This window comes from Maribacter spongiicola (assembly GCF_052119685.1).
Classification (GTDB): domain Bacteria; phylum Bacteroidota; class Bacteroidia; order Flavobacteriales; family Flavobacteriaceae; genus Maribacter; species Maribacter spongiicola_A.
Window position 1 is genome coordinate 230,687 of the sequence record NZ_JBGQOO010000001.1, and the last position, 57,671, is coordinate 288,357.

Sequence of the window (57,671 nt, forward strand, 5' to 3'; positions counted from 1 at the left end):
GCATATTTATGTGATCAATGTAATCTGACCTTGTTAAAGGTCTATTATTTACAGTAGGATCAAGTGTTGCATATGAAGATGTAACCGATATTTTTGGTTTTTGATTTCTCTTACCACCTTTCGAGGTAATTAATATAACACCATTTGCGGCTTGCGCACCATACACAGCCGTTGAACTAACATCTTTCAGTACATCAATAGAAGCAATATCACTAGGATTTATAGACGAAAGACTCCCATTGTATTGAATACCATCTAAAATTATAAGTACACTCTGACTACCGCTTATAGATGCTCGCCCTCGGATAGATATTTCTGGAGTTTGACCAGCAGCGTTTACCTGGCCAATATTCAGACCAGCAACCGTACCCTGTAAACTCTGTGCTATATTAGTATTTGGAGCGTCTTCAAATGCTTCAATATTGGCGCTAGCAACAGCTCCTGTAACATCTGATTTTTTCTGACTACCATACCCAACTACAATTACTTCTTCTAAATTAGAAACATCTTCTAACAATGCTACATTTACAGATGACTTGCCGTCAAGAACTACAGTCTGAGATTTAAACCCTATTAAAGAAAATACCAATTCGGAAGTATCTAAATCTTTTACTTCAATAGAATAATTACCATCAAAATCTGAAACCGCACCATTGGTAGTACCCTTTTCGATAATGTTCGCATAAGGAATCGGAATATTATCTGCATCGGTAATAGTACCCGATACTACAGAACCGCTTTGAGCGTATGAAGAAAAAGTGAACAACAATAACATCATCGTTATCGCATAACCCATCCTTCTTCGAATCTTAAGTTTTTTAATTTTTTTCATGAATCTTTAGTTTGGTTAATTTAATAGCATATATAAAGTGTTACATAAACATTTAAAACAAATCTATATAATCAATTCTTATTATGCAATCGATTGCGTAAATATTTTGTTAAAATTTCGCATAAATCAACAAAATATGGATAAATAATTATGATTTAACTAAATTATACCTATCTAAAATTGATATAATTATAAATTTTACGCAATAATATAAATAAGTTGCGTAATATTGTTGCGTTAAACAACTCTATAAATGTCTAAAAAGGTTACTATATATGACTTAGCTGAAATGCTAAATGTCTCACCTGCAACTGTAAGTAGAAGTTTAAATAATCACCATTCTATAAGTGAAGAAACTAAAAAGAAGGTCATAGCTAAAGCTAATGAAGTTGGTTATAGAACTAATAAATTTGCTGCAAATCTTAGCAATCAAAAATCAAATACAATTGGTGTAATTGTACCAAGACTAAATTCGCATTTTATGTCTACTGTTCTTGCAGGTATCGAGCAAGTCGCTAATGAAGTCGGTTATAATTTGATAATTAGCCAATCATTAGAATCGGAAGAAAAAGAAATAATAAATGCTAAAACATTACTTGATAGTGGTGTAGATGCTTTATTGGTCTCTCTTGCAAATGATACTAGTAATTACCAGCATTTTGAAAGTTATACAAAAAGAAAAATTCCCTTGTTATTTTTTGATAGGGTAATCGATTTACCGAATTGTCCAACTATATTAATTGATAACCAAGCAGCTGGCTATGAAGCCACCAAGCATTTAATTGACCAAGGCTGTACAAATTTGCTTCATATCAGTGGCAACTTAAAACGTACATTATACAAAGATCGCTTTACTGGTTTTAAAAATGCCTTGTTAGAAAATCAATTTGAAGTCAACGAAACCAATATTTTAGAAACTGATCTTGACCCTAAACACATTCAAATTGTCGTCGATACTATTAAACATTCAACAAAAAAAATAGATGGGATATTTGTTGCCAGCGATAATTTTGCAGCAAATTGTATAAAAGAACTTAAAAAAGAGGGTTTCAAAATTCCTGAAGATATAAAAGTAGTAGGTTTTAATAATGATCCTGTATCTGAAATTATAAGTCCGAATTTAAGCACCATAGAATACCCTGGTTATAAAATGGGTATTCTAGCGGGTGAAAGTATTATAGCGCATTTAAATGGTTCTATAAATTTACAATCGACCAATACCATCCTTTTACGGCACAATCTTATTATTAGAGAATCATCATCCAATCAATTTAATTAAATGAAAAAACCAACTATTTTAATTACTGCTTGTATATTTTTTGCAACTACCCTATTCGTTCAATCACAAAGCCTAGAGGCCATAAAAATAACAGATGAGTGGGTATCAAAGCTTGAGAAAAATATACCAACAACAACCATTAAGACAGAAAAGAAAAGGAAGATTTTAGTCTTTTCTAAAGCAACCGGGTTCGACCATTGGACCATACCGCATAATATTGAATTATTAAAACTTTTCGGTGAAAAAACAAACGCATTTGAAATACATGTAGGTTTCGATATTGAAAATTTTGACAAGAAAAAATTAAAACAATTTGATGCTGTTGTCTTGAACAACGCTAACCCTACAGGGCCGAAAAGAGATTTATTTCATGATCTTTTAAAAAATTATACCTCACTGACCGATAAAGAGATTTCGGAAAAGGCTGCTATGTACGAGCAAAATTTAATCAACTATGTGAAAAAGGGCGGTGGACTAATGATTCTGCACGGTGCCATTGTTGTACAAAACAATTCTGATGCATTCAGTAAAATGACAGGAGGCAGTTTTGATTACCACCCTAAACAGCAAGAAATGCATATCAAAGAAGTGGATAAAAATCATCCACTAGTACAAGCATTTAAAGGCAAAGGGCTGACACACGTAGATGAACCCTACTTTTTCAAAAATGCCTATTTCGATTATAATTTTAGACCTCTTCTATATTTTGAAGTTGATAAAATTGAAGAAATTAGACATGAGCCAACAGATAATATCAATTATGTTGCTTGGATAAAAAAACATGGAAAAGGAAGGGTTTTTTATACCTCTCCATCACATAACGCCCAAAGTCTAGAAAATCCTGATTTATTACAATTTCTAATGGATGGTTTGCAGTATGTTACTGGAGATTTAAAAGCTGATGATAGTCCGATGAAAAGTCCTTCTATTAAATAAATTTTCCAAGATATATTCATAAAATCACCACAACCAACCTAATAAAATTCTATGAGCCATTTCTTAAACAGTAATTTTTTACTAGAAAATAAATATTCGCAAGAGCTATATCACGATTATGCCAGTAAGATGCCCATAATTGATTACCACAATCATTTACCACCAGAACTAATTGCAAATAATACCGCTTTTAAAAATCTGACGCAAGTTTGGATAGATGGTGACCATTATAAATGGAGAGCAATGCGAACCTTAGGTATCAATGAAAAATACATTACGGGTAACGCATCTGATAAGGACAAATTTTTAAAATGGGCAGAAACAGTTCCATTTACGATGAGAAACCCCCTTTATCACTGGACCCATCTAGAATTACAGCGATATTTTGGTATCACCGAACTTCTAACCTCTGCGACTGCCAGTTCAATTTATGATCAAGTAAATGAGCAGTTAAAAGGTTCTAGTTTTAAAACTCAAGGACTTTTAAATACCATGAATGTAGATTTCTTATGCACTACCGAAGACCCTACAGATACATTGATACACCATCAGAAAATAGCAACAAGTGATTTTAAAACTAAGGTAAGTACTGCATTCAGACCTGACAATGCAATTCATATCGATGCTATTTCTTTTAATAATTATATCGAAAAACTATCAGAAGTTGCGGGTGTAAACATCACCTCTTTTGACACTTTAAAAGAAGCGCTAAATAATAGAATACTTCATTTTCATAATAACGGTTGTAGAATTGCCGATCATGGGCTTTCATATATGTATGCATTTGAATTTACTGAAGCAGGCGTAAATACTATTTTAAAAAAGAAACTAGATAATAAAGTTTTAAATACGGATGAAATAAATAGCTTCAAAAGCGCTGTATTAATGTTTCTTTCTACAAAATATCATGAATTTAAATGGGTACAACAATTTCATTTAGGTGCACTACGTGATAACAATACACGTATGCTAGATCAATTAGGACCAAATACTGGTTGGGATTCGATAGGTGATTGGTTACAAGCAGAAAACCTATCGAAATTTTTAAATAAGCTCGATGGTGCCAATCAATTGTGCAAAACCATTATTTACAATCTGAACCCTAGGGATAATGAAGTATTTGCAAGTATGATCGGTAATTTTAACGATGGGTCATTAAGAGGTAAAGTCCAATTTGGTTCTGGATGGTGGTTTTTAGACCAGAAAGATGGTATGATCAAACAGTTGAACGCATTATCGAATATTGGTTTGATAAGTTGCTTTATTGGCATGTTAACCGACTCTAGAAGTTTTCTTTCTTTTCCGCGTCATGAGTATTTTAGAAGAATACTATGTAACCTATTTGGTAATGAAATCCAAAACGGAGAATTACCAAATGAAATGGAATGGGTGGGGAAAATGATTCAAGATATTTGTTATAATAACGCTAAAAACTATTTCAATATTTAACAATCTCTTTCTTGGGGACAGACTCAAATGGACGGCGTGGTCACTAAACTAGCTGAAACTAATATTCAAAAATTAGTAACTGAAAATACTGCTTTGTTAGCTAAGACTGCTTCACAAAAATCTATTATATTATTTCTGAAATAGGTTCAGATGTTATAACCTGGTCAGACCAAAATCAGATAAGTATTATAATTAGAAACCTGACAAGTAATGCCCCAAAATTTACACCTGAGAATGGAACTATAACAATCGGTGCAAATAAAAAAGCAAACCATTGGGATATTTGGATAAAAGACACTGATATTGGTTTACCTGAAGAGGCTATAAATAAAATTTTTAATAAAAACGAAACCTTTACCACTTATGGTACTAACAACGAAAAAGGCACAGGATTAAGATTAGTACTTTGTAAAGAAATGGTCGAAAATAATGATGGTGAAATTTGGGTTGATAGTTTTTTAGGTGAAAGAACTTGTTTCTATTTTTCGGTACCGAAATTCAATGAGCATCAACATATCGGGTAGCAGACAATATAAATAACCGTAATTAAGGTTGTAGTTATAAACAACACAAAAAAAACATTTTGATTCATAGTTTTAGACATAGCTTTGTTTTTTGGCAATTGATAGCCTAATTACGAACTACACGTTGAAGAAAGCAATCCTTTACATGATTATAAGTACGTTTTCATTTAGTTTAATGAATTCGTTTGTAAAATACCTCGATCATATACCCACCTTTGAAATCGTATTTTTTAGAACAATAGGGTCACTAGTTCTTGCTACGGCCTATATTTTAATAAAGGGCATACCTATACTAGGCAACAATCGTAAATTCATGATGTTTAGGGCTCTTGCCGGTATAATAGCTATGAGTTTATTCTTTATGTCTCTAAAATACCTACCTGTTGGCACTGCCGTTTCATTACGATATTTAGCCCCTATATATGCCGCTATTTTTGCAGTTTTTTTATTGAAAGAAAGGCTAAAACCAATTCAATGGTTTCTCTTTTTATTTGCCTTCGCTGGGGTATTGGTTTTAAAAGGGTTTGACCAAAATATTAATTCAACTGGTTTACTTTTAGTCTTAGCAGCTTCAGTTTTCAGCGGATTAGTATACGTAATTATTAGAAAAATAGGCAATAGCGACCACCCTTTGGTAATCGTAAACTATTTTATGTTCGTTGGTACTATAGTTGGCGCACTTTTAAGTATTAATAACTGGGTAATACCAATAGGTAAAGATTGGCTTCTTTTGTTAAGCTTGGGCATCTTCGGTTTTTTTGGTCAAGTATTTATGACCAAGGCCTTTCAGATAGCTAAAACAAATTTAGTAGCACCTCTAAAATATATTGAAGTGATTTTTACTATTATGGTAGGCATTTTCTGGTTTGGAGATATTTATTCTTTATGGAGTTTATTAGGCATATTAATGATTGTTACTGCATTAATCGCTAACGTAATAATTGGAAAAAGATAGCTCAAAAAAAAACTGCCAATTACAATGAATTGGCAGCCTATAGTTATGGTCAGAAATTTCTATTATTTACGAGCAGGTTCTTGCTCGGCTAAGCTATTGTTGGCGTCTTGTAATGTATTTACAATAACCATATTCACCTCTTCTTCGATTTCCTCAGAATAATTAAAGTAATAGATTGCTGTAAATAGTAATGCAAATGCAATAATAAAATTTGCAATTATCTTCGAATCTAAAAAATTTTCGTTAGTCTTCATATCATCTAGATTTTAATATTTAATGAATATAGAACATCTAAATTAAATTAACAAATTTTTAAGATATCGATTTGTAAGATAACCTCCATTCAATGAAACAGTTATATAGCTAAGGATATTTTAAATTCTCTTATTTTAACTTACAATTAACTGATTTACAAATATTTAACACCCTTTTGAATCAAAATTTATAGGTTTTAAGATAAACTAGACCCTTACTTAAATCTACCTTTGGCATAATAAAATTAATCAGTATAAAATCTAGAACAAATGAAAATTTTAAAATCAATAACATTTACCGCGCTATTATTCTTAGCTATCGGTCTTAACGCACAAACTAGTAAAGACCAGAAAATTATTAAAGATGCTAGTAAGGCAAAAGATAAACTAATGAAAATGGAAGTCGGCTTAGACCACTTTTTTAGCACTTCTGCCGGGTATGTAATTTTTCCTAATGTTGGCAAAGGAGGTTTTATTATCGGTGGAGCTTCTGGTAATGGCGTAGTATATGAAAATGGAACCATGATCGGTATGGCGGACTTAAAAAAATTAAGCGTAGGACTACAAGCAGGTGGTCAAGCGATAACAGAAGTAATTTTCTTTGAGACAGCTGCCGATTTAGCCGAATTTAAAGACGGAGATTATGAATTTTCTGCAGAAGCTTCTGCAGTAGCCTTAAAATCTGGTGTATCAGTAAATGCTAAATATAAAGATGGTGTTGCCGTATTTGCTTTACCAAAAGCAGGACTAATGGCAGATGCATCTGTTGGCGGACAAAAATTTGAATACAAGCCAATGATGAAATAATTCATCGCCTTACAAAAAAGATAGCCACCCAATTGGGTGGCTTTTTATATTTATAAACTATCCATTTGCAGTAAAACCTGGGTAACATGTCATACCGCCATCTACGAAAATAGTAGTACCATTTATATATTCAGATTCATCGGAAGCTAACCAACTTGCAACACTACCAATATCTTCTGGTATACCTATTTGCTTATAAGGTATTAATTTCAACATGCCGTCTCTGCCCTCTTGGGTACTCCACACATCTTTATTAATATCTGTTTTTATAGCACCCGGTGCGATGGAGTTACATCTAATTCTATCTGGACCATATTCTTGACAGATGGTTTGCATTAACATGACCAATCCGCCCTTCGAAGCGGCATAATTCGCATGACCTGCCCACGGTATAACCTCATGAACAGAACTCATGTGTATAATTTTACCTAGAGATTTAGATATCTCTGGTCGCATTCCTCTTCTTTTAAACTCAATTATCGCTTCTTTGGCACAAAGAAACTGTCCGGTAAGATTTACATCTATCACTCTTTGCCAATCTTTCAATGGCATTTCATGAAGTGGATGATCTAATTGCATACCGGCATTTGCTACACAGACATCTACAGTGCCAAATTCAGCAATAGTTTTCTTAAACATACCCTTAACCTCATCTTCTTTACTAACATCGCATTTAACAACAATGGCATTACCAGCATCAGAATTTTTACTGATCCAGTGTGCAACCTCTTCTGCCTCTTCTTTACTACTGTGGTAATTAACAACAATATTGGCACCTTCCATACCCATTGCTTTCGCAACGGCTTCGCCGATACCATCGCTAGAGCCCGTAACTATGCACGTTTGCCCCTCTAATCTTTTATTTGGTTTTTGCATGATGTTTTATTTTATATGGATAAAAATATCCTGTAATCATGATTTTAATTATCTCAATAACCAAAATTACTAGCACAACATATCCATGTAAAAATTACAACTTACAAATTGAAAATATGATGGAAATAAAAGAATTATCTCCCTAAAAGATATTCATAACATTAATACAATAATCCTATAAATATATAGACTAACGAATCTACCTTACTGAAACTACTATTTCTTTTTTCTACTCAACTAACTATTTTGTAGAAAATTTAAAAGTTGTTTTTGTGATATACTTTTTCCCTGGTTCTAATGTAGTACTTGGAAATTGAGGTTGGTTTGGAGAATCAGGATAGTGCTCAGTTTCAAAACAGAATCCGCTTCGCTTTGCATATGTACCACCACTTGACATAGGTAAAGTACCATCTAAAAAGTTACCGGTGTATAATTGCATACCTGGCTGATCGGTCAACACTTCCATCATGCGCCCAGAGTTTGGGTGAAATGCTTTCGCAACTGAACGATATCCTTTTTCTTGGTTATTAAGTACCCAACAATGATCGTAACCAGCCCCTAGTTTCATTTGTTCGTTATCTTCATCTATTCCATCTCCAATCAATTTAGGTTTTCTAAAATCGAAAGGAGTATTTTCTACAGACGCTAGATTGCCTAAAGGGATTAAAGTTCTGTCAACGGGTACAAACTGATCTGCATCAATTTCCACTTTATGGTCAACAATTGTTTGAGAGAAATTTCCGGATAGATTAAAATAAGAATGTTGTGTTAGATTGACCACTGTAGTTTTATCTGTAGTCGCTTCGTACAGAATATCTAAACTATTGTCTTTATTTAAAGTATAAGTAACCATAGTATTTAAATTCCCAGGAAAACCCTCTTCCATATCTTTACTTAGGTAGCTTAATTTTAACGAGACAAACGAATCTGAATCTTTTACCTCCTCAACTTTCCAAACAACCTTGTCAAAGCCTTTTAATCCTCCATGTAAAGAATTTTCTCCGTTGTTCACAGCCAAGGTGTATTCCATATCGTTTAAAGTAAATTTTCCTTTTGCAATTCTATTTCCATAACGACCAACCAAGGCTCCAAAAAAAGGGTTTTCTTTTTCGTATTGTTCGAGGTTATCAAAACCTAATACAACATTATCCATTCTCCTCTCTGAATCAGGAGTCATTATTTCTCTTATTATACCCCCATACGTAATAATAGTAACCGAAATACCGTCTCTATTTCGCAATATGAACTGTGTTACTTTTTCATTATTAATAGTAGTCCCATAAGAACTTTTTTCAATTTGCATGGTACTATCTTTTTTTGGGACTACCTTATTTTTCATATTCTCATTACAAGCTAAACATCCTGTCAAAATAATATACAATACAATTGAAAGAATATTGACTTTAGCTAATCTCATGAATTTATTTGTGATGACGTGGTATTTTGAAAAAATCGATAAATATTATTCTAAACTAACAACAATTACTACTGTGTTACAGATTTAAAAAAACGAATTTAAATAAAAATGAAACTATTATTTTATAATGACAACATTCTAATTTAACACTATTGAAATAATTCTTGAAATTTCGCGAGCTCTGTATTTTTCAATTGCTCACATAATTTAACGAAAGTAAATTTTTCTATTACACTTCTATAACCATGGGCGTTAAGTGCACTAACCTATTTGATAATAGACAACTATAGAAAATAATGCGCAAACCTTTTCGTATTTAAATCATTTTTATCTCACTCAATCTTGTTAATTTAGGCTCGCAAAAATTAAAAAATGATTTTGAATAATTATCGCAAAGAAGACAAAGTCTTACTTGCAGTAGATTGTATTATATTCGGATTTTATCAAGAGGAATTAAAAATATTACTCGTTAAAAGAGATTTTGAACCAGCTAAAGGCAAATGGTCTCTAATAGGCGGATTTCTTAAAAAAGAGGAAGATTTAGATATAGCGGCTACAAGAATTCTGAATCATTTAACCGGACTTAACAATGTTTACATGGAACAGGTTCACTCGTATTCTAAATTAGACCGTGACCCAGAAGAAAGAACCATATCGGTAACATACTTTGCACTAATCGATATAGCTCATCATTGTAAGGATCTTTTAAAGCAAAACCCTATAAAATGGTTTGATCTAAAAGATGTTCCCGAATTAATTTTTGACCATAACGATATGGTACAAGATGCTCTTAAATCTCTTCGAAATAGAGTTGGCACTAAACCCATCGGATTTGAACTTTTGCCAGAAAAATTTACTATGCGTCAGCTTCAAAAGCTATATGAGGCAATTTTAGATACTGAATTGGACAAAAGAAATTTTATCAATAAATTCAACTCTTTTGAACTCTTAACCAAATTGAAAGAAAAAGATATGAGCTCATCTAAAAAAGGAGCCTTTCTATTTGAGTTCGATGAAGATAAATACCAAAAGAAAGTTGAAGAAGGTTTTTGCTTTAAAATATAAAAGTCTACCTAAAAATTGTTGTTAAAAAGTTATCAATACCATTTATAGTAGGATTAAACCAAGGATAGTAAAGTACATAAGAGTGTGGAGCTGTTTCAAAAGAAATAATTTCAAAATAAATGCCATAGGCTTTAAGACTATTGGTATAATCTTCACGACCAGCATGCATACGATCAACAGAACTATTAATAAACAACGTTGGCGGTGTTTTCTGGTTTACATAGCTCAATGGAGAGGCGGCTTGCCATAATAAAGGGTTTTCCTCTTTAGAATACCCGAACCAATGGGTCGCTGCAGATATGCTCTTACTATCGTCCCCTTCACCGCTTTCTGAATGAACAAATGACAGGGTACCGTCCATATCAATAATAGCATTTACATGAGATGAGCTGTTTTTCTTACAACTATTACCTTCAAACAAGGGCATATTGGAAGTTGTTCCTAAAAATGCAGCAAGTTCGCCACCGGCAGAGAAACCAGATATTACTATTTTCTCAGGATCAATCCTATACTTTTTGGCATTGGAACGAACCCATCTAATAGCCGATTTTAAATCATGTACCGCTGCCGGAAATAGTGCTTCCGTAGACAATCTATACTCGGGGGTAAAACAAACATAACCCAAACTAGCAAGCTTTTAGGCCAAAGGAAAATGTTGGCTTTTATCACCACTTCGCCAACCGCCACCATGAACAATAATTATTGCCGTTCTTAAACTATCTATTTGAGTATTATTCTGAAAAACATCTAATTTTAGATTACGCTCCCCATATGAACAGTAGATTATATCCTTTTCTTCTTGAACATTTTCAAGTGTAAACTCTTCCACAAGTTTAATTTGAGGATATTTCTTTACATCTTTTGCAAAAGCTATAGCATTAGTATATGAGGTATCTCTATTACCCGTGATTCCATTTAAGTTTTGCGACACCCCAATAGTAGTAGATAATATTGTAATTACAATACATACCCATGCTTTTCTTATCCTCTTCATTGGATAACTATACTTAATAAAAAGTTAGTTTTTTTATAGCTTTATATATTTCGACAACACAAGTTTTTGCGCTGTAATTTCTAAAACTACCATACTAGCTACTAATAAAGCTCCCTTTTTAGATAAATGTGTATCATCTTTCTTTCCCTTTGGGTAATATGTATTCTGCCCAGGATTAAAGTGCAAGTGTAAATCTTTTGAGCCTTCCACTCCCTGTGATATTTCCATTACCTCAGTTAAATATTGTAAATCTATTAAAGGTACTTCCATTTCTTTGGCAACCATTCTTACTGCTAAAGGATATTCACCATGGGTATCAATTAAACTGCCATACTCATTAAAATTACGCCTCACAATAGATGAAAATAAGATTGGCGTTGCACCTTTTTCTCTTGTATCAATTACAAACCGAATTAAATTATGACGATATGTAGTGTGTGGATTGGTATATCTAGTAGAATCTTTAAACTTTTGATCGTTATGCCCAAACTGTATAAACACAAAATCTCCGGTAGTTAAGGTTTGTAAAACAGAATCCCATCTTCCTTCTGATATAAAACTCTTTGAACTTCGACCATTTGCTGCCCTATTATCTATTTTTATAGTCTCATCAAAAAAATCGGGTAATACTTGTGCCCAACCATACTCTGGGTTTTCTTCCGGATTTTCTTTATCAGCCATTGTAGAGTCACCGATGCAATAAATAGTAACTTCTTGTGCCGAACAAAAGGGCATTATTAAAAATAATAGAATTAAAAATTTAAAGTTCATATCAGTTTTTATTTAAGTACCAATCTTGATTAAGCTTATCGTATAAAATAGCTGCATTGGTATAAAATTTAGCCTGCTTTTTAGTAAGCTGATGTGACCATTTCTGTCTTAATTTTGGTTGGTAACCGGGGCCCATATTATTATACTCAGCGTAAAACGATTGTTTTTGTGCAGCTATATTTGACCAATTATCCCACCCTTGTTCAACAATATGCTCATCTAACCAAGTTTCCAAAAAAACTGTTTTAGCATACGTACGCCAAGGTCTTCCTAAAAATACTTCAGTTACATTATTAGCTGCGGTTAAACGGCAATTTTTAAAAACGTAACCAAATTCAACACCTTTAGGAGTTGATGCAGCAGTAATAAATGAATTTGATTTACTGTGTATCTCACAATTTTCAAAAAGTGCAGTTGCTTGTCCAAAAATAAAATCTGTTGTTCCTTCAATATAACAGTCTTTGTAATACTGCCTAAAGCCTTCACCTGTTGTATATAATGTATCTTGATTTCCTTTAATTATACAATTCTCAATTTTTACCCGAGTTGCATTTACTGAAAGTGCCAAAGCTTGCCCCACTTCACCTGCTGTATTCTCTATGGTTAGATTGGCCATATAAAAATCATTGCCCTGAACCGAAAATGTAGGTGTATGAAACGTACTGTTTCTACCTAAATTAATATCATCAAAGTAATCATCATAGGTGATAATGGTTTGTTCTGTGTTCTCGCCAATGATACTTGTATTCGTGTTCCATTCATAAACCGAAACTTTCTCTTTGTAAACTCCGTTTTTAACTTTAATCGTTACGCGCTTATCGGGGAAACCCTTGGCGGCATTTATTGCTTCTTGAATGGTTGTAAAATCACCAGAACCATTTTTGGCAACAACCATGTTATAAATATCTAATTTAGACTTCTTTTCAAATTTAGCTTCCACATTATTTTTCCAAATAGGATAGGCATTCAACACTTCTTGCGGTTCATTGGTATACCATCGATAACCATTTCTTCGTTCACTACCAATCTCAGATAAAGCATATTTTTTAATACCATCTCGGTCACAAAAAAAGACCCTATTATCATCTAATTCCATAAATCGTCCCCAGAGCAAATTTGCCGTTGAATCGGTAATTACTTTCTTATCACTTACTTTTCCATGTTCATCATAAAATCTGTCTACTCTAATACCATCAATTTTAGTATTTTCAAACCAATCTTTTGCCGATGAAATTGCTTTTACCACCGCTGGGCTAGGACATTCAATAGACATTAGTAGCAGTACAATTTTGGCAGATTCTTTACCACTTAATGAAGGTAGTTCGTATGCCCTTGCTTTTGCTGGAACAAAAGTATTTTCATCGTGTTGTGCACACCATGCTGTTAGCCTCCCATTTTGAACATACTGGGTTTTTAAAATACATGCGATGCCTTTTTGAAAAGCATTAAGGACAGCTAATTTAGTTTGTTTAGAAATATTTAAATGATCGTAAACCCCTGATTCGTTTATATCTTTCAACAATACCATAACATTGAAAATTGCATCATCATTAAATGTTATATGCGTGTAATACCCTTTGCGTAAGGGATAAAATTGAGGCCAACCCCCATTATCATATTGCGCTTTCAATAAATAGTCTAAACCTTTTAAGAATGCTGTTCTGTACTTTTCTTTCTTATTTGACTTATAAATTTTAGAAAGAAAAATCATTTCTGAGGTCGTAGCACCGTTATCAATTGTAGCACCAACAGCCTTCTTTTTATCAGCAATTAGAGATAATATATCTTCGTTTGTAAAATTATGTGGTTGTATATTTTTAGCCCAACCACCTACATTTTTTTGAAGTAGTAAGACATTTTCGGCAACCTCAATAGCTTCATTTGTCGCAAACCAAAATTCGTTTTCTGAAGCAACCAAGTCTTTCCATGAACGACTTGGTTGCTGGCCACTTATAAAGCAACTGAACATTGAAAAAACAATAATTAAAATAGGACTTAGTATTTTCATGAATCAATTACTCCTTTCTATTAATTATTAATATTTGATCCAAATTTATCTTAGGTAATTATGTTAAAAAAAACATACTCGTGTAAGCTAGTAAGCTGCTTAAGAGCTCTTTATTCTATTAGCCATGGGTTTTAATTCGGTTAGGTCAGCTATTTTCACTGGTTTTCCAGATTCTATACTATTTCTAGCACCAATACCTATTAAAACAGACATTACACCGTCTCTTATACCCGCAGACCGTTCAAAAGGGTCGTCGATATTAGGGGAAATAAAAATTTTATCGTGTAAACGTTTGTCACCGCCTCCATGACCATTTCGCTCTGTAGGTACGGCAATAGTTTCAAAATCATTCCAGTTTTTATGAACGATTATGTTTTCAATCTTTAAATCATCCATGGCTTTTTGTTCCATTTCTTTGGAATGCATTTCAGCTTGCTCTACCTTAATTTCGTTATGATATGGAATATCTAAAGATGCTTCTATTCTTCCTTCGGTGCCATTAAAAGCAATTCGCCAACCTTCAAAAGGGGAATATGTAGTTAAAGAATAATTTACGGTAACATTATTTGCATATTTTATTTGTGTTGACATTTTATCATAAATATCTATATCTTCTCTAAACAAACAACTATCACGCATATAACCATCATAATTTTCATTAGAAACGTATAAATCAACATCGCGTTTCGATTTGGTTATATTATAGTGAAAAGCGCAATTATTTTTATGCTCACAGTTTCTACAATTTTCACCTCTAAAAGGTCCATTTTTACCGTAATGCTCTAATGAACCATAGGCAAAAACTTCACTAGGGTCAGAATCTAACCACCAATTTAAAAGATCAAAATGATGAGTTGATTTATGAACCAATAGCGTGCCCCCTTTGTCTTTATAACCATGCCATCTTCTAAAATAAGATGCACCATGATAGGTATTTAAGTACCAATGAAAATCTACCGAAGTAATTTTACCAATAGTATTATTCATTAATAATTCTTTAATTTTAGTACTATAGGGGCTCCATCTATAGTTAAAACCTACAATTAATTTTTTTTCAGACTCTTGTTCGGCATCTAATATAGCCTGCGCTTTGGTTTCGTCTGTAGTTAAGGGTTTCTCGGTAAGTACATCACAACCAAATTTTAATCCTTTAATAATATACTCATGATGAGTTGCGTCTACAGTAGTAACAATTAACAAATCTGGTTTTGTGTCTTGCAACATTTGATCGCAATCATCATATGTATCACAATTTGCACCTATATATTTTTTACCGTATACTAATCTACCGGGGTTGATATCACAAAGCCCTACGAACTCAAGAATCTCGTTATATTCATCAACTAGGCGTTTTCCCCAAAAACTAGTTCCTCTTACACCTGTACCAATTAAACAAATTCGTAGTTTTTTATTGGAATTAAAAGCAAAAGAATTTAAAGGAAATAAAGTAGTTGCCGCCAACATACTAATTGAGTTTAAGAATTTTCGCCTTGTATTTTCCATATCTATTGATTTTTAAATTATCTATTCAATTCTAGAGCAGCAAACATAAATGGCCCCGTACCTTTAGGATCATTAGAGCGTATAATTTCATTTACATAATAATCGAAAGAACCATCACGATAAGGGTCGCCGCCTAAACCAGCCACACCACAACATTTATTTAAGTTGATAACACCGTTATCTTCAACTGAAATAAATTGCTCAATAATTCCGGTAAATCCTCTTTTGGCATTATTTAGATAATCGTTTGAAATATATCCTTTATTGGCTCCTTTTGCCAATACATAGGTAAACATGCTGCTTCCTGTGGCCTCCAAATAATTACCCTCTTTTTGTGGCATATCTAAAACTTGCCACCAAGTACCTTTTTCATCTTGATATTTTATAATAGATTCAGCATATTGTTTCAAATAACCAATAATACGTTCTCGACCAGGATGATTATCTGGAAGAATATCCAGTATATCTACCATTGCCATACCGTACCATCCCATACCACGTGACCAGAAATGTTTAGAAAGTCCAGTTTCTTTATTTGCCCACTTTTGTTCTTTACTTTCATCCCATCCATGGTAATACAAACCAGTTTCTGGGTCTCTACTGTGTTTTTCAATCAAATCAAATTGATGCACTATTTTATCCAATGTTTTTATTGCTTCATCTCCTTCCATATACTCCAAAGTGTATTTGGTATGAAAAGGCTCTGCCATAAAAACCCCATCTAACCACATTTGGTAAGGATATCTTTTCTTGTGCCAATAACCACCTTCAGAAGTAGTGGGCTGACCCACCAGTTGTTTGTGAAGGGTATCCATTGCTATTTTGAATCGCTTCTCAGGATTTTTCTGTTGTAACCAAAAAATTGCGTCCCCAGATTTTATCATATCCAAATTATAATCAGATAATTTATAGGTGTCTATGGTACCATCTTCCTTAATCATCCTATTGGCATAGTCATAGATATAATTATAAATCTTCTTGTCTTCCGTTCTTTCATAAACCCTTTCCATGGCCTGTAATACCAACCCGTTGGTATAGCTCCATCTAGATTCTTTTTGAAAGTCTAATAAGGTTGGGTCAGGAAATCTTTGAATTTCAGATAATGCCATACGCTCGTACCATTTGGCATCTTTTGCAACTAGTAATTCTTGAGAATCTACCGTATCCTTTGTTAGATCTTTCTTTTCAGTTTTACAATTGGATAAAAACAGGGATACTATACTTACGGTCAAAAATCCTAGAATTCCAGATTTAATTTTCATGCTCGTTTGTTTTATAATTTATTGTTGTAATTCGTTTGCCGCCAAAATAAATGGTCCCGTTCCATGTAAATTATCTGTTACAATTGGTTCGCTAATGTAATATTCAAAGGAACCATCTCTATATGGGTTTCCACCTAGACCAGCGCTTTTACAAATATTTGTGATGTGTACCTCGCCATCTTTTTCCACTTCTACCAAGTTATCAATCATCCCTTTAAAACCCCTATCGGCATATGTTCTAAAGATTGCCGGCAAATATCCTTTCTTAACGCCCTTAGCAAAAGCATAAATAAACATGCAAGTACCAGATGCCTCTAAATAATTTCCTTTACGCTCAGGCATATCGGTCACTTGATACCATAATCCAGATTCATCTTGAAACTTTACTAAAGCCTCTGAAAGCTGATTTAAATATGAAATAAGCAAAGCCCTTTTAGGATGATCCTGTGGAAAATAATCGAGCACATCTACCAAAGCCATTGCATACCAACCCATAGACCTTGACCAAAAATTAGGAGATTTACCAGTAGTTTTATCTGCCCAATCCATCTGCTTACTTTCATCCCAGGCATGGTATAGTAATCCTGTTTCAGAATCAATTGTATGCTCCCATATCAATTCAAATTGATGGGCGATATCATCTAATTTATCTCCATTCTCAAAAAGGGTATTGTATTGCGCATAGAAAGGAGCTCCCATATATAGACCATCTAACCACATTTGATTTGGATAGATTTTTTTATGCCAAAAACCATTTGACGACGTTCTTGGGTGTGTCTTTAATTGACTTCTTAAGGTATCGAGCGCAACAATATATTTTGAGTCTTTACTTTCTTCATAAAGATTGAATAAAATCTTACCCGCATTAATCATATCTATATTGAACTTTTCTCGCTCATAGCCTTTTATTACACCAGATTCATTTATCAGTGTATCAGCAAAAGTTTTGATATAATCTTTATACTGCTTTTTTCCAGAGCTTTCATAGAGACCTTCAAACGAAGTCAATAATAATCCAATTTTATAATTCCATTCAGGGCGTACAGAACCTTCAGTTTGCCATGCTTCAGGATGCCTTTTAATAATGGATTCAGCCAAACGCTCAGACCACGGCAAAGTATCAGAAATAACCAAAGACTCAGAAATTTCGGTATTTTCAGTATTCTTTAATTTGGTATCTGGTTTACAACCAATGAAAAAAGTAGTTACCAAAACAGAACTTATCAAATAGTAAAGAGGCTTATAACTCATTTCCTTTATTTTAAATCAAATAATGTAGCGTCTAAATAAGAAATAAATTCTTCCTTAGTTTTTATACCATCTTTCTCCTGTTCCCAAGCAGCTGCAAAATGATACGTTATTGGTTTGGCTGTTGGTTTAAAGACCACCAAGTGGTCAAATTCAGATTCAGTTACTTTTTCAACTTGGTCAATTTTATAAAAAATGACCATTCCCAAATCATCAGGTACCAAAGTTTGTTCGCCATAGGTTGCGAGGTAAGCCCAGCCATTTTCACCTTCTTTACCTATTGGCTCAATTCCGTCGAATTTAACAATACCTGTACTTAAACCTTCACCTTCCTTAGATGGCGTTAAAACTGCTTTGGTCATTCTAGAATCAGGTGCAATAGAAATCTCCGATTTTAAATCTATCTTTTTTTCTAAAGCTTCCCAGCCATAATAGTTTATGGTTACTCCAGAACCAACTGATGTATTATGAATCTGGGCCGTGGTAGAATCCACTTCCTTAAAATGAACCACATTTTTATCACCGTCAAATCGACCATAAGAACCTATACCCAAAGATTTTCCTACTTTTAATATATCTTGTCCCCAAGGGCTGTTCTCATGGTAAGAATCATAATTATCTAGGCCTACTTTTGAAAGCACCATGGTGTCCACTTTTTTGCCGAAAATATCGATAGCGTTACGCCAATCAAAGTACAAACGATAACCAACCTTACTACTTTCCCATCCTGGCCCTTCATATCTAATATAATAAGAGTGATCTGTTAAACTATCTGGAGCCTTGAGATATTCAATATTTTTAAATGTGAAATTATCACCTACATATTTTTTACCTTGCCATTCGCCACCTTCTTTAATGGCGATTTCCGCATATGTTTTATTGGCTACTAAATTTTCAACCACCTTAACATCATTTGCTACTTTTTTTTCTTGTTTACATGAGACTATTCCCAATAGTGCTATAAACAGTAGTTGATTTACTTTTATCATTCTTAGTTAATTAATAGGTTATTTATACTCTTAAAATTAGTATTTACTAGTTACTATAAAATAGAAAGGGACTTGATAAAATTGCTTTCACCAAACCCCATTTCAAACTAACTCAAAAAACCAAATTCTATATGCGCTTTGCAAAACAAATTTAAATTAATTGTATGCAGGGTTTTGAGCAAAATTTTTGTTGGCATTTAAATCTAATGCTGATTGAGGAATTGGTCTTAAAATCTTAAGTTCACCACCTGAACCCGCAAAATTTGATTCTTCAATTAAAGGATGATGTAATGATGCCCTTTCCACTAATTTCCCAGTTCTTTTTAAATCGAACCAACGGTGATATTCACCAAATAACTCACGACCGCGTTCGTCTAAGATGAAATCGATATCTATTGAAGTAGCATCATCAACTCCTGCCCTGTCACGAACTGTATTTAGACGATTTAAGGCAGTTGCAGCATTACCTGCCTGAAGATAAGCTTCTGCAGCTATCAAATAGGTTTCTCCTAAACGAGAAAGAACAATATCTAAAGTACTTGTTGATTCACCGAAGGGCGCATCTGGGTCATCAAACTTTTTTAATGGTATTGTTTCATAATCACCCGTTACTATGATGCCACCAATCGTAGTTTCGTAAGGATGATATACAAAATCTTCTAATTGAATGATTGAGTTAACATAAGCAGTACTGTCTGCTGGGGTAAACCAATACGGTTCGTAAAAATCTCTAATACCTTCACCGCTTAAATCACCAGAGACATGTTCCAAAAAGTATGGATTGTAAACTTCTGTCATAAAACTAGCCTCGTATCGTTCATCATCTGGCGTAAACAAACGTAATGCAAAATCAGTAGCCAAGAGGTTATAAGATCTATTTGGTGCCTCACCAGCAATTTCATTACCACCCATATAAGGTCCAAAAAAACGTGCTTGCTGATTACCTAACTCTGTAGGGTCTGCACTTACAGAACCTGAAGAATACTTAACAGCAAAAAGAACTTCTTCATTTGCTCTATTGGTATAATCCCATAACTCATCAAAAGAAAGATTTAAATCTTGACCATTAATAGCGGCATCAGCAAAACTAGCCGCAGTACTAAAATCACTTACCTCACCAAAAGATTCATAACCTCTAGTCAAATAAACCTTAGCTAATAAATGTTGAACAGCTCTTTGATTTACACGTCCATTAGAAGTATCTGTTCCTACAGCTCCTAAAGCTTCTGTTAGATCATTAATAATTGCTGTGTATACCTCCTCTGCCGAATTTCTTTCTATTTCTAGAATAGGGCTATCAATCTGCTCTAGAATTAGAGGAACGCCACCATAAGTTTGTACCAACAAAAAATAAGCGTTGGCCCTTAGGTATTTTACCTCGCCAACTCTTGAAGTAATATTGGGTGTTTGCTCAGTGATATCAGCATAAAACAAGGCCGTATTTGCCATTCGAATAGCTTTATAGGCTTGATTGTATATGATATCTACATCTTCAGATGCAGGACCTAATTCTGTATATTGGCTCAAACCTAAAGGCTCAGGACTTCTACCTTCGGCATATAAATCTGTGCCTGAACAGTATATGTAGGGTTGTACGCCATATATTTCTCGCAGTAAAGAATAATTTGCATTTATCAATCCTTCATAGCCACTTTCGGTAACATAAATACCCTCAGCAGTAGCAAAACCTCTGTTATCCACTTCTAGTACATCTTCACAAGATGTAAGAACCGTTACTGTAATTAGTAAACTAAATATAATTCTTTTCATGATATACATCTTTTTATAATTTAATACTTAATCCTAGTTGATACGTAATAGCGGCAGTACGACCAACACCTAAACTAGCACTTGCAGTTTCAGGATCATAACCCATGTAATCTGTAAATACAAATGGATCTAAAACGTTTGCATAAACCCTTAGCCCTTTCAAGTTAAGTTTATCAAGAATTTTACTTTCAAAATTATAAGACAATGAAATATTCTTAATTTTCACGAAAGACGCATCCGCATAATATCCAACTTGCTGACTTCTCCAGAAATCTCCTTGGTTTCTACCTTGTGGATATTCATTTGAGAATTGTGCTGGTATTCCTGCTCCATTTTCTGGTACGTAAAAAGAAATATCAGCTTTTTGACGCCCTCTATCTCTAGTATCTGTAAAATTCGCTCTCCAAGGGCTGTATGTATACACACCTTGACTCGTTATTGCTGAAGCAGAAAGTGTTAAGTTACCGTAACGAATATTAGTAAATATACTGCCACCCCAATCTGGATCTACAGAACCTAATACAACTCGGTCATCTTCTGGAGTAATTTCCCCATCTCCATTTATATCCTTTACCTTAGCCTGACCTTCGGTAACACCTCCTGGAACATTAGTTTCACCTGCTTGAACGATACCGTCAAAAACATAGTTATAATTTGATCTATTTCCATTTTCTCCTGCAACCCCTATAGATTCCCCAATAAATAAACCATTACCGATATCATCAAGTTCCGTTTGACCATTGATTGACTCGATAGAGTTTGTATTATTGGTATATGTTAAAGTTACATCCCATGAAAATTTATCAGTTTTTATTATTTTGGTATTAAGAAGTACTTCTACACCTTTATTACGTACCGAACTGGCATTATCTAAGATGCCTGATTCAGCGCCTATTTCTACTGGAAGCAAGCGTTCAAACAAAACACCTTCTGATAGTCTATTGTAATAGTCAAAAGAACCACTTACCCTGTTGTTGGCAAGTCCAAAATCAAGTCCAAAATTTACTTCGTTGGTTCTTTCCCAGGTTAATGCAGAATTCGCCAATGCTGTAGCTCTAAAACCATTAACAGGACCGTCAAGATCATAGTATAATTGCTCATTTAAAGTATTCAAGGTAGGGTAAGGGTTTCTATTTCTATCGAACGAATTATTACCCGTAGAACCATAACTTGCCCTAAGCTTCAGGTTAGAGAAAACACTATTTTCCATGAAGTTTTCATTTGAAATCGTCCAAGCAGCAGCTATAGCAGAAAAGGAGTCCCACTTGTTCTCTTCACTAAATAAAGAATAACCGTCCCATCTATTAGATAAGGTTAAAAAATATTTTCCGTCATAGTCATAATTAAATCTTAACGCATATGAGGATAACGATTCATCTAAAAATCCAGTTCCTAAATTAAATGTAGCTTGTGGACCAGAACCCAAATTATCAGTTCCACTTTCAAAAGAAAGGTTACGTGAAGACAAGAATCTAGACTCAATTTGAGATGAGAAAACACTTTGTAAGGCCAACAGTTTAACATTATGTTTCTCATTAAAAGTTTTATTAATATTAAACTGGTTATCCCATGTATAATTAAAGCTTTTTCTAATGTCTAAATCTCCTAAAGGACCTCCATTACTCAATCCTTCATTGGTTAAATTACCCCAAGATCTACCTCTTTCACGATTATCATATCCTGAAGAAAATGTGGTTCTAAAAGATAACCAATCTGTGAATTTATAATCCATAAAAACGTTACCTACAATATTCCATCTTTCAACATTATCAGAAGAATTGGCAATTTGTAACAATGGGTTATAAGTACTTGTTTTGTTGATTGCAAAATTACCTGAAGTAGGAAACACTAACTTTCCTGGCTGGTCAAATAATTCATCTGTTTCAACTCCATTATCATCAATTGCATAAGGACTTAAAAACGGAGCTAAACGAAATGCCTCTTGCATTGCATTACTGCTGCCACGCTCATTTTCAGTTTTTGTAATAGTAACGTTTGCACCAAAAGAAAATTTATCATTTACATTATGAGACACCCCGGTTTTTAAAGTAAATTTATCCAAATCTTCATTTAAAAGATTACCAGTTTCATGCTGGTAGCCCATTCCTAAATTGTAAGAGAGTCCGTTTTCAGAACGCCCGTTTATATTTAAGTAGTTATTTTGCTGAATACCGCTTCGCAACACAGCGTCATACCAGTCAAAAGTTTGGTTTGCATCGAATCGCTCTCTTAAAACAGAATTCGATCCACCAATTACCGTGCTCTCTAGTCTCTCTGGAGTAATGGCTAATGGTCCACCAGGCTCGTTAATTGTTGCCAAGTAAGCTGATTTATGGTAATATTGCCAGGTTGGACCGTCCATTAATTCAGGTAAGCGAGCAACGTTTTTAATACCCATAAATGAATCAAAACTAACATTAAAACCGCCTTTAGCCGAAGAACCGCTTTTTGTTGTTATTAATACCACACCATTAGAACCTCTAGAGCCGTAGATAGCAGCAGAGGATGCATCTTTAAGAATATCTATCTGCTGTATGTCCTGCGGATTTAGAAAGTCAATATCATCAACTGGAGCTCCATCTACAACAAATAGTGGATTACCTCCTGCAAATGAACTCTGTCCCCTTATTTGAATGCTAAAACCATCACCCAATCGTCCTGTATTATTACTAATTTGAACTCCTGCAACATTACCTTGCACAGATTCTAAAGGATTAGTAAAATTTCTTTCAGTCAACGATTCAGCACTAACGCTGGCAATGGCTCCCGTTAAATCTGATTTTTTAACAGATCCATACCCCACAACAACAACCTCATCAAGACTCTGGGTATCTTCATTCAAGGTTATGTTAAATTGAGTTTCACCGTTAACGGGTACATTTTTTGTTTCAAAACCAATATAGCTAATAACCAAATTAGCATTGTCAGTTGAAAGGGTCAAATTAAATTTACCGTCAAAATCAGTTTGAGTTCCGTTGGTAGTTCCCTTTTCTACAATATTAACACCGGGTAAGGGAGCACCTGCTTCTGACACCAGACCGCTAACCGTTGTTCCTTGTTGAGCAATAATACTACTAGTAGTCAAAAGACCTAGTAGTAAAATACACGTAAATAGCCGTTTTTTAGCATTTACTTTTGTAAATAGTTGTTTCATAGTTGTAATTAAGTTGAGTGAATGTTTAAGTTAATTCGTAATTGATTTCATTAATTTTTCATTGATATAAGTGTTTATAAAGTTGATATTTCTAACATTTTTTAATTTGTATATAGAATCTACGCGCTTAATGGTAACATCTTTAAAGGTTATATCTGAAATAGTTAGTTCTTCATGACCTTCTGCCAATATTCCGTATTTACCACCGTTCTCTACTTGAATATTTTCCAAACTGATATTTCTTACCTCTGGCATATAGTTACCCTCTTGATTGGCATATATTCCATAAAAAAGGTTGATTTTCAATACCGCTTCTTTTACTTGGCCAACCTTTAAATTTCTTACGTAGACATTTTCAACAGTACCCCCTCTTTTAGTATTTGTTTTAATACGAATGGCTCTGTCTAAATTTGGACTATCCATAATACAGTTTTCTACATAAACGTTTTTAACCCCTGCCGAAATTTCGCTGCCAATTACCACACCGCCATGACCATCTATCATTTTACAATTTTGCACGATAATATTTTCACTTTTAATACCTACTCTTCGTCCATCTTCGTTTCTACCAGACTTAATAGCAATACAATCATCACCAGTATTAAATACTGAATTCTTTATAATTACATTCTTAGAATACTCTGGATCACAACCGTCATTATTGGGCCCATGACTTTCAATCGTAACCCCGTCAACAGTTACATTTTTAGATTTTAAAGGATGAATAATCCAAAAAGGGGCATTGATAATTTTCACACCTTTGATAAGAACATTTTCACATTCAAAGGGTTCAATAAAAGTTGGTCTCAAAAATTCGCCAATTCCAAAAATTCTTTCTTCTACAGGTACACCTTTTTCTGACATACCTTCTTTTAATTTTGCTAGCGACGAATGTTGTTTTGGATCACCCTCTTGCCACCCATATGAATTACTACCACACCAAGGCCACCAAAATTCATTACTTGCTTGTCCATTTAAAATGCCTTGACCTGTTATAGCAATATTTGTTTTGTTCTTCGCATAAATTAATGGAGAAAAATTCATTAGTTCAGTACCCTCGTATGAGGTATGCACAATTGGATAGTCTTGTAAGTTTGTACTAAATAATATTTCGGAACCAGCTTCTAAATGAAGATTTACATTATTATCTAAGTGAATTGGACCTGTTAAAAATGAACCTTTAGGTACCAATACAATACCACCACCATTTTTAGCACATGCAGCTATGGCATCAGCAAAGGCTTTTGTATTTAATGTTATACTATCTGCTACAGCCCCAAACTCGACTATATTAAATATGTCATTTTTAAATTTGGGTACAATTACATTGTCGATAACAACTTGCATTTCTGCCCACGGATCTTTTTTGATTTCTTTTTTTTCTGTACAAGCCAAAACAGATACTAATAAAAATGAGAGAAGTATAGAATTACCAAAGAAGGCAGTGCCATTTTTAACTTTAAATAATTTTGTGAAATTCATTTTTGTGTAACTTAATGTAATCGATTACACAATAGTAATAAATAAATAACCGTTTAACAAAATATTTAGATTAAAAGATTTAGATTTAACAAAATAATCATTAAAATTTTAATAAAAAACCGTTTTTAGGGGTTATAAACTCCGAAATTAATTTTGAAGGCTCAAAATTTCGTCTATTTTCAAATATTAGGTAATCGATAACAATTTCTTATTTTTGTAGGTTGAACGATTGTCATATCTTAGAAACCTAAATGAAAAAGAAAACTACTATTTATGATATTGCTAAGGCGTTAGATATTACCGCTGCTACAGTATCAAGGGCTTTAAATGACAATCCGAGAATTAGCAAAACTACACGAGAGCTTGTATTAGCTACTGCCACTAAAATGAATTATAAGCAAAATAGACTTGCTTTGGCATTAAAAAGTGGTCGAAGTAAAAACATCGGTGTTGTTGTACCATATATTAATAGAAATTTTTTCTCCTCTATTATTAGAGGTATTGAAGATGAGCTATACCCTAAAGGCTATCATGTTATTATATCACAAACTCATGAAGATAAAGATAGAGAACTTAAAATACTTCAAAATTTATTAAATGAACAAGTTGAAGGAATTTTAATTTCCACATCTTTTACCAATGAAGAAAAACAGAAAATTGAATTTTTAGTAAAAAAAACTACGCCTTTTATCTTCTTCGATAGAAAACTAAATTTTCCCGATACAAGTTCTGTATCACTTGATGATTATCAAGGGGGCTATGATGCAACAAAACACCTAATTGACCAAGGGTGTAAAAAAATTGCCCATTTTCATATTGATAACGGTCTTGAACTATATAAAAATCGTTTAAATGGATATAAGGATGCACTGATTGCCAATGGCTTGGAATTTTTACCAGAGTACGTTATTCCGCTAAAAAGTGATATGGAAGCAGGTAAAGAAGCTGCAGAGAAATTAATGAAATTACCGGTGCCACCAGATGCCATTTTCTCGTCTACAGATAACGGGTTACTCGGAGCAATTAAATATTTACAAAGCTTATCTATAAAAATACCAGAAGATTTTTGCGTAGTGGGCTTTAGTAACGAACCTTTTACCCAATTTTTAGAGCCGTCTATTAGCTCTGTTGACCAATCGCCAGTGGAAATGGGTAAAATGGCTGCACAAGTTTTCTTAGAACAAGTTGAAAGTGAGCAATCTGTAAAAATTCAAAAAAATGTCATTTTACCAGCTAAACTAATTATTAGGAAATCATCTAGTAAGTCGACATAGAATTTGATGCTCATAAATTAGTTAAAGTGACACTCCCCTTTTCCAAGGTATAAAATCATCTTGACCTAACTTATCTGCCTTTGCTTCTATTTCACCACTAGCAACTTGAATCACGTATTCCAAAATCTCTTCTCCCATTTGATGAATCGTTTTTTCTCCACGAATTACTGCACCTGTATCTATATCGATAATATCGGGCATTCGTTCTGCGAGTATTGTATTCGAAGAGACTTTTAAAACAGGAGCAATAGGATTTCCCGTTGGTGTACCCAAACCAGTTGTAAAAACTACTACGTTGGCACCTGAACCAACCATACCTGTAGTACTCTCTACATCATTACCTGGTGTACAAAGTAGATTTAGGCCCGGTTTAGTTACATATTCGCCATAGTCTAAAATAGCCTGAATAGGTGATGTACCTCCTTTTTTGGCTGCACCGGCTGATTTCATAGCATCGGTAATTAAACCATCTTTAATATTGCCTGGTGAAGGATTCATATCAAAGCCTGACCCTGCCGCCTCAGCCGAAGCTTCATAGGCTTTCATAAGGTTCATGAATCGTGCTGCATCTTCATCATTAACACATCGGTTAACGAGTTCTTGCTCCACACCACAAAGTTCTGGAAATTCAGAAAGTATTGGTGAACCACCAACAGCAGCTAATATATCTGAAGCATAACCCAAAGCAGGGTTCGCAGAAATACCCGAAAATCCGTCAGAACCACCACATTCTAATCCCATTTTCAATTTTGAGATAGAAGCAGATCTACGTTCAATGGCATTTGCAGCTTTTATACCAACGAAAGAATCTTTTATTATAGTATTCAACATTTCATCGACAGTACCCATTTGTTGCTGCTCATAAATTAGAACAGGCTTATCTAAGTTGGGGTCAATATCTTTTAATGCGTTTTTGAACAAGTCTATTTGTAAATTTTGACATCCTAAACTCAAAACGGTCGCACCAGCTACATTCGAATTTTTTACGTATCCTGCTAAAAGCTTGGCCAAAGATTGCGAATCTTGTCGAATACCTCCACAACCGCCTTGATGGGTAATGAATTTTACTTCAACATTATTAAAAGTATTCTCATTCGAATCTTGAATGAATACAGTATCAGTTATGGTCGTACCGTCTATCAAATTTCGTAATAGCTGTCTTTGGGAGTTAGATTTACCAATAGATAATTCCTTTTCAAAAACGTCTTTAAGTTTTTCTATATTCTTATTCTCACAAAAGACTAAAGGGAAAAACAACCAAACATTTTGAGTGCCAACTTGCCCGTCAGATCGGTGGTACCCCATAAAAGTCCTGTCTTTCCATTTTGTAATATCCGGTGCGTTCCAAATTACATTTCGAGTTCTTCCTTTTACAGTCTCACTTTGATGCTTTACATTCTCAGTAGTTAAAATACCACCTCTTTTAATTAAAGATGTTGCCTTGCCCACCAAGACTCCATACATAAAAATCTGCCCTTCCATTTCAAGGTCTACCAATGCAATTTTATGTTTTGCTTTCGTATTAGAAAGTATTTTAATTTCCTTTCCTTCAAAATGAATAAACTCACCTTCTGTTAAATCTACCAAAGCGATAGCAACATTATCTTCTGCTTGAACCTTAATCAACCTATTCTGCATACATCCTTTTTTAAAAATCTAAGTAAACTTTAAGAATCCTTCTTTTACACCATACTTTTCTAGCAATTCTAAGGCATCTGAAACCGCTTGGGTAATACCTTTGACAGAATTCAAATCTTGACCCCAATAATTTGTATTACCCAATACTTTAAAAGCAACATCATAAGTGGTAGATGACTGCCATATGGAAGTCATTTCGGTCACAATTTTTTCGTCATCATTAATAGGCATTTTTTTACCGTTCCAACTTCCTTTATAAAAACGAATTAAACAGGCAAAAGAATATACTAATTTTAGGGGCAACCTATTTTCCTGAGCAACAAATTCAAGTAAACTTGGCAAAACCCTTACCTTATATTTAGATATACAATTTAAAGCTATACTGGCAAGTTGATGTTTTACGAAAGGGTTTCTAAACCTATCGAAAACAGCATTGGCAAAATCTTCCAATTCTTCTTGCTCCATATCGAGCGTGGGAATAATTTCTTCAAAGACTAACGATTTTATAAATGGTCCTGTAAAAGATTCATCTAAAGATTGCTTTACCGTTTCATTACCATATAATATGGAAAAAGGTACCATTGCCGTGTGCACACCATTTAAAATTCTAACCTTTCTAGTTCTAAATGGCTGCATGTCCTTTACAATCTTAACGTCTAGATCTGTCTTATGAAAAGGTAATTTCATTTTTAAAGCATCGTCACCTTCAATAACCCATAAGAAAAAAGTTTCTGCGCTAACAATAAGATTATCTTTATAATTCAATTGACTGTTATACTCTTCAATTTGATCACGCGGGTAGCCTGGTACAATTCTATCTACCAACGTATTGTGAAATGTACAACTATGCAATACCCAATTTTTAAAATCTTCAGACAAACTCCAAAGTTCTATATACTTTAATATAATTTCTTTTAATGAATCTGCATTGTAATTGATAAGCTCACAGGGTATAATTGTCAACCCCTTATCTTGAGCACCTTCAAAGTGTTTAAAACGCTCATACAATAGTCTTGTCAACTTTGCCGGAAATGAACTTGGCGGAGACATTGTAATTCTGTCTGTTGTAATATAAGCTATGCCTGCTTCTGTAGTATTAGAAATAACAAATTCCAATTCTTCCTCTTTTGCCAAGCTCAAAAATTCTTCAAAATTTTTATATGGGTCAATACCCTTGACTATATTGGTAATCAATTCTTTTTCTTCAATCTCCTTACCGTCACGAATTCCTTTTGTGAACAATGTATATAAACCGTCTTGATCATTCAACATAGATATCATACCCTTATCTATTGGTTGAACAACAGCTATACCAGCTTTAAAATTTTGTTCTTTGTTTAATTTTTGAAACGCATATTCAATAAAAGCTCGTAAAAAATTACCCTCTCCAAATTGAATGATTTTAATTGGTAATTTATCAATATTAGATGTAGTTTGTCTATTTAGATTCTGCATGATTTAAGTAAAAAGTAATTTGTGATTTATAGATCGAAAAGGCTAGGAAGCCATAAACTTAATTGTGGAATATACGTTACCAAAAATAGGGCTACAATCATAGCTAGAAACAATGGCAGCAAAGGCTTAAACACTTTTTCTATGGTAGTTTTAGCTATGCCGACCCCAACAAAAAGTACTGATCCTACCGGCGGTGTACAAAGACCAATACAAAGATTTAGTACCATTATAATTCCAAAATGAACGGGATCAAGACCTAATTTGGTAACAACAGGTAAAAATATAGGTGTGAATATGAGTACTGCTGGTGTCATATCCATAAAAATACCAACGAATAATAAAAGTAAGTTGATAATCAGAAGAATGACAATCTTATTATCACTTAAACTTAAAAGTCCGGTGCTGATATCTTGTGGAATATTTTCATAAGATAATGCCCAAGACATGCACATAGATGAACCTATCAATAACATTACTATTGCCGTTGTAGCAGAAGAATCTAACAAAATCTGTGGTAATTTACTTAGATTGATTTCCTTATATATAAACCCTAAAATTAAACTATATAGTACGGCAATTGCCGAAGCTTCTGTCGCCGTAAAAATTCCAGTAATGATACCTCCGATAACAACTACTAACATAAATAAGCTAGGTAGGGCATCAATAAAAGTTTTAAATATTTCTTTTAAACTACTTCGCTTACCTACTTTATATTTTTTCTTCTTTGCCCAAATTGATGCTACAATCATTAAGAACAATCCTGTCATTATACCTGGTATATAACCCGCTAAAAATAAAGCTGCTATAGATGCTCCTCCACTTGCCAAAGAATAAACAATCAATACATTACTTGGGGGAATTATAAGACCTGTTGTAGCTGAAGTTATATTAACAGCTGCTCCAAATTCTTTTGAATAGCCTTCTTTTTCCATTTCAGGACCTAAAATACTGCCCATAGCCGATGCAGATGCCATTGCCGATCCGGCTATAGCACCCATAAGCATTGCTGCTATGACATTTATCAATGCCAACCCGCCAGGCAAAGAACCTACCAGTGTTTTCGCAAATCCTATGAGTCTATGGGCTATACCGCCCTTATTCATGAGTTCCCCCGATAACACAAAAAACGGAATTGCCAATAACGCAAAACTATCTAAACCAGTCGCCATACGCTGCGATACGGTAGTGAATGCCGGTATTGCCGGTATGCTGACAAGCATGGTCAGTAAAGACGAAATGGCAATACTCCAAGCAACAGGTGTACCTATAGATAATAAACAAATGAAGCTTATTACTAAAACAAGAATCGGTAAATGCTCCATCATAAATTGATATTTTTTAAGTCAGATATTTTATAATACATAATCAACAATCCGCTAACAGGAATTATAAGATATACTATTGCTAATGGTAGTTGCAACGCGGGTGATTGCTGCCCTAAAACATAAGAGATATACACCAATCTTGAACCACCGATCACGAAAGCAAAGAAGACAAATAGAATAACCAATATGGTTACCATTATTTTTAATTTTTTCTGTGTTTTCTTATTCTGCCTCAATGGTAAAATATCGATTGCAACGTGTAAATTTCGACCTGAAACATAAGCGGCTCCAAGTACACCGATCCATATCATTAGATAACGTGCTAGCTCATCGGTAAAAGAACTTGGATTTCCCGTTACATATCGTGTAAAAACTTGCCATAATACATTTATGACCATTATAGACATAATAAGTACCAATGTTTTACCTAGAAAGGCATCTATTTTATTTCGCATAGTAATTAGTTGGTTTCTTGAATTTCTTTGATAAGCGAATACATTTCTTTATCCTCTTTATAACCTTCGAAAATACTTTTTACTTTTTCTACAAAAAGAGATTTATCAGGTCTTATAATTTTAACTCCAGCTTTTTGAACTTCTCGTAACGCCTCTGCCTCTGCCTCTGCCCAAAGAATACGCTGGTATTTTACAGATTCTTTTACCGATTCATTAAGCCATTTTTGTTCTTGTTCGTTTAGCTTATCAAATACATAAGTACCAATCAACAAAACATCGGGTAATACGGTATGTTCATCTAAAGAATAATATTTACAAACTTCGTAATGTCTCGATAAGTAAAAACTTGGCGGATTATTTTCTGCGCCATCTACAACCCCTTGCTGCAACGAAGTATACAATTCTCCCCAAGAAATAGGTGTTGGCGAGCCTCCCAATGCCTTTACCATGTTTACGGCAGTTGCACTTTCCATAACCCGTATTTTTTCACCGATTAAATCATCTGGTTTTTCAATTGGCTTGTTCATGGTATAAAAACTTCTGCTACCTGCATCGTAATAACCCAAACCTTTTAACCAATATTTTTCACCTTCATTCAACAGCATTTCACCAATTGGTCCGTCAAGAACATTGAATGAATGTTGACGATCTCGAAATAGGAAAGGCAGCCCTAATACTTTCATCTTTGGCGCAAAATTTTCTAACACACCTACAGATACCTTTGTCATATCTAAACTACCAATCTGCAAAAGTTCTAAACACTCTCGTTCAGTACCTAATTGTTGACTGGGATAAATTTCAAGTTTAAGCTTACCACCAGAGCGCTCAAGCAAATCTTCACCCATCTTGATCATTGCCTTATGTACCGAATGACTAACGTCTAAGCCATGACCCAACCGCAATGTCTTAGTTTTAGTCTGAATTTCACAACCTAAAAAGGTTACAACTAAGATAAAGAGAGTTAGTATTTTTATACTTTTCATAGTATTGTTTTGCCCGGCTATTAAATACCGAAGATTATTAGTTAAAACTTAAAATACTCTTTTGCATTATTATAGCTTATATCTTGAATGATTTTACCTACCAATTCAAAATCTTGTGGCAATTCGCCACGTTGCATTTCTTGACCAAAAAGATTACAAACAATTCTTCTAAAATATTCATGTCTGGGAAAAGATAAAAAGCTTCGAGAATCAGTTAGCATTCCTATAAAACAACTAATTAATCCCATATTAGAAAGTGCATTCAACTGTCTGGTCATGCCATCTTTTTGATCCATAAACCACCAACCAGAACCAAACTGCATTTTGCCTTTTACCTTACCATCGTTATAGTTACCGATCATGGTAGCCAAGACTTCGTTATCTGCCGGGTTAAGATTATATAATATGGTCTTGGTAAGTTTGTCTTTAGAATCTAACGCATTTAAAAAACTTGATAGTGTTCTTGCTTGAGAATAATCCCCTATAGAATCCCAACCTGTATCAGGACCTAATATACGTGTCATTCTGGCATTATTATTTCGTAATGCACCTAAATGAAATTGTTGTATCCATCCTCGGGAATGGTATTGTTCACATAAAAATAATAAGATTGCAGTTTGGAATTTTTCATCTTCCTCTAAAGACAATAGCTTTCTCTCTGTTCTTTTTTGGAAAATATTTTCAATTTCAGCATCAGTAAATGTTCTAAACGGAACATAGCTTAAACCATGATCGGATAGTGTACATCCATTTTCAGCAAAATAGTCCAAGCGTACAGAAAGCGCATCACATAAAGACTTGTAAGAATCGATGTTTACCTTACTAACAACTGAAAGTTTTTCTAAATACTCTAAATAAGTATCTGTTGAAATTAAGATGGACTTATCTGGTCTAAAAGCTGTACTAACCTTCACATTAAAATCACTATTTTTTATTTTAATATGATTATCTAAACTATCGATAGGATCTTCTGTGGTACAAATAACCTCCACATTCATCTTATTTATAATATTACGACAGCTATAGTCTGGGGTTTGCAATTTTGAAGTTGCCTCATCGTAAATTTCATTTGCTGTATCGGCGTTTAACAATAAGTCAATATCGAAATAGCGTTGCAATTCTAAATGCGTCCAATGATATAAGGGATTTCTTAGGGTATACGGAACCGTTTTACCCCATTGTGCAAACTTTTCTTTATCAGGAGCATTACCCGTAATATATTTTTCATCGACACCAAAAGTTCGCATAGCACGCCATTTATAATGGTCGCCATCATTCCATATTTTAGTAAGATTTTCGAACTTACGATTATTTGCTATTTCATTAGGTGGTAGATGACAATGGTAATCTATGATTGGCATTTTTGATGCATAATCATGAAATAATATTTCAGAAAACTTATTTTCCAAAAGAAAATCGTCTTTGATAAAAGTCTTGTTACGGTTAAAACTACTATTCATTAATTTTCATTTGAAGGTTTACCTATGGTAGCTAAAATTCCACCATCTACATATATAATTTGCCCATTTACAAAATCGCTTGACTTTGATGCTAAAAAAACCGCAGTACCAGCAAGATCTTCAGGATTACCCCATCTAGCAGCCGGAGTTCTATTAATGATAAATTCATTGAAGGGGTGCCCATCGACCCTAATAGGTTCTGTTTGCGAAGTAGCAAAATACCCTGGACCAATACCATTTACTTGAATATTATGTTTTGCCCATTCGGTGGCTAAATTGCGAGTAAGCATTTTAAGACCGCCCTTAGCCGCTGCATAAGCTGAAACACTATTTCTGCCCAATTCACTCATCATAGAACAAATATTGATGATTTTACCACCTCCATTTTTAATCATTCTATTACCAACTAATTGCGACATAATAAAAGCGCCGACCAAATCAACTTCGATTACTCTTCTAAAATCATCAATAGGCATTGTTGATGCCAATTCTCTTTTAATAATACCTGCATTGTTAACCAAAATATCAATTTCTCCACCATCACTTACTATTTCAGCAACCTTGATTTCAGCCAACTTATCATCGGTAATATCAAAAATATAACCCGTAATCTTATACCCTTTACTCTTGTAATATGCCAAACCATCTTCCATTTTAGAAGGTGTGGTTCCTGTAATTATTAATTCAGCACCGGCATTTGCTAATCCTTCTGCCATAGCCATTCCTAACCCATGAGTGCCGCCAGTAATTAACGCACGCTTCCCTTTTAAATCAAATAATTTCATAAGTTCTATCTTAATTCATTAGGCGCACATACATCCATGTCGCTATAGTCAAGATTCTCACCTGCCATACCCCAAACAAATGAATAAGCACATGTTCCAGAACCAGAATGTATAGACCACTCGGGTGACAATACCGCTTGGTTATTCTCAATAAAAATATGACGCGTATGTTGTGGTTCTCCCATAAAATGACAAACCGTTTGTCCTTCTTCTACATCAAAATAAAAATAAGCTTCCATTCTTCTGTTATGGGTATGTGCCGGCATGGTATTCCAAACATTACCTGGCAATAGTTCAGTTAAGCCCATTTGCAATTGGCAAGTTTCGACAATACTATTTACAATAAGCTTATTTAAAACTCTTTTATTCGCATATTTCTCATCGCCCAATTGAATAACTTCAGCTTCAGATGCACCAACCTTTTTTGTAGGAAAATTTTTATGAGCAGGGGCTGAATTTATGTAAAATAATGGTTGTTCTCCTGATGATGCTTCGAAAATAACTTCTTTAGTACCTTGACCTACATATAATGCTTCTTTTTTAGAAAGTTCATAGGCAATACCATCAACCGTAATTTTTCCTTTTCCACCAACATTTACAACACCAAGCTCTCTTCTATCAAGAAAATTTTCTGATTTTAAATATTCTACTGTTTCTAATTTCACAGATTTATCTACAGGCATTATTCCACCTACTATATATCGGTCGTACATAGAATATGTTAATTGCACACTATTTTTTATAAAAAGTTTAGGTATTAAGAATTCTTTTCTTAATTCATCTGTTCCATAAGCTCTACTTGCAACGGGATGTGCAGCGTATCTAAATTCGTAATTTGTCATATTATCATTTTATGCAATCGATTACACAAATATATGTATTTTTAAATATTTAGCAAGTAAATTAAATATAAAATACAATGTGGGTTAATTTTTTGAATAATTTTTGTTTGATTTATAATTTAGAATGAGAAAGTCTTGAATTAAACACAAATTGTATGATACAAACTCGCAAAACGGATAAATTTTACAATATGAAAAGCTGAAATTTACATTTGAACCAAAAATTTAACCTCTAAACATACCCTTTTAGTTAAATTGTTCATAAATACTATTATCTAATTGCTCTATAAGCATATACAATTGACAAAGAATTGCGTAATTTGAATATTATGTTAACTTTGAAAAAAAAGCAGCACATGGAGTTACTTGAAAAAGCTCAAGAATTTATAGGTCGAAAAATGAGTAATATGTCTACTAGTGACCGAGTAGAAGCGTCGAGAGAGGCAAAAGCACTTATTTTAAGCATTAATGAAATATATAAGGAAACTAAAGATTCTACTTTGATGGATGTAATGAAAGAAGTTACAGTCAAAAAGAAGAAGATTGAAAAACGTTTGAATGGAGTACCTTTAGTATAAACTTGACAATAGTAAGACTTATTAAGATTTCTTTTAAGAGTTTATTTGAAATAAAAAAATCCCTTGATATACTCAAGGGATTTTTTTATTTCAAATATTTTAAACTTCTATAACGTATTGGAGTTTGACTTAAACAATTTCTGCACTTAATCCTGCTTGCAACAATTTAGAGCATTGTGGTTTTAATTCTTCATATTCACCCGTCTTAACTGTACACTTACCTTTGTAATGTACAATTAAAGAACATTGCTCGGCTTGTTCTGGTGAATGCTCACACACAGACATTAACGTATGTATCACATGGTCGAATGTATTGACCTCATCATTAAATAGAATGATTTCATTTTGCTGAACCGTTTCTTCTTCTAAAAGTAGCTCTTCGGAAAATTCTTCTCTTGTACCCATCATATTCCAATTAATACCGCCTAATTTACATATTTTGCGGCAACCCAATTATTACGTTCAAGGTTTTTTTCAAATTTTAACGCTAATTCAGTGCACTTTTCTGTAATCATTTCTAAATCTTCTGTATAAAAACCGCTTAACAATAATGTGCCACCTGAATTCAATGAATTTGCATAACTAGGTAGATCTGCCAATAAAATGTTTCTATTTATATTAGCTATAATTAAATCGTACTTCTTACCCTCTAATAAAGCAACATCGCCTTCGTAAACAGAAATGAAGTCCATGTTATTACGCTCAACATTCTCTTTGGCATTCAAATAACACCAATTATCAATATCGATGGCGTCTATAGTAGCACCACCGCGCATTGCTGCAAGAATTGCTAAAACCCCTGTTCCACTGCCCATATCTAAAACAGTTTTACCTTTTACGTCTAATTGAAGAATATGCTGTAGCATCATGTGTGTAGTCTCATGATGACCTGTACCAAAACTCATTTTTGGTTCAATGACAATATCATAGGTCACATCAATAGCCTCATGAAACGGTGCCCTTATCATACAAATATCATCAACAATTATAGGTTGAAAATTTTGCTCCCAAGTAGCATTCCAATTCTCTTGCTCAATCTCTTTATAGTCGTAGGTAAATGTATATCTCGGATTCTTTAATATCGGAAGATCCGTTAAAATACCTTCAGACCAATCAGTTTTTTGAATGTATGCCAACACATCTTCTTCTTCTTCAACAAAACTTTCAAAACCAGCTTCACCCAATTCTGCAATAAGAAGGTCTGAAGCTGGATCTTTAGGTTTTACCGTAAAACGGTATTCAATATATACTGTATCGCTCATTTTAAATACTTCGCTTAAATAGCTTTAATGATCGCAATAAAATCGTCAGCTACTAATGAAGCACCACCGATTAAACCACCGTCAACATCTGGTTTAGAAAAAATCTCTTCTGCATTACCTGGCTTAACACTACCACCGTAAAGAATAGTTACATTATTAGCTATAGTAGCATCAAATGCTTCTGAAATGGTTTTACGAATAAATGCATGCATTTCTTGAGCTTGTTCAGGAGAAGCGGTTTCACCCGTACCAATTGCCCAAACTGGCTCGTATGCCAAAACAATATTCGACCAAGCAGCTGGCTCTAAACTAAAAAGCACATTCTTTAACTGACTTTCAACTAATTTAAAATGGTTTCCAGATTTACGATCTTCTAATTCCTCACCGAAACAGAACATTACACGAATGCCTTTATTTAAAGCCGTAATAACTTTCTTTGAAAGTATTTCATCGCCTTCACCAAAATAAGCTCTTCTTTCTGAGTGCCCGATAATTGCGGTATCAATACCAATATTCAACAACATATCTGCAGATATCTCACCCGTAAAAGCACCACTTTCTGCATAATGCATGTTCTGTGCAATAACTTCAATTTTAGAACTTTCTAAAGCACGTACGGCACTAGCCAAGTTTACATATGTTGGTGCAACCATAACCTCTGCATTCGTATCTGGCAATTTTGCCGCCAACTCTGCCAAAAGCGTTTCAGTTTCCTCCAAATTCTTGTTCATTTTCCAGTTACCTGCTACTATCTTTGCTCTCATGTTGTTTTATTTCTAATTATACTATTTCAGTTTAATATCTTAATTGAAGATTAAATCTTCTAAATCGTTGTAATGCACTTTTTGTTTTATAGTTCCTTTTTCTAAAACCAAAACTCCGGGGTTTGATCTTACAATAGTCTTAAGTGTTGTCTCATCTGTAAAGTAAAAATCAAAACCTAGGTTGTACTCTTTTACTAAAGCATCAGTTTGATCTGGCCCAGAGGCTGACATACCTATTACTTTATATCCGGCTTTTATGGCCTTGTCGGATACTGTTTTAATATTCTTGAACTCTTCTAAATTCGTTTTTCTTAAATCATAGGCTATTACCATAACCAATTTTGGTTCTTGTAATAAAGAGGCAGCGAAGTCCTCTCCTTCCTGCTCTATAGTAAAATCATGAACTGGTGGTTCATAGCCAGCCTGAATCTCTGCTGTTTCAACATCTATAAACTCTCCGTCTACAGTTGGGTAATCTCCATTACTAATATGAATTTCTTCGTTACCGTTGACATTGAACTTCCATCTGTATTCGAAAACAGCTTTAGGCGCATCATCTGGTGTACTCATACCATCTTCGATGTTCTTACCTATTTCATAAGGTCTAAAATCTATTACTGGCAAGTGATTTAATACGTAATACACGTAACCAACACAAGCCAAAAATGATGTTGCTAAAACTGTCGTCAAGACTTTTGAATTTACTAACGGTGTAATATATTTTCTACCGGCATATATGATTAATATCAGCACTAACAGCACTACATCTTTCGTAAAAGACTCCCAAGGTGTCAGCTTTATCGCATCACCAAAACAACCACAATCGGTTACTTTATTGAAGTAAGCAGAATAAAAGGTTAGAAATGTGAAGAACACGATCATGGCAATCAGCGTCCATATAGTAAATTTTCGTTTGTAGCCCAGTATTAGCATAACACCAACCATGACCTCAACGATAACCACTAAAATTGAAATTACCAATGCAAAAGGAGTTAGAAAAGGCAGATCTAACACACCTTGACTAAAATATTCTTCTAACTTAAAAGAAAAACCAACAGGGTCGTTCAGTTTTATAAATCCGCTTATAATAAAAAGTATACCAACAAAAATTCTTACTACACCTACTAAATACTTCATTCTTATTCTTATTTTGATTCTGAACCTAAATGTATCAATGCAAAAACAGCATAATTAATCATGTCTTGATAATTGGCATCTATACCTTCGCTTACCAAAGTTTTACCTTTATTATCTTCTATCTGTTTTACTCGTAGTAATTTCTGTAAAATTAAATCTGTAAGAGAACTTACCCTCATATCTCGCCAAGCTTCACCATAATCATGATTCTTGTTCAACATCAATTCTTTGGTAATTTTAATATGCTTTGTATATAATTCTACGGCTTTTTCGGTGTTCAAATCGGGCTGCTCAGCAACACCAAGTTCTAATTGAATTAATGCCATTACCGAATAGTTTATAATCCCAATAAACTCTGAACGCTCACCTTCATCAACCTTACGAACATCGTTCTCTTGAAGACTACGTATGCGTTGTGCCTTAATAAAAATTTGATCTGTTAGCGATGGCAATCTTAAAATTCGCCATGCACTACCGTAATCTGTCATTTTTTTCTGGTACAGATTTAAACAAACCTCAATAACCTCATCGTATTCCTTTGCCGTATCTAGCATGTAATTCTATCTAATTTGTGTAAATTTCGCTTAAAAAATTGTAACCATCAAGATTGACGGTTTAAACTTGGGAAATGCCACAAATTCCTATTAAAAATTGATAATGACGATAAATTGCAACGGTAAACTTTTATCATTAGATCAGCCCAAAGTAATGGGTATTTTGAACGTTACTCCTGATTCCTTTTTCGATGGCGGAAAATACAAAGACGAAAAGAGTATTCTAAATCAGGTTGAAAAAATGCTGAACGAAGGTGCTAGTTTTATTGACATTGGCGCTTATAGTTCAAGACCAGGTGCATTAGAAGTTGATGAGGCTACCGAGTTAAAACGGATAGTACCAATTGTGAGTTTAATTCTTAAGAATTTTTCAGATGCCATACTTTCTATAGATACGTTTAGAAGTAACGTCGCTAAAGAATGTATTGAAAATGGCGCTGCCATAATTAATGATATTTCTGCGGGATTGCAGGATAGCAATATGTTACCCACCGTTGCCAAATTACATGTACCATATATTATGATGCATATGCGCGGCACGCCACAAAACATGCAGCAAAAAACAGATTATGAAGATGTTGTAAAAGAAGTTCTTTCATTTTTTTCTGAAAGATTAGTTACAGCTAAGGCATTAGGAATAAAAGATATTATCATTGACCCAGGTTTTGGATTTGCTAAAAATTTGCACCAAAACTACGAGCTCTTAAACCATATGGAAGTAATGAAAATCATTGAACACCCATTGTTGGCAGGCATCAGCAGAAAATCGATGATTTATAAAACTTTAGACATAACTGCCGATCTAGCATTAAACGGCACAACGGCATTACATATGGTCTGCTTACAAAAAGGCACTAAAATTCTTAGAGTACATGACGTAAAAGAAGCGATGGAATGTGTAAAACTCTATGAACAATTAAATGCCTAAGTTTATATCTATTTGTTGTTATCAATTTTCTTAATTTTACTAAAACGGTACTGATTGGATTTTTTAAATTTTATTGACTTTAAGATAACAGATGTTTTAGACATCATATTTGTTGCCGTACTTCTATACTATATCTACAAATTAGTTAGAGGATCGGTGGCAATCAATATTTTTATAGGGATTGTTATTGTCTGGGCTTTTTGGAAATTGACCGAATTGCTAGACATGCAAATGATTAGCAGTATGGTCGGTGCATTTATGCAAGTCGGACTTATTGCCCTAATTATAGTTTTTCAACAAGAGATCAGAAAATTCCTTTTAATGATCGGCTCTACAAATTTCGCAAATAAGAGAAACTTTGTAAAGCATTTTAAATTCTTAAAACAAGAAGGTCTATCTACTGATACAGATGTTGATGCCATATTAAAAGCATGCGAGAAAATGGCGAGCACCAAAACAGGAGCTATTTTGGTTATCGAGCGCAGCAACTCCTTAGATTTTATAAAGAGCACGGGCGACCGAATGAATATTGAAATTAACCAACCTATTCTTGAAAGTATTTTTTACAAAAACAGTACACTTCATGATGGTGCTGCTGTTATCGTTGGAAATTATATTGTTGCTACGAGAGTAATTTTACCAGTTTCTAACGAGCGTAATATACCGCTGCGCTTCGGATTACGACATAGAGCTGCAGTAGGAATAAGTGAAAAGACCGACGCCCTAAGCATCGTAGTAAGTGAAGAAACAGGATTGATATCTTATATTAAAAACGGAGAATTTGTTCTTTACGATTCCATTACCCAATTGGGAAATATGCTTAAACAAGATTTAATATAGTGGAATGTAAAAATTGTCATACCAACCTAAGAACCGATTTCAGCTATTGTCCCGATTGTGGAGCTAAGGTAATTCGCAATAGACTAACCGTAAAGAATCTTTGGTATGATGCCACCGAACGATTTTTCAATATAGACAACACCTTTCTTATCACCTTTAAACATCTGTTTACAAAACCAGAGGAAGTAATTGGTGGCTATATTAATGGTGTTAGAAAGAAGTATTTAAACCCCATTAGTTATTTCACCATTGCCATTACCCTTGGCGGGTTATTTGTTTATGTATACACAGAGTTTTTTCCTAATGCTCTAGATTTCGATTTCCTATATAAAAGCGGAGATACAATTAGTGAGGCAGATAAATTTGCACAAGATTCTCAAAAAAAAATAAACACCTACATCTTTAAATACCAGAGTATTTTTTACATAGCCATGCTACCTTTTATTACTTTAATTTCAAGACTTGTTTTCATCAATAAAAAACAGTTTAATTTAAGTGAGCATTTTGTGATTAATATTTATGCATACTCACAAATGTCGATTCTCATCAACACTTTATACTTGTTGACTGTTTGGAATTCTAAAATCCTTTATTATGTAACTTTTGGAAATATGATTTTCCAAATTATATTTTTCACTTGGGTATTTTACAAACTTTTTAATCTGACTATAAAACAAACTATATTAAAACTATTTCTACTTCTAATTTTAATAGGCACCTTATTTACGATTATCACAATTGGTATAGGAATTTATTTAGCTTTTTTTACTGACACATTTCAAAAAATGGTACCGTAATTAAGCAACCTCCTCAGATAAGAATTGAGCCTCATATAAATTGCTGTAGTAACCACCTTTTTTAAGTAGTTGTTTGTGCGTACCGGTTTCTACGATATTACCTGCATCCATCACAATAATTTTATCAGCTTTTTTAATAGTAGCTAAACGGTGGGCAATAACTATAGAAGTTCTCCCTTGCGTAATTTTATCGGTAGCAGACTGAATTAACTGCTCAGAATAGGTATCTACCGACGATGTAGCTTCATCCAAAATTAAAATGCTAGGATTACTGACATAAGCCCGTAAAAATGCAATTAATTGACGCTGACCACTAGAAAGCATGGTACCTCTCTCTTTTACATTATACTGATAACCGCCTGGCAAACTCGTTATAAACTCGTCTACACCAATAGCTTTAGCTGCATTCTCAATATCAGAAACACTTATCGCAGGGTTTTTTAGAGAAATATTATTGGCAATCGTATCGGCAAACAAAAAAACATCTTGCAACACCACGGCAATGTGCGTGCGTAATGATGATAAATTGTACTCTTTAATATCTACGCCATCAACCAAGATAGCACCAGAATTAATCTCGTAAAACCTATTCAACAGATTTATAATCGTACTCTTACCTGCACCAGTAGCGCCAACAATAGCAACTGTTTCCCCTGCTTTTACATCAAATGAAATTCCGTGTAAAACCTCTTCATCTTCTAAGTACCCAAAATGAACATCATCAAATTTGATATCGCCATTAACCACATCTTTCTCAAAAGAACCTACATTTTGTATGTGGCTATCGGTATCTAAAATTTTAAAAACTCTATTAGCGGCAACCATCCCCATTTGTAGGGTATTAAATTTATCGGCAATTTGACGAAGTGGTCTAAAAAGCAAATCGATTAACATAATAAAAGCGAAAATTGTACCTGCTATATCTGTAGATATATTAGCAACATTTTGCAATCCGCCATACCAAACAATTAATCCTACGGTAAGTGAAGAAACAATTTCAGCAATCGGGAAGAAAATGGAGTTATACCAAACTGTTTTCAACCAGGCTTTTTTATGCTTTTCGTTAATTTCTCTAAACTTTTCGCTTTCTATTTTTTCTCGAGTAAATAGTTGTACTATTTTCATACCCGTAATACGCTCTTGTACAAATGAATTCAGGTTAGAAACCTCTGCCCTAACTTCTGTAAAAGCCACTTTCATAGCTTTTTGAAACCATCTTGTAGCATACATAATTATTGGTAACAGCGCAAAAACAATTAAAGCGAGTTTCCAATTTATAAATAACATAACAACAGCAGCAACTACCATTTTCAGCAAATCTGCCACAATAACGAAAAATCCTTGACTGAATATCTCACCTATTCGCTGCATATCTGCAACGGCTCTCGTTACCAACACGCCCAATGATGAATTATCGAAATACTTCATTCTAAAAGAAAGCATTTTCTTGAAGAGACTTATACGAATATCTTTAATAACAGATTCGCCTAACCAGTTTGCATAATAATTAAAAGCCAATTGACAAATTACTTGACCAAGTAACACCACCAACATAGCAATGGTTAAGTTAAGCAACATTTCTGCATTGCTTTCTTTTATGGCTTCATCAATAATTTTCTTGACAATTAGGGGAGTAAGAATCGCAAAACAAGACAATAATATGGCAGCCAAAGCAACGCCATAAAAAGTGATTTTGTACGGTTTTGTATAGGCGAGTAAGCGTTTAAAAAGACGAGTGTCAAATGCTTTGCCAGAATCCTTATCCATTCTTTAAAATAGTATTGGGGTAAACAATAGAGGTCAAATATAATCCTTTTGCAGGAACAGAAACGCCTGCTTTTGTTCTATCCTTGCTTTTTAATATGGTATTAACATAGTCTGCAGGGTATCTACCCAATCCCACATTAATTAATGTTCCGACAATGGCCCTAACCATATTACGCAGAAATCGGTCTGCTGTAATCGTGAAAACAAGTTTATCATTTTTTAGCTCCCATTTTGCCTCTCTTAGGTCGCAAATATTAGTGTACACATCTGTATTTGACTTTGAAAAACATTCAAAATCCTTTTTACCCAACAACAATGCAGCGCCATTATTCATTTGTTCAATGTCTAGCTCTTTCTTTACAAAATGAGCCAAATCTGTAGAAAATGGGTCTTTCTTTTTATCGATATGATATTCATAAGTTCTTGCGGTGGCATGAAAACGTGCATGTGCATCATCTTCTACTTCAAAAATTCGATCAACCGCAATATCATTTGGCAAGAAAGAATTTAGCCTAAAAATATATTCAGGTATATTATTCAAGCTGTCAATATCGAAATGCGCGTACATTTCTTTGGCATGAACACCGGTATCTGTTCGACCGGCACCCATAAGAGAAACAGGCGAATTCAAAAGTTTAGACATGCCGTTCTCTAATACTTCTTGAACGGTAATGGCATTAGGCTGATTTTGCCAGCCATGATAAGCTTTACCGAAGTATGAAAATTGAATAAAGAATCTCAAAAGTATGTGCTAGTTTTGTACTTGACAAAGGTATTAAAAAGGATACGTTTTAACATTCGATATAGCAAAGTCAACTAAGAATATCAGTTGCTCGATAAAATGAATCTATTTTCCCAATCAAATTGAAATCTAAAAATGACCAAAATTCTCTTACTATCTGATACGCATTCGCATATAGACGACGCCATTTTAAAGCATGTAAAATGGGCAGATGAAGTATGGCATGCCGGTGACATTGGATCTTTAGAGGTTACCGATGCTATTGCGAAATTAAAACCTTTGAAAGGAGTATATGGAAATATTGACGACCATATTATTCAAAAAGAATTTCCAGAAAACAACAGATTTTTTTGTGAAGGTGTTGATGTTTTTATAACTCATATAGGAGGATACCCACCTAAGTATAATATGAGAACCCGAGATATGATCAGAGAAAATCCGCCAAAATTATTCATATCCGGACATTCGCATATTCTAAAGGTGATGATGGATAAAAAATTAGGTGTTTTACATATGAACCCAGGAGCTTGCGGGAAGCATGGTTTTCATCAAGTACGTACCATGTTACGCTTCGTTATAGAAAGTGATAATATCAAAGATCTTGAAGTTATCGAGTTAGGCAAAAGATAAAACACAGGGCATTTTCACTAATGTGTATTAAAAAGAAAAACTTAAATAAAGAAATAAAAAAACCCGGAAACTACCCCGGGTTTTAACGCACTAATACTACTAAGATTATAGGTCTAACGCAAGCGATCGACAGATTTTACAAGATCTTCATCCTTTTTTATAGCCTTATTTGCAAGGGCCAAAAAAATGATAGAAAATACTGGAATCAACATCCCAATACCCTTCTCAGAAACCAAAGTCTCTCCGGATAAGTTTAGCGATCGATAAACGAAAAATCCTAATAAAAAAAAGTTTAATATCATGTTCAGCCTGTTAATTACAAACTGGGTTTTTCTATTTTTAAACTGTACCAAAGCCCAAATAGCTAGAACAGTACTTACATAAAAGGTAATAGAAATAAGCATTTCATTATTTGCAAATACTTCTGTACCATCTACATGTATCCATAGATTAAAGAAGAACGGCAGAACACCCGTAAGTATTGCTACAATAATTAAATAAAGGCTTTGTATTCTTTGAATCATAATTCAATTACCACTTTACGTTGCAAAAATACACGTCTTTTCAAAAATTATAACCATTTTATTCAAAATAATTTGTAATATTGCTACGTTATCAAGTCATAACACCTACCAATCAAGGAAAACATTCCTAGAGATTATCCAAAAAAATATTTACTTCTTACAATACAAACTACTTATAATTTATTCTACTACTTAATGTTTGAGATTTCAGATTTAAAATCAAAAAAGCTACCTGAATTACAGGAAATTGCGAAAGGACTAAAGGTTCCTAAATTCAAGACCTTAAAAAAACTAGATTTAGTTTATCAAATTTTAGACTTACAAGCTGCGAATCCGAAAGTTGCTGCTGCGATTGCTCCTGCAACCACAGAAGTAGCTAGTAAACCTTCTGCAGAAAAACCACAACCGAAGCCAAAACCAAGACCTAGACCTCGTGTTGAAAAAAATAGTAACAATGAAACTAATGCTCCTTCAAAAGTAGCTGTAGAAAAAGTTGTTACTGCAAAAGTTGATGTGGTTAAAACCGAAAGTAGTCAAGAAGGTGATTCAAAAGTACCTATTGAGCAAAAAAGACCTAGACCAAGGCCTAAAGCTGTAAACCAGCCAAATAAAAAGAATTCTCCTCAGAATAACAATCACAATAAAAAACCTAATCCGAGACCTACCCACGACAAAAGCAATTTTGACAAGGATTTAAAAAATAGGTATAAAGAACCTGAGTATGAGTTCGACTCTATTATTGCCAGTGAAGGCGTTTTAGATATCATGCAAGATGGATACGGATTTTTACGTTCATCTGATTACAACTACTTATCATCACCTGATGATATTTATGTTTCTCAATCGCAAATACGTCTTTTCGGATTAAAAACAGGAGATACCGTATTAGGTAACGTAAGACCACCTAAAGAAGGGGAAAAATATTTCCCGCTTATTAAAGTAAATAAAATTAACGGTATAGACCCACAAATTGTTCGTGACCGTGTGTCATTTGAGCATTTAACTCCGTTATTCCCACAAGAAAAATTTAATTTGGCAGAACGCCAAAGCACGATATCTACCCGAATTATCGATTTGTTCTCCCCTATCGGAAAAGGACAAAGAGGTATGATCGTATCTCAACCAAAGTCTGGTAAAACCATGCTTTTAAAAGATATCGCGAACGGTATTGCTGCCAACCACCCAGAAGTTTATCAAATAATACTATTAATTGATGAACGACCAGAGGAGGTAACCGATATGCAACGTAATGTACGTGGCGAGGTTGTAGCTTCAACATTCGATAAGGAACCGACAGAACATGTACGTGTTGCTAACATTGTTTTAGAAAAAGCAAAACGTTTAGTAGAATGTGGTCATGATGTTGTAATTCTTTTAGATTCGATTACACGTTTGGCAAGGGCATACAACACTGTTCAGCCTGCATCTGGTAAAGTATTAAGTGGTGGTGTTGATGCAAACGCTTTGCACAAGCCTAAAAGATTCTTTGGTGCCGCCCGTAATATTGAAGGTGGTGGATCTCTTACGATTATTGCTACGGCATTAACAGAAACTGGCTCTAAAATGGACGAGGTTATCTTCGAAGAATTTAAAGGTACAGGTAACATGGAACTTCAATTGGATCGTAAGATTGCAAACAGAAGAATTTTCCCTGCAATTGATCTTACATCTTCTAGTACACGTAGAGACGACATGTTATTAGATGAAGCGACACTACAACGTATGTGGATCATGCGTAAGTATCTTGCTGACATGAACCCGGTCGAAGCGATGGAATTTATTGAACAACGCTTTAAACAAACTAAAAACAACGAAGAGTTCTTGATGACTATGAATCAATAGAACAATTCTAACAAATATTTTAAAATCCCGATTTCTAAATGAAATCGGGATTTTTTTTTGTTTTAAGCATCCTTATTGATGCCCAACACATTATAACCGCCTGCTATTATTTTTTTAATATCTTTAACATGTTAGAAAAGAACTCTCCCCCAGTCTTTTACCAATTTTCGTATTACTAATTTAATTCTTAGAAAATGAAAAGACCGACCACTATCATCAGTAAAATTTTATGCGTAATTATGATTTCATCTGTAATTGGCTGTAATCAACAGCAGAAAGAAAAGAAAGATGAAATTATTGAGCCAACGATAGTCAAAGCTCCAGACCATATCATTTCATTAAAACAGGCAGATGCTATTTATGACAACTTCTCGCAACATAGGGTACAAATTATTGAAGATTACGAAAACCAAAAAAGACCGTCAGAAGAAAAATTCGAAGCTTCTCGTTTCGTAGATTTTGATTATGAAACACTCAAACAATATATGGCTTATTTAGATCAAGAGGCAGCTGCAGCTGGTGTTAAAAAGATCACCAAGCTAAGATTGTATTTTGCCAATTACCCTAACGAAGAAAAATTTTCAAACGGAAAGCCGGTTATACACAAACGACAGAACAGCATATTCATGGTACCTACACTCGATGATGGCGGTATTAATTATGGTTTTTTTATTGGTGAAAACGGTAAAGCCGAACTTATTAAAGACTGGAAAGCCAATACGAAAGACGGTTTAGGAAATCACCTAAATAAAAAAGAAAAAGCATATGCAAGTTTCGCTCCTACTTTCACTTTAAACTCCAGCTTACAAGGCAGTAAAAGTCTTGCTTTTAATTTCGGACAAGGTGGTCCGCCTCCAAAAACTGATTTTTAATCCATAATTCATGAAGATTTGGACTTTTGTTCAGGAGAACTATTATATGCTTGTATATGCGTTGACCCTGTTTGTCTCGCTAGCGACTTACCGTAAGTATTACGACACAGCGCTAAAGTACTTTCCTATGATAATTACTTACACCCTACTTAATGAAATACTGGGTTATCTCGTTAGAACTTATGATGAAATATCGTTCTTCAACGAAATGAAATTTAGCAATTATAATGATGTTATTTACAATATATACGCCATTATCTTCTTTTGCTTTTTTTATCACGTTTACCGGCAGCTCATATCAAATGTCAAGTATAAAAAATGGATAACCCACGGAACTTTTATAATGCTAACCGGCTACGTTATTAGCGCACAATTTCAAAACCCTTTAGACACAAATCTTTATTATGCGCTAGGTATTGGATCTTACATATTGGTGTTTTGTGTTGCACTGTACTTTAAAGACAAAAAAGAAAAGAACCATAATTTAATACAGCCGCACAATTTAATGTTTTGGGTAAGCATTTCATTAGTGACCTTTTACTCCATATTCCCCATCATATACATCATAGGTTATACTGACTACCAAATTTGGGAAGCTTACGGCTTGCGCTCTTTTTTAAGAGCACTTATAGTTATCATGTACTCTTTATTAATCGTAGGATTTTTAAAGGGCAGAAGACTTTCTTTTAGATAAAAAATTAGAAATACTAACTACTTATTCTTTACGCGAAAAGTCTTGTTAGTTTTTGAGAATACGTAATAGCCAAATCACTTCAATGCAGCGAGGTAGTTTTGTACATCTGCATAATTACTAGTGACCCTTACCTAACACGATTTCGAATCTCTATTCTATATCATTATTAAAAATTTAGCAAACAAAAAAAGCCCTCCAAATTTTGGAAGGCTTGTAATATTATTAAAGTAATTATTTACAATGCAGCAACGTGCTTCGCTAATTTACTTTTTAAGTTGGCAGCTTTATTGTCATGTATAATATTACGTTTTGCTAAACGATCGATCATACTAACAACACTTGGAAAAAGAGCCTCTGCATCTTTCTTAGATTCTTCTCCACGCAATCTTTTTATAGCATTACGTGTAGTTTTATGCTGATATCTGTTACGTAGACGAACTGCCTCGTTTCTTCTAATTCTCTTTAATGCCGACTTGTGATTTGCCATTTTATTCTTTGTTATAATTTCTTCGGATTCTCATCCATTCAATTTTTGTAGTCCGTAGGGGAATCGAACCCCTGTTACCAGGATGAAAACCTGGCGTCCTAACCCCTAGACGAACGGACCATTATGTCAATTTTTTGGAAATACATCCAACTGTTTATTAGTAGTCCGTAGGGGAATCGAACCCCTGTTACCAGGATGAAAACCTGGCGTCCTAACCCCTAGACGAACGGACCATACTTTGCGCAATTGCGGATGCAAAAATACAAATATTTTTTACTATCACAACACCTACTTATTATTTTTTAAAAAAATTAATAAGCTTTCGCAAATAACACCCTTTTATTAGACGGTTTACCTGTTACCATACATGTGCCCTCTTCTTCTCTTGCATCGATGGGAATGCAACGTATAGTTGCCTTCGTATCCTTTTTAACACGTTCCTCAGTCTCCTTACTACCGTCCCAATGCGCAGAAATAAATCCGCCTTTTTCTTTTAAAACTTTTTTAAATTCATCGTAAGAATTCACCTCTGTAATATGATTAGTTCTATAATCAAGCGCTTTTTGGTACATATTCTTTTGAATATCTTCCATTAAAAACTCAATTTTAGCTACTACATCTGTCGCTGCAACAGTCTCTTTTTGCAAGGTATCTCTTCTAACCAACTCATAAGTGCCATTTTCAAGATCTCTTGGTCCAATTGCCAATCTTACAGGAACTCCGCGTAATTCGTACTCATTAAATTTAAAACCTGGCTTGTGTGTATCCCTATTATCAAACTTCACAGAAATACCTTCGGCCCTAAGTTCTTTCACTAATACATTTACGGTCTCAGAAATTTTATCTAATTGATCTAAACCTTTATATATAGGAACAATAACAACTTGAATAGGCGCTAATTTTGGTGGTATTACCAATCCGTTATCATCACTATGGGTCATAATCAACGCTCCAATTAATCTGGTAGAAACGCCCCAAGAGGTTGCCCAAACATATTCTTTACCACCTTCTTTGGTTGCAAATTTTACATCAAAAGCTTTTGCAAAATTTTGACCTAAAAAATGCGATGTACCGGCTTGCAATGCCTTACCGTCTTGCATTAATGCCTCTATGCAATAGGTTTCTATTGCACCAGCGAAACGTTCGCTCTCCGTTTTAGTACCCTTTATAACAGGTACGGCCATATGGTTTTCAACAAAATCTGCATAAACGTTCATCATTTGCTCTGCCTCTGCTATGGCTTCACTTTCCGTTGCGTGTGCGGTATGCCCTTCTTGCCATAAAAACTCAGACGTTCTTAAGAATAAGCGCGTACGCATCTCCCATCGAACAACATTTGCCCATTGGTTGATTAAAAGTGGTAAATCTCTATACGACTGTATCCATTTTCTATAGGTATCCCAAATAATGGTTTCTGAAGTAGGTCTAACGATCAATTCTTCTTCCAACTTAGCATCGGGATCAACTATAATTCCGCTGCCATCTTCTGCATTTTTTAGTCTGTAGTGGGTTACTACAGCACATTCTTTAGCAAACCCTTCTACATGGCTAGCCTCTTTGCTAAAATATGATTTCGGTATAAACAATGGAAAATAGGCATTCTCATGCCCTGTCTCTTTAAACATTTTATCTAAACCGGCTTGCATTTTCTCCCAAATACCAAAACCATATGGTTTTATAACCATGCAACCACGTACACCAGAGTTTTCGGCTAAATCTGCTTTAACCACTAATTCGTTATACCACTTGCTATAATCCTCGCTTCTCTTAGTCAAATTTTTACTCATTATCTGGACTTTGGCACAAATTTTGTGAATATTAGTATATAATAATTGAGTAAAACTAGTTATTTTTAATATGTTCAACAATATAATTTTGATCCGATGATATATTCTACACCCCACAATAAATTTCGAAACATAACAATGTTGGTAACCTTGGCAATTATTACAGCTTCTTGCGGTTCTTACCAACAATCTTCTTATTACGATAATGACGGTATTTATTCTGATGATACCTCAACGACGGTAGAAAGAAGACCAGAACAGAGAAATTACGCACAGAATAATCCTGAAACGGATACTTATACGAACTATTTTGGTGAAAAAGCAGATCAATATGGCGAAATATTAGATGAAGAAATTTTTACCGATGTAGATTCTTACTCAAGTAATGATTTAAGTCAAGAAATTCAACAAGATCAATTAACAGATTATTACGCCACTGCAAATGACTATGAGGGTTACGGCAGCTGGGGAAGTAATAATGCTAATGTCAGCATATACATTCATAATAATGGATGGAATAACTGGAATAATGGTGGACTTTATGGATGGGGCTGGAACAATGTTGGCTATGGAGGATTTTATGGAAACGGATGGGGTCAACCTTGGGGATGGAACAGATGGAATAGATGGAACAATTGGGGCTACGGTGGTTTTGGTTTCGGATGGAACAACTGGGGTTACGGCGGTTTTGGTTTTGGATGGAATAATTGGGGCTATGGCTGGAACAACTGGGGCTATGGAAATGGTTTTAATTATGGTTATGGCTACGGTTACGGTTACGGTTACGGTAACAGATATTATAATAGAAACAACCGTTTCTCGAACAGAAGCTATGCAGTTAACAATTCAAGAAGAGGAAATTACACTAGAACAAATACAAATAATAGCGGCATCTCTTCAACAGCAGCAAGAGGGCGTTCTAATGTAAATACAAGAGGAGATTCACCAAGATATAGAAACAGTACTGCACGTTCAACCACAGCTAGAAGTTCGGCAAACACACGTAGTTCAAGAACCTATTCCGGCAATTCGACTACAAGAAGAACCGTTGGTGTAGATCAGAACAGAGCATATAGAACAAGTAGAAGCACTAGAGCAACACCAAGATACAACAGTAGCTCTTCTCGAAACTATAGCAGTAGCAGTAGATATAGCAACAGCCCTAGAACATCTAGTTCTAGTACTGCCAGATCAAGCAGCAGGGTTGCCGTTCCAAGAACTTCAACGTATAGAAATTCTGGCAACAGCTCAGGTAATTATTCTACAGGTAGAAGCTCACGCAGTTCTAATAGTGGATCTTACCGTAGCTCTGGCAATAGCTCAAGAAGCAGCAACTATAGCTCAGGAAGAAGTAGCTCTAGCGGTAGTTCTTATAGAAGCTCAGGTAGCAGCTCTAGAAGTTCTAGCAGCGGTTCTTCATCGAGATCGTCTGGCTCTTCTAGTAGAAGTAGCAGCCGCGGAAGAAATTAAAATTAAAACTTACCTTAAAATTGAATCATTGCTATGAAGAGATATTTAACTTTCGTATTACTAGTGGCATGCGCCGTTGGTAGTGCACAAAACATAAATGAAGCCTTACGATATGGCACAGAAAACCTTCAAGGAACTGCCCGCTTCCAAGCTATGGGTGGCGCATTTGGCGCATTAGGTGGAGATTTATCATCATTAAATGTTAACCCAGCAGGGTCAGCAGTTTTCAATAATAGTCTTTTTACCATATCGGGATCAAACTACAATACCAGTAATGATGCCGGTTATTTTGGTAACGTTTTAAATACTAAAGATAATAACGTCGAATTGAATCAATTAGGTGGTGCGTTTGTATTTAAAAATACAGATTCAAATTCCGATTGGCAAAAATTCACCTTGGCGTTCAATTATGACTTGGTAAATAATTTCGATAATGAATATTATGTATCGGGTCGTAGTAACCAAGGTATAGACACTTATTTTTCTGAATATGCACAGGGTACACCTTTTGGGTCTATTCTTTTACAAGATGACGAATTTCTAGAAGAAGCTTATCTAAATATTGGTTCAGCACAAGGTTTTAGAGACCAACAAACATTTTTAGGCTACTATGGTGGTATTCTTGATCCAGAAACTGAAGATGACACTACTACAAATTATACTAGTAACGCTCTTTATGATACAGTAGATCAAGATTTCTTAAGAAGAACCACTGGATATAATAGTAAGTTTACTATTAATGCAGCTTCGCAGTATAAAGAGAATATTTATCTGGGAGCTTCTTTAAATTTCCACAGCGTTCTATACACACAATATGATCAATTCAGCGAAGGTGGATACTTACCAAATTCTGAAATTCAGAGAACAACTTTTGACAACTATCTGCAGACAGAAGGTAATGGGTTTTCTTTTAGTTTAGGCGCAATTGCGAAATTGAATGAGAATGTACGATTAGGTGGTAGTTACCAATCACCAACTTGGTATCATTTAGAAGATGATTTTTCTCAACGTATAAATTCAGATTTAGCTGACGAAGATATTAATTTCATCAATTTTAATGTAGTTAACTTATTCGAAAGATATACCATTAAAACTCCGGCAAAGGCGACGGGTAGCTTAGCGGTAATATTTGCAAAAGACGGATTATTAAGTTTCGATTACAGTTACCAAGATTTTTCAAATTCAGAGTTAAGACCTTCAAACGACCCTAGTTTTCAGACCGTGAATTCTCAAATTGCGAGTGATTTAGGTGCTGTTTCTACATTTAGACTTGGTGGTGAATATAGAATTCAACAAGTAAGCCTAAGAGCAGGATATCGTTTTGAACAAAGTCCGTATGCAAACGGAAACACCATTGGCGATTTGAACGCTGTTTCTGGTGGTATTGGTTATAATTTTGGTGGAAGTAAGTTAGATTTTGCTTTAAGCCGCTCTCAACAAGATATTAGTGATAGACTATTCAATGCTGGTATTACAACACCTGCCACAATAAATAGAAGTATGACCAATGCGACTTTGAGTTACACTATAAATTTCTAGAATAAAAAAAATTGGTATAAAAAAGGGGAGCAATTTGCTCCCCTTTTTTTATCTCTTCAATGAAAAATGTGTCTTTCGGGTTTTTGCTACTAGTAGATTATCTTCCATATCACCATATTCAAAACGGAACCAATAATCTGTAGAAGTCATTTGCTGCCCGTTGTAATTTCCGTCCCAACTATCATTTGCGCCAAGCTGCTTCAACAACTTACCATATCGATCAAAAATATATACAACAGGATTGTTTAAAGTTTCAATTCCCTCCACATTCCAATCATCATTTATTCCATCTCCATTTGGAGTAAAAAATTTAGGATATCCTACTACTAAGAACTCTATAGGATCAGTAATTCCGCAACCATTTTTATCATTAATAACAACCGTATTAATTCCTGGAGGTACATTCATAAATACAGCATCATCTTGAAAAGCTCCGTCGTTAATGGCATATTCATAATCTCCATCACCTTCAACAAAAAATTCAATATTATTTTGATCAGGATCAATAGATAGGTTAGTATCCAATGTTTCTACACGGTCTAAAATAGGTGTTCCGAAAAAGGTAACTAAAACTCCACTATCGTCTGCCACAGTTGGTGGTGTGCCGGTTATGGTAGTTATAGTAGCATAATATCGACCAGAATTAGGACTAATAATAACGAACTCTGCTCCGAAATCACCAGAACCGGTAAGGGTATCATCTACTACCCCATCATCTTCATAATCGACCGTCCACTCTACGCTAGCGATATCTGCCCCTGCAGGTGAATTCAATGCACTAATAGTTATTGGATCATCACCCTCACAGGCAATTATATCCAATCCTAAAAACTCGTCACGCAAAGTACAATCTAGAGCAGTATCTTGACTATCGCTCACTGAACTACCCGTAAAAGTTAGCATAAAAGGTTCGGGATCACCAGTAAAATTATCGGCAAAATTATTTATCAATATGTAATAAATCTCACCAGGTAACACATCTAAATATTCATCATATGTATTCTGACTGCCTGTCAAAGATGCACGACCTTCTTCACCACTATCAGGGTTAACCCCTAGCCCAGTAAAATTAGTATCGTTAACTTCATAATTGCAACGAATAGGCTGCGCAGTACCATTACTAATATCGCCGCAATCAACATCTGGACCATAAACAGCAAAATCCCACTCGGCAGTTGGTGTAGATCCTGAAGTCGCTAAAGCTTCAATATCAAAACCTACCTGACCGCCTGTACCCGCTCTAAAAACGAACCAAGAGGTATTAAACTCAATATTTGCGGAAGAAAGACTACCTTTTTCTAAACACCCAGTTTGAAGTATTACGTCTGGGTCAAAATCATCAACATCACCTGTTCCCCCGGCAATACCCATAATAGGTTGATCGGCACAAACTGGTATAGCCGTTCTACAATCGGCTGAATTCTGTGCAGTTAGGTTCCAATAAAAAAGAAACAAACAACATATAGAACAAAGAAGTGTTCTCATAAAAGTGTAGCTTATTAGTATACGTGATGTATATTATAACTACACATGACCTGCTTTAGTATCTTATAACGGATATTCTTGCGTTTAATCGATAAAATACACTTTTTACGCCTAAATATCAGGCTTAACGCTTCAATGTAAAGTGATTATTAATGTAAGATGCGTTTGTATTTTCCCCTAAAGAATTGGTATAGGTAAGTTTAAACCAGTAGTCTGATTCTGGCAAAAGGGCACCATTAAAAGAACCGTTCCAGCCACTAGAATTTTCTACTATTTGATACAGTAATTTACCGTATCTATCATAAATAGTGATAACAGGATTATCTAAAGCTGACAACCCGTCTACTTTCCAAGTATCATTTACATTATCTCCATTAGGAGTAAAAAACTTTGGAAAACCGACCACTACGATATCTCTAGTATCAGCACCGCACCCGTTTACATCACGAACTGTGATTGTATGCTCACCAGGGAATAAGTTATTGAAAACACCGTTATTTTGCGAAGTCTCATTATCTACTTGAAACTCAAAATCCCCATCCTCCTCTAAATAAACGTTTACAACATTAGAAGCATCATCTTCATATTCTATAATAATATCTGATATAATTGGGGGGCTAGAAAAAACCACTGTCACAGAGCGTATAGTAATACATTGAATTAAACCTTGTAAGTTGGTTACTGATAATGTATAAACACCAGGCTCTGCCACTGTAATTAAAGAAGAGGTTTGCCCGGAGCTCCATTCATACGTAAAATCGCTATCTGGTATACGCTGCCCTATAGTTACAATAGGTTCATCGCCACATATAAAAACTTCTGTCTCAAAATCTAAAACAGGTAATTCGATTCCGTTAATATCAAAAGTTTCAGATGCATCAAAACACATAGAGTTTTCTATTGATGTAGTTCTTACATATATCGTTTGCAAAACCTGTGTTGGTATATATTCTTTTGAAAGTGCGTTGGATCCATCAAAAGCATCTTCAAAACTTTCGTGATACGACACCCTAAAATCTAGCGGACTTTGATCACCCAATGCCTCAGCATCTTTGGCATTAAAATCTATAGCCGTACCATCTAAACATGCCGTTTCATCTTCTAAAGAAAATGTTTCTGGCGAAGGTGCATAAGCTACTTGAGTTTCGCTAATTAAATTATTACCTAAAGGTCTTACCAC

The 57,671-nt window shown here is 34.4% G+C and carries 53 protein-coding genes and 2 tRNA genes (2 of these 55 running past the window's edge); 18 read left to right on the forward strand and 37 right to left on the reverse strand.

All coding sequences use genetic code 11. The features are described from left to right. Positions 1 to 832, reverse strand: partial view of a SusC/RagA family TonB-linked outer membrane protein gene (locus ACEN2N_RS00885; protein ID WP_441822569.1) — the 5' end (the start) only. The gene continues 2,240 nt to the left of window position 1, outside the view; the window shows 832 of its 3,072 coding nt (coding positions 1–832); it begins with the start codon at positions 830 to 832; the stop codon falls past the left edge of the window. Between the two features lie 253 nt (positions 833 to 1,085). Here ACEN2N_RS00885 and ACEN2N_RS00890 point away from each other — a divergent pair, with 253 nt between their 5' ends. The 5 genes from ACEN2N_RS00890 (at position 1,086) to ACEN2N_RS00910 (ending at position 5,975) form a co-directional block, all read left to right on the forward strand. After that, complete coding sequence (locus ACEN2N_RS00890) at positions 1,086 to 2,111, forward strand: LacI family DNA-binding transcriptional regulator (RefSeq protein WP_441822570.1); 1,026 nt, start codon at positions 1,086 to 1,088, stop codon at positions 2,109 to 2,111. Continuing rightward, on the forward strand, positions 2,112 to 3,047 hold the full coding sequence (locus ACEN2N_RS00895; RefSeq protein WP_441822571.1) for a ThuA domain-containing protein: 936 nt from the start codon (positions 2,112 to 2,114) through the stop codon (positions 3,045 to 3,047). It abuts the gene before it with no gap. A 51-nt stretch (positions 3,048 to 3,098) separates the two neighbouring features. Next, positions 3,099 to 4,496 (forward strand): glucuronate isomerase, encoded by a 1,398-nt coding sequence (gene uxaC, locus ACEN2N_RS00900; RefSeq protein WP_441822572.1) that lies wholly within the window; start codon positions 3,099 to 3,101, stop codon positions 4,494 to 4,496. Between the two features lie 179 nt (positions 4,497 to 4,675). After that, a complete protein-coding gene (locus tag ACEN2N_RS00905; RefSeq protein WP_441823119.1) occupies positions 4,676 to 5,020 on the forward strand; it encodes a sensor histidine kinase in 345 nt (114 codons plus the stop codon). Between the two features lie 124 nt (positions 5,021 to 5,144). Next, positions 5,145 to 5,975, forward strand: a complete 831-nt coding sequence (locus ACEN2N_RS00910; RefSeq protein ID WP_441822573.1) for a DMT family transporter — start codon at positions 5,145 to 5,147, stop codon at positions 5,973 to 5,975. A gap of 62 nt (positions 5,976 to 6,037) precedes the next feature. Here the strand turns inward: ACEN2N_RS00910 and ACEN2N_RS00915 are convergent, their stop codons facing one another. Next, positions 6,038 to 6,229 (reverse strand): hypothetical protein, encoded by a 192-nt coding sequence (locus tag ACEN2N_RS00915; protein ID WP_441822574.1) that lies wholly within the window; start codon positions 6,227 to 6,229, stop codon positions 6,038 to 6,040. Between the two features lie 270 nt (positions 6,230 to 6,499). On the opposite strand from ACEN2N_RS00915, the gene ACEN2N_RS00920 reads away from it, so the two are divergent. Next, positions 6,500 to 7,036, forward strand: coding sequence for a YSC84-related protein (locus ACEN2N_RS00920; protein ID WP_441822575.1), 537 nt, complete (start codon positions 6,500 to 6,502; stop codon positions 7,034 to 7,036). 57 nt (positions 7,037 to 7,093) lie between these two features. On the opposite strand, the gene ACEN2N_RS00925 is transcribed toward ACEN2N_RS00920, so the two are convergent. Then, entirely contained in the window at positions 7,094 to 7,912 is an 819-nt protein-coding gene (locus tag ACEN2N_RS00925; protein ID WP_441822576.1) for an SDR family oxidoreductase, read from the reverse strand. Between the two features lie 241 nt (positions 7,913 to 8,153). Beyond that, positions 8,154 to 9,329 carry an aldose epimerase family protein gene (locus ACEN2N_RS00930; protein ID WP_441822577.1) on the reverse strand — a complete coding sequence of 392 codons (1,176 nt, stop codon included), beginning with the start codon at positions 9,327 to 9,329 and terminating at the stop codon, positions 8,154 to 8,156. A gap of 372 nt (positions 9,330 to 9,701) precedes the next feature. Between ACEN2N_RS00930 and ACEN2N_RS00935 the strand changes: the two genes are divergently transcribed. Then, entirely contained in the window at positions 9,702 to 10,394 is a 693-nt protein-coding gene (locus ACEN2N_RS00935) for an NUDIX hydrolase (RefSeq protein WP_441822578.1), read from the forward strand. A 4-nt stretch (positions 10,395 to 10,398) separates the two neighbouring features. Here ACEN2N_RS00935 and ACEN2N_RS00940 read toward each other — a convergent pair whose 3' ends face one another. From ACEN2N_RS00940 to ACEN2N_RS00990, 11 genes are all read right to left on the reverse strand, one after another. Then, on the reverse strand, positions 10,399 to 11,019 hold the full coding sequence (locus tag ACEN2N_RS00940) for an alpha/beta hydrolase fold domain-containing protein (protein WP_441822579.1): 621 nt from the start codon (positions 11,017 to 11,019) through the stop codon (positions 10,399 to 10,401). A 12-nt stretch (positions 11,020 to 11,031) separates the two neighbouring features. Then, entirely contained in the window at positions 11,032 to 11,388 is a 357-nt protein-coding gene (locus tag ACEN2N_RS00945) for a hypothetical protein (protein ID WP_441822580.1), read from the reverse strand. Between the two features lie 33 nt (positions 11,389 to 11,421). After that, on the reverse strand, positions 11,422 to 12,159 hold the full coding sequence (locus tag ACEN2N_RS00950) for a rhamnogalacturonan acetylesterase (protein WP_441822581.1): 738 nt from the start codon (positions 12,157 to 12,159) through the stop codon (positions 11,422 to 11,424). 1 nt (position 12,160) lies between these two features. Then, the gene (gene pelA, locus ACEN2N_RS00955) at positions 12,161 to 14,167 is read right to left on the reverse strand and encodes a pectate lyase (protein WP_441822582.1); all 2,007 of its coding nucleotides are present in this window, start codon (positions 14,165 to 14,167) and stop codon (positions 12,161 to 12,163) included. Between the two features lie 99 nt (positions 14,168 to 14,266). Beyond that, positions 14,267 to 15,670 carry a Gfo/Idh/MocA family protein gene (locus tag ACEN2N_RS00960; RefSeq protein WP_441822583.1) on the reverse strand — a complete coding sequence of 468 codons (1,404 nt, stop codon included), beginning with the start codon at positions 15,668 to 15,670 and terminating at the stop codon, positions 14,267 to 14,269. A 17-nt stretch (positions 15,671 to 15,687) separates the two neighbouring features. Next, positions 15,688 to 16,932, reverse strand: a complete 1,245-nt coding sequence (locus ACEN2N_RS00965; RefSeq protein ID WP_441822584.1) for a glycoside hydrolase family 88/105 protein — start codon at positions 16,930 to 16,932, stop codon at positions 15,688 to 15,690. 18 nt (positions 16,933 to 16,950) lie between these two features. Then, positions 16,951 to 18,183, reverse strand: a complete 1,233-nt coding sequence (locus tag ACEN2N_RS00970) for a glycoside hydrolase family 88/105 protein (protein ID WP_441822585.1) — start codon at positions 18,181 to 18,183, stop codon at positions 16,951 to 16,953. A gap of 5 nt (positions 18,184 to 18,188) precedes the next feature. Beyond that, complete coding sequence (locus tag ACEN2N_RS00975; RefSeq protein WP_441822586.1) at positions 18,189 to 19,169, reverse strand: DUF4861 family protein; 981 nt, start codon at positions 19,167 to 19,169, stop codon at positions 18,189 to 18,191. A 156-nt stretch (positions 19,170 to 19,325) separates the two neighbouring features. Beyond that, complete coding sequence (locus ACEN2N_RS00980) at positions 19,326 to 20,939, reverse strand: RagB/SusD family nutrient uptake outer membrane protein (RefSeq protein ID WP_441822587.1); 1,614 nt, start codon at positions 20,937 to 20,939, stop codon at positions 19,326 to 19,328. Between the two features lie 13 nt (positions 20,940 to 20,952). Then, positions 20,953 to 24,093 (reverse strand): SusC/RagA family TonB-linked outer membrane protein, encoded by a 3,141-nt coding sequence (locus tag ACEN2N_RS00985; protein WP_441822588.1) that lies wholly within the window; start codon positions 24,091 to 24,093, stop codon positions 20,953 to 20,955. Between the two features lie 30 nt (positions 24,094 to 24,123). Further along, complete coding sequence (locus ACEN2N_RS00990) at positions 24,124 to 25,575, reverse strand: glycoside hydrolase family 28 protein (protein WP_441822589.1); 1,452 nt, start codon at positions 25,573 to 25,575, stop codon at positions 24,124 to 24,126. Positions 25,576 to 25,826: 251 nt separating this feature from the next. Between ACEN2N_RS00990 and ACEN2N_RS00995 the strand changes: the two genes are divergently transcribed. Beyond that, positions 25,827 to 26,849 (forward strand): LacI family DNA-binding transcriptional regulator, encoded by a 1,023-nt coding sequence (locus ACEN2N_RS00995; protein WP_441822590.1) that lies wholly within the window; start codon positions 25,827 to 25,829, stop codon positions 26,847 to 26,849. A 21-nt stretch (positions 26,850 to 26,870) separates the two neighbouring features. On the opposite strand, the gene ACEN2N_RS01000 is transcribed toward ACEN2N_RS00995, so the two are convergent. Genes ACEN2N_RS01000 through kduI form a run of 8 tightly spaced genes read right to left on the reverse strand, consistent with a single transcriptional unit; the run spans position 26,871 to position 35,792 of the window. Then, on the reverse strand, positions 26,871 to 28,487 hold the full coding sequence (locus ACEN2N_RS01000) for a UxaA family hydrolase (RefSeq protein WP_441822591.1): 1,617 nt from the start codon (positions 28,485 to 28,487) through the stop codon (positions 26,871 to 26,873). An 18-nt stretch (positions 28,488 to 28,505) separates the two neighbouring features. After that, positions 28,506 to 29,942: a tagaturonate reductase gene (locus tag ACEN2N_RS01005; RefSeq protein ID WP_441822592.1), complete on the reverse strand. Its 1,437-nt coding sequence runs from the start codon at positions 29,940 to 29,942 to the stop codon at positions 28,506 to 28,508. A 26-nt stretch (positions 29,943 to 29,968) separates the two neighbouring features. Next, positions 29,969 to 31,264, reverse strand: coding sequence for a TRAP transporter large permease (locus ACEN2N_RS01010; protein ID WP_441823120.1), 1,296 nt, complete (start codon positions 31,262 to 31,264; stop codon positions 29,969 to 29,971). Next, positions 31,264 to 31,722: a TRAP transporter small permease gene (locus tag ACEN2N_RS01015; RefSeq protein ID WP_441822593.1), complete on the reverse strand. Its 459-nt coding sequence runs from the start codon at positions 31,720 to 31,722 to the stop codon at positions 31,264 to 31,266. Before ACEN2N_RS01015 ends, ACEN2N_RS01010 begins: the two co-directional genes overlap by 1 nt. A 5-nt stretch (positions 31,723 to 31,727) precedes the next feature. After that, positions 31,728 to 32,705, reverse strand: a complete 978-nt coding sequence (locus tag ACEN2N_RS01020; RefSeq protein ID WP_441822594.1) for a TRAP transporter substrate-binding protein — start codon at positions 32,703 to 32,705, stop codon at positions 31,728 to 31,730. Between the two features lie 41 nt (positions 32,706 to 32,746). Next, positions 32,747 to 34,165: a glucuronate isomerase gene (gene uxaC, locus ACEN2N_RS01025; protein WP_441822595.1), complete on the reverse strand. Its 1,419-nt coding sequence runs from the start codon at positions 34,163 to 34,165 to the stop codon at positions 32,747 to 32,749. Beyond that, positions 34,165 to 34,950: a gluconate 5-dehydrogenase gene (locus tag ACEN2N_RS01030; RefSeq protein ID WP_441822596.1), complete on the reverse strand. Its 786-nt coding sequence runs from the start codon at positions 34,948 to 34,950 to the stop codon at positions 34,165 to 34,167. Before ACEN2N_RS01030 ends, uxaC (ACEN2N_RS01025) begins: the two co-directional genes overlap by 1 nt. A 5-nt stretch (positions 34,951 to 34,955) precedes the next feature. Beyond that, on the reverse strand, positions 34,956 to 35,792 hold the full coding sequence (gene kduI / locus ACEN2N_RS01035; RefSeq protein ID WP_441822597.1) for a 5-dehydro-4-deoxy-D-glucuronate isomerase: 837 nt from the start codon (positions 35,790 to 35,792) through the stop codon (positions 34,956 to 34,958). 356 nt (positions 35,793 to 36,148) lie between these two features. Here kduI and ACEN2N_RS01040 point away from each other — a divergent pair, with 356 nt between their 5' ends. Beyond that, positions 36,149 to 36,370: a hypothetical protein gene (locus ACEN2N_RS01040; RefSeq protein WP_441822598.1), complete on the forward strand. Its 222-nt coding sequence runs from the start codon at positions 36,149 to 36,151 to the stop codon at positions 36,368 to 36,370. A gap of 129 nt (positions 36,371 to 36,499) precedes the next feature. On the opposite strand, the gene ACEN2N_RS01045 is transcribed toward ACEN2N_RS01040, so the two are convergent. From ACEN2N_RS01045 to ACEN2N_RS01065, 5 genes are read right to left on the reverse strand one after another with little or no spacing between them, the layout of a single operon-like run. Beyond that, positions 36,500 to 36,775 carry an ATP-dependent Clp protease adaptor ClpS gene (locus ACEN2N_RS01045; RefSeq protein ID WP_441823121.1) on the reverse strand — a complete coding sequence of 92 codons (276 nt, stop codon included), beginning with the start codon at positions 36,773 to 36,775 and terminating at the stop codon, positions 36,500 to 36,502. A 20-nt stretch (positions 36,776 to 36,795) separates the two neighbouring features. After that, entirely contained in the window at positions 36,796 to 37,632 is an 837-nt protein-coding gene (prmA, locus tag ACEN2N_RS01050; RefSeq protein WP_441822599.1) for a 50S ribosomal protein L11 methyltransferase, read from the reverse strand. A gap of 14 nt (positions 37,633 to 37,646) precedes the next feature. Continuing rightward, positions 37,647 to 38,396: a triose-phosphate isomerase gene (gene tpiA / locus ACEN2N_RS01055; RefSeq protein WP_441822600.1), complete on the reverse strand. Its 750-nt coding sequence runs from the start codon at positions 38,394 to 38,396 to the stop codon at positions 37,647 to 37,649. A gap of 39 nt (positions 38,397 to 38,435) precedes the next feature. Further along, entirely contained in the window at positions 38,436 to 39,533 is a 1,098-nt protein-coding gene (locus tag ACEN2N_RS01060; RefSeq protein WP_441822601.1) for a BT_3928 family protein, read from the reverse strand. Positions 39,534 to 39,541: 8 nt separating this feature from the next. After that, the gene (locus ACEN2N_RS01065) at positions 39,542 to 40,087 is read right to left on the reverse strand and encodes a DUF1599 domain-containing protein (protein ID WP_441822602.1); all 546 of its coding nucleotides are present in this window, start codon (positions 40,085 to 40,087) and stop codon (positions 39,542 to 39,544) included. Positions 40,088 to 40,190: 103 nt separating this feature from the next. On the opposite strand from ACEN2N_RS01065, the gene folP reads away from it, so the two are divergent. From folP to ACEN2N_RS01080, 3 genes are read left to right on the forward strand one after another with little or no spacing between them, the layout of a single operon-like run. Then, on the forward strand, positions 40,191 to 41,015 hold the full coding sequence (gene folP / locus ACEN2N_RS01070; RefSeq protein WP_441822603.1) for a dihydropteroate synthase: 825 nt from the start codon (positions 40,191 to 40,193) through the stop codon (positions 41,013 to 41,015). A gap of 54 nt (positions 41,016 to 41,069) precedes the next feature. Next, complete coding sequence (locus ACEN2N_RS01075; protein ID WP_133686639.1) at positions 41,070 to 41,855, forward strand: diadenylate cyclase; 786 nt, start codon at positions 41,070 to 41,072, stop codon at positions 41,853 to 41,855. Next, on the forward strand, positions 41,855 to 42,652 hold the full coding sequence (locus ACEN2N_RS01080; protein ID WP_441822604.1) for a DUF3667 domain-containing protein: 798 nt from the start codon (positions 41,855 to 41,857) through the stop codon (positions 42,650 to 42,652). Before ACEN2N_RS01075 ends, ACEN2N_RS01080 begins: the two co-directional genes overlap by 1 nt. On the opposite strand, the gene ACEN2N_RS01085 is transcribed toward ACEN2N_RS01080, so the two are convergent. Both ACEN2N_RS01085 and truA read right to left on the reverse strand, forming a co-directional pair. Continuing rightward, positions 42,653 to 44,419: an ABC transporter ATP-binding protein gene (locus tag ACEN2N_RS01085; RefSeq protein WP_441822605.1), complete on the reverse strand. Its 1,767-nt coding sequence runs from the start codon at positions 44,417 to 44,419 to the stop codon at positions 42,653 to 42,655. Beyond that, entirely contained in the window at positions 44,412 to 45,161 is a 750-nt protein-coding gene (gene truA / locus ACEN2N_RS01090) for a tRNA pseudouridine(38-40) synthase TruA (RefSeq protein ID WP_441822606.1), read from the reverse strand. The genes ACEN2N_RS01085 and truA overlap by 8 nt, the downstream gene beginning before the upstream one ends. Before the next feature lie 135 nt (positions 45,162 to 45,296). Between truA and ACEN2N_RS01095 the strand changes: the two genes are divergently transcribed. Beyond that, positions 45,297 to 45,791: a metallophosphoesterase family protein gene (locus ACEN2N_RS01095; RefSeq protein ID WP_441822607.1), complete on the forward strand. Its 495-nt coding sequence runs from the start codon at positions 45,297 to 45,299 to the stop codon at positions 45,789 to 45,791. Between the two features lie 113 nt (positions 45,792 to 45,904). Here the strand turns inward: ACEN2N_RS01095 and ACEN2N_RS01100 are convergent, their stop codons facing one another. Further along, positions 45,905 to 46,315, reverse strand: coding sequence for a DUF4293 domain-containing protein (locus ACEN2N_RS01100; RefSeq protein ID WP_441822608.1), 411 nt, complete (start codon positions 46,313 to 46,315; stop codon positions 45,905 to 45,907). Positions 46,316 to 46,510: 195 nt separating this feature from the next. Between ACEN2N_RS01100 and rho the strand changes: the two genes are divergently transcribed. From rho to ACEN2N_RS01115, 3 genes are all read left to right on the forward strand, one after another. After that, positions 46,511 to 48,157 carry a transcription termination factor Rho gene (gene rho / locus ACEN2N_RS01105; RefSeq protein WP_441822609.1) on the forward strand — a complete coding sequence of 549 codons (1,647 nt, stop codon included), beginning with the start codon at positions 46,511 to 46,513 and terminating at the stop codon, positions 48,155 to 48,157. Between the two features lie 194 nt (positions 48,158 to 48,351). Further along, on the forward strand, positions 48,352 to 49,029 hold the full coding sequence (locus ACEN2N_RS01110; RefSeq protein WP_441822610.1) for a hypothetical protein: 678 nt from the start codon (positions 48,352 to 48,354) through the stop codon (positions 49,027 to 49,029). A 343-nt stretch (positions 49,030 to 49,372) separates the two neighbouring features. Next, positions 49,373 to 49,723 carry a hypothetical protein gene (locus ACEN2N_RS01115; RefSeq protein ID WP_441822611.1) on the forward strand — a complete coding sequence of 117 codons (351 nt, stop codon included), beginning with the start codon at positions 49,373 to 49,375 and terminating at the stop codon, positions 49,721 to 49,723. A gap of 235 nt (positions 49,724 to 49,958) precedes the next feature. Here ACEN2N_RS01115 and rpsT read toward each other — a convergent pair whose 3' ends face one another. The 4 genes from rpsT to proS all read right to left on the reverse strand — a co-directional run bounded on the left by rpsT (position 49,959) and on the right by proS (position 51,997). After that, complete coding sequence (rpsT, locus tag ACEN2N_RS01120; protein WP_027064657.1) at positions 49,959 to 50,210, reverse strand: 30S ribosomal protein S20; 252 nt, start codon at positions 50,208 to 50,210, stop codon at positions 49,959 to 49,961. Positions 50,211 to 50,258: 48 nt separating this feature from the next. Next, positions 50,259 to 50,330 (reverse strand) — tRNA-Glu (locus ACEN2N_RS01125). 41 nt (positions 50,331 to 50,371) lie between these two features. Continuing rightward, positions 50,372 to 50,443 (reverse strand) — tRNA-Glu (locus ACEN2N_RS01130). 78 nt (positions 50,444 to 50,521) lie between these two features. Further along, positions 50,522 to 51,997 (reverse strand): proline--tRNA ligase, encoded by a 1,476-nt coding sequence (proS, locus tag ACEN2N_RS01135; protein ID WP_441822612.1) that lies wholly within the window; start codon positions 51,995 to 51,997, stop codon positions 50,522 to 50,524. 138 nt (positions 51,998 to 52,135) lie between these two features. Between proS and ACEN2N_RS01140 the strand changes: the two genes are divergently transcribed. Then, complete coding sequence (locus ACEN2N_RS01140; protein ID WP_441822613.1) at positions 52,136 to 53,467, forward strand: hypothetical protein; 1,332 nt, start codon at positions 52,136 to 52,138, stop codon at positions 53,465 to 53,467. A 33-nt stretch (positions 53,468 to 53,500) separates the two neighbouring features. After that, positions 53,501 to 55,006, forward strand: a complete 1,506-nt coding sequence (locus tag ACEN2N_RS01145) for an OmpP1/FadL family transporter (protein ID WP_441822614.1) — start codon at positions 53,501 to 53,503, stop codon at positions 55,004 to 55,006. Between the two features lie 48 nt (positions 55,007 to 55,054). Here ACEN2N_RS01145 and ACEN2N_RS01150 read toward each other — a convergent pair whose 3' ends face one another. Further along, complete coding sequence (locus ACEN2N_RS01150; protein ID WP_441822615.1) at positions 55,055 to 56,491, reverse strand: T9SS type B sorting domain-containing protein; 1,437 nt, start codon at positions 56,489 to 56,491, stop codon at positions 55,055 to 55,057. Positions 56,492 to 56,615: 124 nt separating this feature from the next. Continuing rightward, positions 56,616 to 57,671 carry the 3' portion of a T9SS type B sorting domain-containing protein gene (locus ACEN2N_RS01155; protein WP_441822616.1) on the reverse strand. Its footprint extends 747 nt past the window's final position, so the window shows 1,056 of its 1,803 coding nt (coding positions 748–1,803); its start codon lies off the right edge, out of view; it ends in the stop codon at positions 56,616 to 56,618.

Coding starts and splice junctions, on each gene's coding strand:
- ACEN2N_RS00970 (WP_441822585.1), bottom strand. CDS start 18,183: ATGAGTTATAAGCCTCTTTACTATTTGATAAGTTCTGTTTTGGTAACT.
- ACEN2N_RS01110 (WP_441822610.1), top strand. CDS start 48,352: ATGAAAAGACCGACCACTATCATCAGTAAAATTTTATGCGTAATTATG.
- ACEN2N_RS01150 (WP_441822615.1), bottom strand. CDS start 56,491: ATGAGAACACTTCTTTGTTCTATATGTTGTTTGTTTCTTTTTTATTGG.
- ACEN2N_RS01065 (WP_441822602.1), bottom strand. CDS start 40,087: ATGCTAGATACGGCAAAGGAATACGATGAGGTTATTGAGGTTTGTTTA.
- uxaC (WP_441822595.1), bottom strand. CDS start 34,165: ATGAATAGTAGTTTTAACCGTAACAAGACTTTTATCAAAGACGATTTT.
- uxaC (WP_441822572.1), top strand. CDS start 3,099: ATGAGCCATTTCTTAAACAGTAATTTTTTACTAGAAAATAAATATTCG.
- ACEN2N_RS00960 (WP_441822583.1), bottom strand. CDS start 15,670: ATGGAAAATACAAGGCGAAAATTCTTAAACTCAATTAGTATGTTGGCG.
- ACEN2N_RS00975 (WP_441822586.1), bottom strand. CDS start 19,169: ATGATAAAAGTAAATCAACTACTGTTTATAGCACTATTGGGAATAGTC.
- ACEN2N_RS01010 (WP_441823120.1), bottom strand. CDS start 31,264: ATGGAGCATTTACCGATTCTTGTTTTAGTAATAAGCTTCATTTGTTTA.
- ACEN2N_RS00985 (WP_441822588.1), bottom strand. CDS start 24,093: ATGAAACAACTATTTACAAAAGTAAATGCTAAAAAACGGCTATTTACG.
- ACEN2N_RS00935 (WP_441822578.1), top strand. CDS start 9,702: ATGATTTTGAATAATTATCGCAAAGAAGACAAAGTCTTACTTGCAGTA.
- ACEN2N_RS00895 (WP_441822571.1), top strand. CDS start 2,112: ATGAAAAAACCAACTATTTTAATTACTGCTTGTATATTTTTTGCAACT.
- ACEN2N_RS01000 (WP_441822591.1), bottom strand. CDS start 28,487: ATGCAGAATAGGTTGATTAAGGTTCAAGCAGAAGATAATGTTGCTATC.
- ACEN2N_RS01015 (WP_441822593.1), bottom strand. CDS start 31,722: ATGCGAAATAAAATAGATGCCTTTCTAGGTAAAACATTGGTACTTATT.
- pelA (WP_441822582.1), bottom strand. CDS start 14,167: ATGAAAATACTAAGTCCTATTTTAATTATTGTTTTTTCAATGTTCAGT.
- ACEN2N_RS01030 (WP_441822596.1), bottom strand. CDS start 34,950: ATGAAATTATTTGATTTAAAAGGGAAGCGTGCGTTAATTACTGGCGGC.
- ACEN2N_RS00980 (WP_441822587.1), bottom strand. CDS start 20,939: ATGAAAAGAATTATATTTAGTTTACTAATTACAGTAACGGTTCTTACA.
- ACEN2N_RS00890 (WP_441822570.1), top strand. CDS start 1,086: ATGTCTAAAAAGGTTACTATATATGACTTAGCTGAAATGCTAAATGTC.
- ACEN2N_RS01020 (WP_441822594.1), bottom strand. CDS start 32,705: ATGAAAAGTATAAAAATACTAACTCTCTTTATCTTAGTTGTAACCTTT.
- ACEN2N_RS00945 (WP_441822580.1), bottom strand. CDS start 11,388: ATGAAGAGGATAAGAAAAGCATGGGTATGTATTGTAATTACAATATTA.
- prmA (WP_441822599.1), bottom strand. CDS start 37,632: ATGAGCGATACAGTATATATTGAATACCGTTTTACGGTAAAACCTAAA.
- ACEN2N_RS00990 (WP_441822589.1), bottom strand. CDS start 25,575: ATGAATTTCACAAAATTATTTAAAGTTAAAAATGGCACTGCCTTCTTT.
- ACEN2N_RS01045 (WP_441823121.1), bottom strand. CDS start 36,775: ATGGGTACAAGAGAAGAATTTTCCGAAGAGCTACTTTTAGAAGAAGAA.
- ACEN2N_RS01100 (WP_441822608.1), bottom strand. CDS start 46,315: ATGATTCAAAGAATACAAAGCCTTTATTTAATTATTGTAGCAATACTT.
- ACEN2N_RS00950 (WP_441822581.1), bottom strand. CDS start 12,159: ATGAACTTTAAATTTTTAATTCTATTATTTTTAATAATGCCCTTTTGT.
- rho (WP_441822609.1), top strand. CDS start 46,511: ATGTTTGAGATTTCAGATTTAAAATCAAAAAAGCTACCTGAATTACAG.
- ACEN2N_RS00995 (WP_441822590.1), top strand. CDS start 25,827: ATGAAAAAGAAAACTACTATTTATGATATTGCTAAGGCGTTAGATATT.
- ACEN2N_RS01115 (WP_441822611.1), top strand. CDS start 49,373: ATGCTAACCGGCTACGTTATTAGCGCACAATTTCAAAACCCTTTAGAC.
- kduI (WP_441822597.1), bottom strand. CDS start 35,792: ATGACAAATTACGAATTTAGATACGCTGCACATCCCGTTGCAAGTAGA.
- ACEN2N_RS00920 (WP_441822575.1), top strand. CDS start 6,500: ATGAAAATTTTAAAATCAATAACATTTACCGCGCTATTATTCTTAGCT.
- tpiA (WP_441822600.1), bottom strand. CDS start 38,396: ATGAGAGCAAAGATAGTAGCAGGTAACTGGAAAATGAACAAGAATTTG.
- ACEN2N_RS01040 (WP_441822598.1), top strand. CDS start 36,149: ATGGAGTTACTTGAAAAAGCTCAAGAATTTATAGGTCGAAAAATGAGT.
- folP (WP_441822603.1), top strand. CDS start 40,191: ATGACGATAAATTGCAACGGTAAACTTTTATCATTAGATCAGCCCAAA.
- ACEN2N_RS01005 (WP_441822592.1), bottom strand. CDS start 29,942: ATGCAGAATCTAAATAGACAAACTACATCTAATATTGATAAATTACCA.
- ACEN2N_RS00965 (WP_441822584.1), bottom strand. CDS start 16,932: ATGAAAATTAAATCTGGAATTCTAGGATTTTTGACCGTAAGTATAGTA.
- ACEN2N_RS00925 (WP_441822576.1), bottom strand. CDS start 7,912: ATGCAAAAACCAAATAAAAGATTAGAGGGGCAAACGTGCATAGTTACG.
- ACEN2N_RS00915 (WP_441822574.1), bottom strand. CDS start 6,229: ATGAAGACTAACGAAAATTTTTTAGATTCGAAGATAATTGCAAATTTT.
- rpsT (WP_027064657.1), bottom strand. CDS start 50,210: ATGGCAAATCACAAGTCGGCATTAAAGAGAATTAGAAGAAACGAGGCA.
- ACEN2N_RS01060 (WP_441822601.1), bottom strand. CDS start 39,533: ATGAAGTATTTAGTAGGTGTAGTAAGAATTTTTGTTGGTATACTTTTT.
- ACEN2N_RS01140 (WP_441822613.1), top strand. CDS start 52,136: ATGTTGGTAACCTTGGCAATTATTACAGCTTCTTGCGGTTCTTACCAA.
- proS (WP_441822612.1), bottom strand. CDS start 51,997: ATGAGTAAAAATTTGACTAAGAGAAGCGAGGATTATAGCAAGTGGTAT.
- ACEN2N_RS01145 (WP_441822614.1), top strand. CDS start 53,501: ATGAAGAGATATTTAACTTTCGTATTACTAGTGGCATGCGCCGTTGGT.
- ACEN2N_RS01095 (WP_441822607.1), top strand. CDS start 45,297: ATGACCAAAATTCTCTTACTATCTGATACGCATTCGCATATAGACGAC.
- ACEN2N_RS01085 (WP_441822605.1), bottom strand. CDS start 44,419: ATGGATAAGGATTCTGGCAAAGCATTTGACACTCGTCTTTTTAAACGC.
- ACEN2N_RS00930 (WP_441822577.1), bottom strand. CDS start 9,329: ATGAGATTAGCTAAAGTCAATATTCTTTCAATTGTATTGTATATTATT.